The 51,358-nt window shown below is 71.4% G+C and carries 66 protein-coding genes (1 of these 66 cut by a window edge); 34 read left to right on the forward strand and 32 right to left on the reverse strand.

Features of this window, described 5'->3' with window-relative positions; all coding sequences use genetic code 11:
• On the reverse strand, positions 1-1,112 hold a 1,112-nt coding region (locus tag VLI41_RS00050), incomplete at its 3' end, for an acyl-CoA dehydrogenase family protein (protein ID WP_325266001.1).
• A 44-nt stretch (positions 1,113-1,156) separates the two neighbouring features.
• Entirely contained in the window at positions 1,157-1,981 is an 825-nt protein-coding gene (locus VLI41_RS00055) for an enoyl-CoA hydratase/isomerase family protein (protein WP_325266002.1), read from the reverse strand.
• A gap of 165 nt (positions 1,982-2,146) precedes the next feature.
• On the opposite strand from VLI41_RS00055, the gene VLI41_RS00060 reads away from it, so the two are divergent.
• On the forward strand, positions 2,147-2,332 hold the full coding sequence (locus tag VLI41_RS00060) for a hypothetical protein (RefSeq protein ID WP_325266003.1): 186 nt from the start codon (positions 2,147-2,149) through the stop codon (positions 2,330-2,332).
• A 31-nt stretch (positions 2,333-2,363) separates the two neighbouring features.
• Here VLI41_RS00060 and cysQ read toward each other — a convergent pair whose 3' ends face one another.
• The gene (cysQ, locus tag VLI41_RS00065; protein WP_325266004.1) at positions 2,364-3,131 is read right to left on the reverse strand and encodes a 3'(2'),5'-bisphosphate nucleotidase CysQ; all 768 of its coding nucleotides are present in this window, start codon (positions 3,129-3,131) and stop codon (positions 2,364-2,366) included.
• 98 nt (positions 3,132-3,229) lie between these two features.
• Between cysQ and chpT the strand changes: the two genes are divergently transcribed.
• The 3 genes from chpT (at position 3,230) to VLI41_RS00080 (ending at position 5,144) form a co-directional block, all read left to right on the forward strand.
• Positions 3,230-3,910, forward strand: coding sequence for a histidine phosphotransferase ChpT (gene chpT / locus VLI41_RS00070; RefSeq protein ID WP_325266005.1), 681 nt, complete (start codon positions 3,230-3,232; stop codon positions 3,908-3,910).
• 68 nt (positions 3,911-3,978) lie between these two features.
• Positions 3,979-4,344, forward strand: a complete 366-nt coding sequence (locus VLI41_RS00075; protein WP_325266006.1) for a response regulator — start codon at positions 3,979-3,981, stop codon at positions 4,342-4,344.
• Positions 4,341-5,144, forward strand: coding sequence for a CheR family methyltransferase (locus VLI41_RS00080; protein WP_325266007.1), 804 nt, complete (start codon positions 4,341-4,343; stop codon positions 5,142-5,144). Before VLI41_RS00075 ends, VLI41_RS00080 begins: the two co-directional genes overlap by 4 nt.
• A 54-nt stretch (positions 5,145-5,198) precedes the next feature.
• Here VLI41_RS00080 and VLI41_RS00085 read toward each other — a convergent pair whose 3' ends face one another.
• Genes VLI41_RS00085 through VLI41_RS00100 form a run of 4 tightly spaced genes read right to left on the reverse strand, consistent with a single transcriptional unit; the run spans position 5,199 to position 7,972 of the window.
• Complete coding sequence (locus tag VLI41_RS00085; RefSeq protein WP_325266008.1) at positions 5,199-5,336, reverse strand: entericidin A/B family lipoprotein; 138 nt, start codon at positions 5,334-5,336, stop codon at positions 5,199-5,201.
• A gap of 43 nt (positions 5,337-5,379) precedes the next feature.
• Positions 5,380-7,104, reverse strand: a complete 1,725-nt coding sequence (locus VLI41_RS00090) for a sensor histidine kinase (RefSeq protein WP_325266009.1) — start codon at positions 7,102-7,104, stop codon at positions 5,380-5,382.
• A 17-nt stretch (positions 7,105-7,121) separates the two neighbouring features.
• A complete protein-coding gene (locus VLI41_RS00095; RefSeq protein ID WP_325266010.1) occupies positions 7,122-7,724 on the reverse strand; it encodes a sigma-70 family RNA polymerase sigma factor in 603 nt (200 codons plus the stop codon).
• Positions 7,724-7,972, reverse strand: a complete 249-nt coding sequence (locus tag VLI41_RS00100; protein WP_325266011.1) for a NepR family anti-sigma factor — start codon at positions 7,970-7,972, stop codon at positions 7,724-7,726. Before VLI41_RS00100 ends, VLI41_RS00095 begins: the two co-directional genes overlap by 1 nt.
• A gap of 165 nt (positions 7,973-8,137) precedes the next feature.
• Here VLI41_RS00100 and VLI41_RS00105 point away from each other — a divergent pair, with 165 nt between their 5' ends.
• Both VLI41_RS00105 and VLI41_RS00110 read left to right on the forward strand, forming a co-directional pair.
• The gene (locus tag VLI41_RS00105; protein ID WP_325266012.1) at positions 8,138-8,938 is read left to right on the forward strand and encodes a response regulator; all 801 of its coding nucleotides are present in this window, start codon (positions 8,138-8,140) and stop codon (positions 8,936-8,938) included.
• An 81-nt stretch (positions 8,939-9,019) separates the two neighbouring features.
• Entirely contained in the window at positions 9,020-9,193 is a 174-nt protein-coding gene (locus tag VLI41_RS00110) for a DUF1328 family protein (RefSeq protein WP_325266013.1), read from the forward strand.
• A gap of 46 nt (positions 9,194-9,239) precedes the next feature.
• Here VLI41_RS00110 and VLI41_RS00115 read toward each other — a convergent pair whose 3' ends face one another.
• The 4 genes from VLI41_RS00115 to VLI41_RS00130 all read right to left on the reverse strand — a co-directional run bounded on the left by VLI41_RS00115 (position 9,240) and on the right by VLI41_RS00130 (position 11,036).
• Positions 9,240-9,536 carry a hypothetical protein gene (locus tag VLI41_RS00115; RefSeq protein WP_325266014.1) on the reverse strand — a complete coding sequence of 99 codons (297 nt, stop codon included), beginning with the start codon at positions 9,534-9,536 and terminating at the stop codon, positions 9,240-9,242.
• A gap of 12 nt (positions 9,537-9,548) precedes the next feature.
• Positions 9,549-9,758, reverse strand: a complete 210-nt coding sequence (locus VLI41_RS00120) for a hypothetical protein (RefSeq protein WP_325266015.1) — start codon at positions 9,756-9,758, stop codon at positions 9,549-9,551.
• Positions 9,759-10,167: 409 nt separating this feature from the next.
• Positions 10,168-10,614, reverse strand: coding sequence for an OmpA family protein (locus VLI41_RS00125; RefSeq protein ID WP_325266016.1), 447 nt, complete (start codon positions 10,612-10,614; stop codon positions 10,168-10,170).
• Between the two features lie 74 nt (positions 10,615-10,688).
• Complete coding sequence (locus tag VLI41_RS00130; protein WP_325266017.1) at positions 10,689-11,036, reverse strand: YMGG-like glycine zipper-containing protein; 348 nt, start codon at positions 11,034-11,036, stop codon at positions 10,689-10,691.
• A 123-nt stretch (positions 11,037-11,159) separates the two neighbouring features.
• Between VLI41_RS00130 and VLI41_RS00135 the strand changes: the two genes are divergently transcribed.
• Genes VLI41_RS00135 through VLI41_RS00145 form a run of 3 tightly spaced genes read left to right on the forward strand, consistent with a single transcriptional unit; the run spans position 11,160 to position 13,208 of the window.
• Complete coding sequence (locus VLI41_RS00135) at positions 11,160-11,510, forward strand: hypothetical protein (RefSeq protein ID WP_325266018.1); 351 nt, start codon at positions 11,160-11,162, stop codon at positions 11,508-11,510.
• Between the two features lie 22 nt (positions 11,511-11,532).
• Positions 11,533-12,399 (forward strand): diacylglycerol/lipid kinase family protein, encoded by an 867-nt coding sequence (locus VLI41_RS00140; protein ID WP_325266019.1) that lies wholly within the window; start codon positions 11,533-11,535, stop codon positions 12,397-12,399.
• 5 nt (positions 12,400-12,404) lie between these two features.
• Complete coding sequence (locus VLI41_RS00145; protein ID WP_325266020.1) at positions 12,405-13,208, forward strand: metallophosphoesterase; 804 nt, start codon at positions 12,405-12,407, stop codon at positions 13,206-13,208.
• Here VLI41_RS00145 and VLI41_RS00150 read toward each other — a convergent pair.
• The 3 genes from VLI41_RS00150 to VLI41_RS00160 all read right to left on the reverse strand — a co-directional run bounded on the left by VLI41_RS00150 (position 13,205) and on the right by VLI41_RS00160 (position 14,170).
• The gene (locus tag VLI41_RS00150) at positions 13,205-13,378 is read right to left on the reverse strand and encodes a DUF1328 domain-containing protein (RefSeq protein ID WP_325266021.1); all 174 of its coding nucleotides are present in this window, start codon (positions 13,376-13,378) and stop codon (positions 13,205-13,207) included. The genes VLI41_RS00145 and VLI41_RS00150 overlap by 4 nt on opposite strands.
• A gap of 100 nt (positions 13,379-13,478) precedes the next feature.
• The gene (locus tag VLI41_RS00155) at positions 13,479-13,841 is read right to left on the reverse strand and encodes a hypothetical protein (RefSeq protein ID WP_325266022.1); all 363 of its coding nucleotides are present in this window, start codon (positions 13,839-13,841) and stop codon (positions 13,479-13,481) included.
• A gap of 20 nt (positions 13,842-13,861) precedes the next feature.
• The gene (locus VLI41_RS00160) at positions 13,862-14,170 is read right to left on the reverse strand and encodes a glycine zipper domain-containing protein (protein ID WP_325266023.1); all 309 of its coding nucleotides are present in this window, start codon (positions 14,168-14,170) and stop codon (positions 13,862-13,864) included.
• Between the two features lie 184 nt (positions 14,171-14,354).
• Here VLI41_RS00160 and VLI41_RS00165 point away from each other — a divergent pair, with 184 nt between their 5' ends.
• Positions 14,355-15,773: an HWE histidine kinase domain-containing protein gene (locus VLI41_RS00165; RefSeq protein WP_325266024.1), complete on the forward strand. Its 1,419-nt coding sequence runs from the start codon at positions 14,355-14,357 to the stop codon at positions 15,771-15,773.
• 251 nt (positions 15,774-16,024) lie between these two features.
• On the opposite strand, the gene VLI41_RS00170 is transcribed toward VLI41_RS00165, so the two are convergent.
• The gene (locus VLI41_RS00170; protein ID WP_325266025.1) at positions 16,025-16,399 is read right to left on the reverse strand and encodes a VOC family protein; all 375 of its coding nucleotides are present in this window, start codon (positions 16,397-16,399) and stop codon (positions 16,025-16,027) included.
• 47 nt (positions 16,400-16,446) lie between these two features.
• Positions 16,447-17,661, reverse strand: coding sequence for a CaiB/BaiF CoA-transferase family protein (locus VLI41_RS00175; RefSeq protein WP_325266026.1), 1,215 nt, complete (start codon positions 17,659-17,661; stop codon positions 16,447-16,449).
• 100 nt (positions 17,662-17,761) lie between these two features.
• Here VLI41_RS00175 and VLI41_RS00180 point away from each other — a divergent pair, with 100 nt between their 5' ends.
• Genes VLI41_RS00180 through VLI41_RS00195 form a run of 4 tightly spaced genes read left to right on the forward strand, consistent with a single transcriptional unit; the run spans position 17,762 to position 20,373 of the window.
• On the forward strand, positions 17,762-18,337 hold the full coding sequence (locus VLI41_RS00180; RefSeq protein WP_325266027.1) for a DUF4142 domain-containing protein: 576 nt from the start codon (positions 17,762-17,764) through the stop codon (positions 18,335-18,337).
• A 38-nt stretch (positions 18,338-18,375) separates the two neighbouring features.
• Entirely contained in the window at positions 18,376-19,068 is a 693-nt protein-coding gene (locus tag VLI41_RS00185; protein ID WP_325266028.1) for a fumarylacetoacetate hydrolase family protein, read from the forward strand.
• A 1-nt stretch (position 19,069) separates the two neighbouring features.
• Positions 19,070-19,714 (forward strand): maleylacetoacetate isomerase, encoded by a 645-nt coding sequence (gene maiA / locus VLI41_RS00190; protein ID WP_325266029.1) that lies wholly within the window; start codon positions 19,070-19,072, stop codon positions 19,712-19,714.
• 41 nt (positions 19,715-19,755) lie between these two features.
• Positions 19,756-20,373 (forward strand): carbonic anhydrase, encoded by a 618-nt coding sequence (locus VLI41_RS00195; protein ID WP_325266030.1) that lies wholly within the window; start codon positions 19,756-19,758, stop codon positions 20,371-20,373.
• Here the strand turns inward: VLI41_RS00195 and VLI41_RS00200 are convergent.
• Together VLI41_RS00200 and VLI41_RS00205 are read right to left on the reverse strand one after the other, a co-directional pair.
• Positions 20,370-21,323: an isopenicillin N synthase family dioxygenase gene (locus VLI41_RS00200; RefSeq protein WP_325266031.1), complete on the reverse strand. Its 954-nt coding sequence runs from the start codon at positions 21,321-21,323 to the stop codon at positions 20,370-20,372. The genes VLI41_RS00195 and VLI41_RS00200 overlap by 4 nt on opposite strands.
• 64 nt (positions 21,324-21,387) lie before the next feature.
• A complete protein-coding gene (locus tag VLI41_RS00205; protein ID WP_325266032.1) occupies positions 21,388-22,011 on the reverse strand; it encodes a hypothetical protein in 624 nt (207 codons plus the stop codon).
• A 175-nt stretch (positions 22,012-22,186) separates the two neighbouring features.
• Between VLI41_RS00205 and VLI41_RS00210 the strand changes: the two genes are divergently transcribed.
• The gene (locus tag VLI41_RS00210) at positions 22,187-22,600 is read left to right on the forward strand and encodes a hypothetical protein (protein WP_325266033.1); all 414 of its coding nucleotides are present in this window, start codon (positions 22,187-22,189) and stop codon (positions 22,598-22,600) included.
• 72 nt (positions 22,601-22,672) lie between these two features.
• On the opposite strand, the gene VLI41_RS00215 is transcribed toward VLI41_RS00210, so the two are convergent.
• Positions 22,673-23,323, reverse strand: a complete 651-nt coding sequence (locus VLI41_RS00215) for a DUF4142 domain-containing protein (RefSeq protein WP_325266034.1) — start codon at positions 23,321-23,323, stop codon at positions 22,673-22,675.
• 162 nt (positions 23,324-23,485) lie between these two features.
• Here VLI41_RS00215 and VLI41_RS00220 point away from each other — a divergent pair, with 162 nt between their 5' ends.
• From VLI41_RS00220 to VLI41_RS00230, 3 genes are read left to right on the forward strand one after another with little or no spacing between them, the layout of a single operon-like run.
• Positions 23,486-23,800, forward strand: coding sequence for a cupin domain-containing protein (locus VLI41_RS00220; RefSeq protein ID WP_325266035.1), 315 nt, complete (start codon positions 23,486-23,488; stop codon positions 23,798-23,800).
• Positions 23,797-23,940 (forward strand): hypothetical protein, encoded by a 144-nt coding sequence (locus VLI41_RS00225; RefSeq protein WP_325266036.1) that lies wholly within the window; start codon positions 23,797-23,799, stop codon positions 23,938-23,940. The genes VLI41_RS00220 and VLI41_RS00225 overlap by 4 nt, the downstream gene beginning before the upstream one ends.
• 12 nt (positions 23,941-23,952) lie before the next feature.
• Positions 23,953-24,219 carry a hypothetical protein gene (locus VLI41_RS00230; protein WP_325266069.1) on the forward strand — a complete coding sequence of 89 codons (267 nt, stop codon included), beginning with the start codon at positions 23,953-23,955 and terminating at the stop codon, positions 24,217-24,219.
• Positions 24,220-24,226: 7 nt separating this feature from the next.
• On the opposite strand, the gene VLI41_RS00235 is transcribed toward VLI41_RS00230, so the two are convergent.
• On the reverse strand, positions 24,227-24,715 hold the full coding sequence (locus VLI41_RS00235; protein WP_325266037.1) for an SRPBCC family protein: 489 nt from the start codon (positions 24,713-24,715) through the stop codon (positions 24,227-24,229).
• A 151-nt stretch (positions 24,716-24,866) separates the two neighbouring features.
• Here VLI41_RS00235 and VLI41_RS00240 point away from each other — a divergent pair, with 151 nt between their 5' ends.
• The 3 genes from VLI41_RS00240 to VLI41_RS00250 are packed head-to-tail and all read left to right on the forward strand — an operon-like array spanning position 24,867 to position 25,773.
• Positions 24,867-25,238, forward strand: a complete 372-nt coding sequence (locus VLI41_RS00240; protein ID WP_325266038.1) for a hypothetical protein — start codon at positions 24,867-24,869, stop codon at positions 25,236-25,238.
• Positions 25,235-25,507, forward strand: coding sequence for a DUF5985 family protein (locus VLI41_RS00245; protein ID WP_325266039.1), 273 nt, complete (start codon positions 25,235-25,237; stop codon positions 25,505-25,507). Before VLI41_RS00240 ends, VLI41_RS00245 begins: the two co-directional genes overlap by 4 nt.
• Entirely contained in the window at positions 25,504-25,773 is a 270-nt protein-coding gene (locus VLI41_RS00250; protein WP_325266040.1) for a DUF5985 family protein, read from the forward strand. Before VLI41_RS00245 ends, VLI41_RS00250 begins: the two co-directional genes overlap by 4 nt.
• Here VLI41_RS00250 and VLI41_RS00255 read toward each other — a convergent pair.
• On the reverse strand, positions 25,770-25,970 hold the full coding sequence (locus VLI41_RS00255) for a hypothetical protein (RefSeq protein WP_325266041.1): 201 nt from the start codon (positions 25,968-25,970) through the stop codon (positions 25,770-25,772). The two genes, VLI41_RS00250 and VLI41_RS00255, sit on opposite strands and share 4 nt — an antisense overlap.
• A 106-nt stretch (positions 25,971-26,076) precedes the next feature.
• Between VLI41_RS00255 and VLI41_RS00260 the strand changes: the two genes are divergently transcribed.
• Entirely contained in the window at positions 26,077-26,826 is a 750-nt protein-coding gene (locus VLI41_RS00260; protein WP_325266042.1) for a hypothetical protein, read from the forward strand.
• Here VLI41_RS00260 and VLI41_RS00265 read toward each other — a convergent pair.
• Positions 26,775-27,521, reverse strand: a complete 747-nt coding sequence (locus VLI41_RS00265; RefSeq protein WP_325266043.1) for a YebC/PmpR family DNA-binding transcriptional regulator — start codon at positions 27,519-27,521, stop codon at positions 26,775-26,777. The two genes, VLI41_RS00260 and VLI41_RS00265, sit on opposite strands and share 52 nt — an antisense overlap.
• A 117-nt stretch (positions 27,522-27,638) precedes the next feature.
• On the opposite strand from VLI41_RS00265, the gene VLI41_RS00270 reads away from it, so the two are divergent.
• Positions 27,639-27,845: a hypothetical protein gene (locus VLI41_RS00270; protein WP_325266044.1), complete on the forward strand. Its 207-nt coding sequence runs from the start codon at positions 27,639-27,641 to the stop codon at positions 27,843-27,845.
• Between the two features lie 222 nt (positions 27,846-28,067).
• Here VLI41_RS00270 and VLI41_RS00275 read toward each other — a convergent pair whose 3' ends face one another.
• The 4 genes from VLI41_RS00275 to VLI41_RS00290 all read right to left on the reverse strand — a co-directional run bounded on the left by VLI41_RS00275 (position 28,068) and on the right by VLI41_RS00290 (position 31,402).
• Positions 28,068-28,652 carry a histidine phosphatase family protein gene (locus VLI41_RS00275; protein ID WP_325266045.1) on the reverse strand — a complete coding sequence of 195 codons (585 nt, stop codon included), beginning with the start codon at positions 28,650-28,652 and terminating at the stop codon, positions 28,068-28,070.
• Positions 28,649-29,434: an SDR family NAD(P)-dependent oxidoreductase gene (locus tag VLI41_RS00280; RefSeq protein ID WP_325266046.1), complete on the reverse strand. Its 786-nt coding sequence runs from the start codon at positions 29,432-29,434 to the stop codon at positions 28,649-28,651. Before VLI41_RS00280 ends, VLI41_RS00275 begins: the two co-directional genes overlap by 4 nt.
• A gap of 18 nt (positions 29,435-29,452) precedes the next feature.
• Complete coding sequence (locus tag VLI41_RS00285) at positions 29,453-30,298, reverse strand: alpha/beta hydrolase (RefSeq protein ID WP_325266047.1); 846 nt, start codon at positions 30,296-30,298, stop codon at positions 29,453-29,455.
• Positions 30,299-30,436: 138 nt separating this feature from the next.
• The gene (locus tag VLI41_RS00290; protein ID WP_325266048.1) at positions 30,437-31,402 is read right to left on the reverse strand and encodes a zinc-binding alcohol dehydrogenase family protein; all 966 of its coding nucleotides are present in this window, start codon (positions 31,400-31,402) and stop codon (positions 30,437-30,439) included.
• A gap of 78 nt (positions 31,403-31,480) precedes the next feature.
• Between VLI41_RS00290 and VLI41_RS00295 the strand changes: the two genes are divergently transcribed.
• The 3 genes from VLI41_RS00295 to VLI41_RS00305 are packed head-to-tail and all read left to right on the forward strand — an operon-like array spanning position 31,481 to position 33,946.
• A complete protein-coding gene (locus VLI41_RS00295) occupies positions 31,481-32,158 on the forward strand; it encodes a VOC family protein (protein ID WP_325266049.1) in 678 nt (225 codons plus the stop codon).
• 30 nt (positions 32,159-32,188) lie between these two features.
• Complete coding sequence (locus tag VLI41_RS00300) at positions 32,189-33,076, forward strand: patatin-like phospholipase family protein (RefSeq protein WP_325266050.1); 888 nt, start codon at positions 32,189-32,191, stop codon at positions 33,074-33,076.
• A 15-nt stretch (positions 33,077-33,091) separates the two neighbouring features.
• On the forward strand, positions 33,092-33,946 hold the full coding sequence (locus VLI41_RS00305) for a sulfotransferase (protein WP_325266051.1): 855 nt from the start codon (positions 33,092-33,094) through the stop codon (positions 33,944-33,946).
• A 20-nt stretch (positions 33,947-33,966) separates the two neighbouring features.
• On the opposite strand, the gene VLI41_RS00310 is transcribed toward VLI41_RS00305, so the two are convergent.
• Positions 33,967-34,797 carry a helix-turn-helix transcriptional regulator gene (locus VLI41_RS00310; RefSeq protein WP_325266052.1) on the reverse strand — a complete coding sequence of 277 codons (831 nt, stop codon included), beginning with the start codon at positions 34,795-34,797 and terminating at the stop codon, positions 33,967-33,969.
• A 110-nt stretch (positions 34,798-34,907) separates the two neighbouring features.
• On the opposite strand from VLI41_RS00310, the gene VLI41_RS00315 reads away from it, so the two are divergent.
• Positions 34,908-35,816, forward strand: a complete 909-nt coding sequence (locus tag VLI41_RS00315; RefSeq protein ID WP_325266053.1) for an alpha/beta hydrolase — start codon at positions 34,908-34,910, stop codon at positions 35,814-35,816.
• On the opposite strand, the gene VLI41_RS00320 is transcribed toward VLI41_RS00315, so the two are convergent.
• A complete protein-coding gene (locus VLI41_RS00320; RefSeq protein ID WP_325266054.1) occupies positions 35,813-36,979 on the reverse strand; it encodes a DegT/DnrJ/EryC1/StrS aminotransferase family protein in 1,167 nt (388 codons plus the stop codon). The genes VLI41_RS00315 and VLI41_RS00320 overlap by 4 nt on opposite strands.
• A gap of 155 nt (positions 36,980-37,134) precedes the next feature.
• Between VLI41_RS00320 and VLI41_RS00325 the strand changes: the two genes are divergently transcribed.
• Entirely contained in the window at positions 37,135-37,914 is a 780-nt protein-coding gene (locus VLI41_RS00325; RefSeq protein ID WP_325266055.1) for a hypothetical protein, read from the forward strand.
• Positions 37,915-37,939: 25 nt separating this feature from the next.
• Here VLI41_RS00325 and VLI41_RS00330 read toward each other — a convergent pair whose 3' ends face one another.
• Positions 37,940-38,701, reverse strand: a complete 762-nt coding sequence (locus tag VLI41_RS00330) for a TorF family putative porin (RefSeq protein ID WP_325266056.1) — start codon at positions 38,699-38,701, stop codon at positions 37,940-37,942.
• Between the two features lie 69 nt (positions 38,702-38,770).
• Between VLI41_RS00330 and VLI41_RS00335 the strand changes: the two genes are divergently transcribed.
• Positions 38,771-39,679: a LysR family transcriptional regulator gene (locus VLI41_RS00335; protein WP_325266057.1), complete on the forward strand. Its 909-nt coding sequence runs from the start codon at positions 38,771-38,773 to the stop codon at positions 39,677-39,679.
• 22 nt (positions 39,680-39,701) lie between these two features.
• Here VLI41_RS00335 and VLI41_RS00340 read toward each other — a convergent pair whose 3' ends face one another.
• A complete protein-coding gene (locus VLI41_RS00340; protein WP_325266058.1) occupies positions 39,702-41,783 on the reverse strand; it encodes a phosphocholine-specific phospholipase C in 2,082 nt (693 codons plus the stop codon).
• 121 nt (positions 41,784-41,904) lie between these two features.
• Entirely contained in the window at positions 41,905-43,488 is a 1,584-nt protein-coding gene (locus VLI41_RS00345) for an AMP-binding protein (protein WP_325266059.1), read from the reverse strand.
• 261 nt (positions 43,489-43,749) lie between these two features.
• On the opposite strand from VLI41_RS00345, the gene VLI41_RS00350 reads away from it, so the two are divergent.
• The 3 genes from VLI41_RS00350 to VLI41_RS00360 all read left to right on the forward strand — a co-directional run bounded on the left by VLI41_RS00350 (position 43,750) and on the right by VLI41_RS00360 (position 48,776).
• Positions 43,750-44,727, forward strand: a complete 978-nt coding sequence (locus tag VLI41_RS00350) for a S1C family serine protease (protein ID WP_325266060.1) — start codon at positions 43,750-43,752, stop codon at positions 44,725-44,727.
• A gap of 375 nt (positions 44,728-45,102) precedes the next feature.
• Entirely contained in the window at positions 45,103-46,914 is a 1,812-nt protein-coding gene (locus tag VLI41_RS00355) for an ABC transporter ATP-binding protein (protein ID WP_325266061.1), read from the forward strand.
• Entirely contained in the window at positions 46,911-48,776 is a 1,866-nt protein-coding gene (locus VLI41_RS00360) for an ABC transporter ATP-binding protein (RefSeq protein WP_325266062.1), read from the forward strand. The genes VLI41_RS00355 and VLI41_RS00360 overlap by 4 nt, the downstream gene beginning before the upstream one ends.
• 196 nt (positions 48,777-48,972) lie before the next feature.
• Here VLI41_RS00360 and VLI41_RS00365 read toward each other — a convergent pair whose 3' ends face one another.
• A complete protein-coding gene (locus tag VLI41_RS00365; protein ID WP_325266063.1) occupies positions 48,973-49,737 on the reverse strand; it encodes a class I SAM-dependent methyltransferase in 765 nt (254 codons plus the stop codon).
• Between the two features lie 51 nt (positions 49,738-49,788).
• Here VLI41_RS00365 and VLI41_RS00370 point away from each other — a divergent pair, with 51 nt between their 5' ends.
• Both VLI41_RS00370 and VLI41_RS00375 read left to right on the forward strand, forming a co-directional pair.
• Positions 49,789-50,526 (forward strand): LemA family protein, encoded by a 738-nt coding sequence (locus VLI41_RS00370; RefSeq protein ID WP_414692510.1) that lies wholly within the window; start codon positions 49,789-49,791, stop codon positions 50,524-50,526.
• A 188-nt stretch (positions 50,527-50,714) separates the two neighbouring features.
• Positions 50,715-51,358, forward strand: the 5' portion of a protein-coding gene (locus VLI41_RS00375) for a TPM domain-containing protein (protein WP_325266070.1). It continues 115 nt past the right edge of the window; only the first 644 of its 759 coding nucleotides appear in the window; the start codon lies at positions 50,715-50,717; the stop codon falls past the right edge of the window.

A 51,358-nucleotide genomic window follows, 5' to 3' on the forward strand; every position in this document is an offset into this window, starting at 1 on the left:
AGGTTCATCAGGTGCCGCATCACGTGGTGCTGGCCGGTGATGCCGGCGCCGCCGTGGATGTCGCGGGCCTCGCGGGCGATGGCCAGGGCCTTGCCGGCGTTGTTGCGCTTCAGCATCGAGATGGCTTCCGGGACCCAGGCGCCTTCGTCGATCAGACGCCCAAGAGCCAAGGCCCCTTCGAAGCCCAGCGCGATCTCGGTCTGCATGTCGGCGAGCTTCTTCTGGACCAGCTGGCGGGCGGCGAGCGGCTTGCCGAACACCTTGCGCGTCGCGGCGTAATCGCGGCTCGCGTGGAAGCAGAACTCCGCCGCGCCCATGGCCCCCCAGGCGATGCCGTAGCGGGCCTTGTTGAGGCAGGAGAACGGCCCCCGCAGGCCCGAGACGTTCGGCAGCAGCATCTCCTCGGGGACGAACACGTCGGCCAGCGCGATCTCGCCCGTGACCGAGGTGCGCAGCGACAGCTTGTTCTGGATCTTCGGCGTCTCGAACCCCTCGGCCCCGCGCTCCACCAGGAACCCGCGGATCACGCCCTCCAGCTTGGCCCAGACCAGCGCCACGTCGGCGATGGGGGCGTTGGTGATCCACATCTTCGCCCCGGAGAGCCGGTAGCCGCCGGCGACGGGCCTGGCGACGGTCCGCATCGCGCCCGGGTCGGAGCCGCCGTCCGCCTCGGTCAGGCCGAAGCAGCCCACGATCTCGCCCTTGGCCATGCCCGGCAGGAACCTCCGCTTCTGCGCCTCCGAGCCGAAGGCGTAGATCGGGTACATCACCAGCGAGGACTGCACGCTCATCGCCGAGCGGTAGCCGGAATCGATGGCCTCCACCTCGCGGGCGATCAGGCCGTAGGCGACGTGGCTGACGCCGGCGCCGCCATAGGTTTCGGGCAGCGTCGCGCCCAGGAAGCCCAGCGCGCCCATCTCGGTCATGATCTCGCGGTCAAACCGCTCCTCGGCGAAGGCCGAGACCACCCGCGGCAGCAGCTTGTCGCGGGCGTAGGCGCGCGCCGCCTCCCAGATCATCCGCTCCTCGTCGGAGAGCCGCGAGGCCAGGTCCAGCGGATCGTCCCAGCGGAAGGTCTTCTGGCTTCGGCTTTCGCCGGTATCGAGGGCCATGCGCTTTTCGTCTCCCTGGGCGGCGCGGGGCTTATGCCGCCAATTCAGGTCCCCGTGTAGACGCCTTTGCGCTTCTCCAGGAAGGCGGCGCGGGACTCCTTCACGTCGTTCGGCGCCTTGCGGGCGTAGCCCAGGCCCACGGTTTCGTAGCGGAGCGCGTCCTCGATCTCGGCGTCCACATTGTGCTGCAGCACGCGCTTGGACATGCGCAGCGCCAGCGGTGGCCATTGCGCCATCTGCTCGGCGTAGGCCACCGCCTCGTCGAGCAGGCTCTCGGCCGGCACGATGCGGTTCAGCAGCCCGATCCTCAGCGCCTCCTCGGCATCGACGGTGCGGCTGGTGAAGATGATGTCCGCGGCCGCGGCGTAGCCCACGACCCGCGGCAGGAAGTAGGAGAGGCCGGAATCCGGCGACAGGCTGCGCTCGATGAAGACGCTCTTGAAGCGGGCCGCGGGCGAGCCCAGCCGCACGTCGCAGGCCATCGCCGTCGACATGCCCGCGCCGGCCGCCACCCCATTGATCGCGCCGACGATCGGCTTGTCGAAGCCGCGCCACATCATCGCCCAGCGGCCGACCCAACCCATCTCGTCCGTGCGCCCCGCCTGCGACGTCGGCTCCTCCGGACGGCCGGTCGCCACCGGGCCCGTGCCCAACAGATCCGCGCCGGCGCAGAAGCCGCGCCCGGCGCCGGTCAGCACCAGCGCGCGGGCCTCGTCGTCGCCCCGCACGGCCTCCACCGCCTGTTCGACCTCGCGCCGGAGTCCCTGGGAAATGGCGTTCAGACGGTCGGGCCGGTTCAAGGTGAGCACCGCGATCTGCCCGCGGCGCTCCAGGGTGAGGGTCTCGTAATCCACCGCATCATAGGCCATGGCGTCCTCCGTTCGGCTTCCCGGAAGCATCGCGCCGATGGCGTGGCAGGGAAAGCGCTGTTGCGCCGGCGCGGGCTGGAATCCGCCGCCCTGCGGCTGCGCCGGCGCAACCAGTTGACGCCATTGGTGTTGATCGGGGCGAGACGTCGCAAGGAGCCGCCGAGGATGCACGGCGCTGCAGCTGTCCTGAAGCCCTTCGCCTGGCTGGCGGTGATCGCGTTCGCGCTGGGCTTCTTCGGCGTGCTCGCGTTCGACCAGCCGAGCCGCGCGGCGGCCTCCAAGGTCGCGGCCGAGCCCGCCGTCGCCTCGGGCCCCGCCTCCGCCGACTGGAACCTGCCCAAGCATATCTGAGCCCGCCTCGCGACTCCGCGAGACAGGGCGATCAGCCGCCGCGGGCCACGAACCAGCCGTTGCGGAAGCCCTCGTCCGCCTTGCCGTAGCTGAACGGCTGGCCGTCCGGCGTGGTGAGCCGCCCGCCCGCCGCCTCGAGCACCGCGTGGCCGGCGGCGATGTCCCATTCCATGGTCGGGCCGTGCCGGGGATAGACATCGGCCGCGCCCTCGGCGATCCGGCAGAGCTTGATCGAGGAGTCCATCGCCTCGCTGCGGTCGAAGCCGTACTGGCCGCGCAGGCTCTCCACCGTCTCCGGCTTCATGGTGTGGCTGATCAGCACCAGCGCCTCGCCCGCGGGCCACGGCCGCACATGGACGGCCGCCGCCGCGCCGCCGCCGGTGCGCTTCAGGGCCCGGCCCTGCGCGGTGAACCAGACTTCGCCGGTCGGCGGCGCCGCCACCGCGCCCGCAACGGGCCGGCCGTGGTCGATCAGGCCGATGTTGACCGTGAAATGGGCGTCGCCGCGCACGAAGGCCTTGGTGCCGTCGAGCGGATCGACCAGGAAGAACCTCGGGCCGATGGCGTCGGGCGTGCCGAAGCGGGCGGCGTCCTCTTCGGCGATGATCGGGACCTCGGGGAAGCGTTTGCGCAGCGCCTCAAGGATCAGCGTCTCGGCCCGCTGATCGGCCTCGGTGACCGGGCTCTCGTCGGCCTTCTGGCTCACCGCCAGCCCCGAGCGCCAGAGCGGCAGAATCAGTTGCGCCGCGGCCTGGCAGATCTCGGCCAGCTGCGGCCCCACGTCGTCGATCACGCTCACGCTGGCCAGGACCCCGCCCCAAACTCCGCATCGCTCGAGCGCCCTCTTAGGCGGCGGCGGCGGTTTTCCAAAGGCTCAAATCACGCCAAGGTCCGTCCATGAGCGACATGCCGGCCTCCGACGACGCTTCCCCTTCCGCGCCGGCCGCGACAGTGCTGCCGGCCCAGCTCGCCGCCTTCCTGGCGGCGCGCATGTGCCACGACTTCATCAGCCCGGCGAGCGCCATCGTCTCGGGGCTCGATCTCCTGGAAGACCCCTCGGCGCAGGACATGCGGGAAGACGCCATGGCGCTGATCGGCGCTTCGGCGCGCAAGCTCGCCGATCTCCTGGCCTTCTCGCGGGTGGCGTTCGGCGCCTCGGCCTCCGCGGAGACCTTCGATCCGCGCGACCTGGAGGCGCTGGCCCGCGGCGTGTTCGGCCACATGCGCGCCGAGCTGGCGTGGACCATCGAGCCGGTCTCAGTGAACAAGCCGGCGGCGCGGACCCTGCTGAACCTCGCCCAGATGGCCGGCTCGGCCCTGCCCTCCGGCGGTGTGGCCACGGTCCGGGCGGTGCAGGAGGCTGGCGCGATCGCCATCGCCGTGGAAGCGGCGGGGCCGAGGGCCCGGTTGCGTCCGGAGGTGCTGAGGGGGCTTCAGGGGCAGGCCCTCGGCGACGGGCTGGGCGGCCACTGGGTGCAGGCCTATTACGTGCATCTGTTCCTGGGCGACGCCGGCGGGCGGGTGTTCGCCGACATCGGCGAGGAGAAGGTGGTGTTCGCCGCCACGGTCCCGGCCTGAGCCGAACGGCCCCGCTACGCCTCCTTAACCATAGCGCGCGACAACTTGCGCCGGGAGGAGATGGCGCCGTGAAGACCTGCCTCGTCGTCGACGACAGCCGGGTGATCCGCAAGGTCGCGCGGCGCATCCTGGAAGAGCTGGGCTACCGGGTGGCCGAGGCCGCGGACGGCGCGGAAGCCCTGGCCCAGTGCCGCGCCGCCATGCCTCAGGCCATCCTCCTCGACTGGCGGATGCCGGTGATGAGCGGGCCCGAGTTCCTGCGCCGCCTGCGCATCGAGCCCGGCGGGGCCGAACCGAAGGTCATCTTCTGCTCGGTCGAGACGGAGCTCGGCCGCATCCGCGAGGCCCTGGAGGCCGGGGCCGACGAGTTCATGATGAAGCCGTTCGACGCCGGCATCGTGGCCGGCAAGCTCCACGCCGCGGGGGCGGCATGAGGCCGCGCGAACGCGCCTTCGTGGCCGCGCTCTGCGCCGAGCGCGCCGGGCTGCGGCTCGACCATCGGCCCGGCTATCTGATGGAATCGGCGCTGGCGCCGGTCGCCCGCCGCGAGGGCTTCCTTTCGACGTCGGATCTGGTCCGCGCCGCCCGCGATCGCGCCGACGATCGGCTCTCATCGGCCATCGTCGAGGCCCTGGCCCCCGCCCAGACCGCCTTCTTCCGCGACCCGGAGGTGCTCGGGGCGGCGCTGGACGCCCTGCCGTTCCACCGCGGCGAGCCGCTGCGCATCTGGAGCGCGGGTTGCGGCGCGGGGCAGGAGGTCTATTCCCTGGCCATGCTGCTGGCCGAGCGGCGCTCGCCGGCGGCCGTGGAGATCACCGGTTCCGACCTGAGCCAGCGGCTGATCGACAAGGCCGAGGCCGGCCTCTACAGCCCCTTCGAGGTGCAGCAGGGGCTTTCCGCCGGACGCCTTGTCGAGCACTTCGAGCAACTGGGCGAGGGCTTCGCGGTGAAGCCTCGGCTCCGCGCGGGGCTGCGCTGGCGGCGGGAAAACCTGCTGCAGGACGCGCCCGAGGCCGGCCGCTACGATCTGGTGCTCGGCCGTTATCTCCTGAGCTCGCTGGGGCCCTCGGCGCGGACCCGGGTGCTCGCCCTTCTGCGGGCGGCGCTGAAGCCGGGCGGCTGCCTCTTGCTCTCGCCGCACGACGCCATCGCCGCCTACGCGCTCGGTCTCGAGCCGCTGGGGAGCGCGCCGGGCCTGTTTCGTCAGAGCGCGGCGGTCGCCCAGGCCGCCTGACGCGCGATAGCCCCGCCGCCGAACGGCGGGGCCTGTTTGCGAACGCCGCTTGCCTTAGTGCTTGGCGTCCTGCGCGGTCTGCGACACCGCTTGGCCGGCGGCCGAAACGTCCTGTCCCGCACCTTTGACGGTGTTGCAGGCGGCCACGGCGAAGCTGGCGGCGAAGGCCGCCAAGATGACGAATTTGCGCATAGGGAATCTCCCGGGGGGTTTGCGAGTCGCGTTCGCCGAACGCCTACGCTGCCGCCTGGTTCCCCTCGCCGGTCTCGACCGGACCGTGCGCTGGGGCGCTCGGATTGGGGAAGATCAGGCGCGCGGTGATTCCGCCCGCGGCGTTGCGGACCAGCTCGGCCCGCCCGCGCAGCTGCCTTGCAAAGGCGGTCATCAGGGTGCGCCCGACGCCGGAGGTCACCAGCGCGCCGTCGGGCGCCTGGCCGTCGTCGGAGATGGCGAGCTCGGCCTCCTCGCCGTGAACGGCGAAGTCCACCCTCAGCACGCCGCCGCGTTCGGCGAAGGCGTGCTTCTGGGCGTTGGTGATGGCCTCGACGGCGAACAGCGCCAGCGGCGCGAGCCGGTCCGGGTCGATGATCAGCGCCTCGACCGAGAGATCGGTCCGCACGGCGGGCCCGTGCAGCATCTCGCCGGCCACCAGTTGCGCCGTGAGCTCCTCGAGGAACGGCCTCAGGTCCACCCGCTTCAGGTCCGGGCCCTGGTAGAGGGCGCGGTAGATCAGCGCCAGCGCCGTGATCCTCTGGCGGGTGTCCGACATGGCCGCCCGCGCCGCCGGATCGGCGAGCGAGCGCTGCTGCATGTTCAAGAGGGACGAGATGACCTGCAGGTTGTTCTTCACCCGATGGTGGATCTCGCGCATCAGCGCATCCTTCTGGGCCAGGCTGTCGCGCAAGGACGCGTCGCGTCCGACGATCGCATCGGCCATGTCCTCCAGGGTCTCGGCGAGGTCGCGGATCTCCGGCGGCATCTGGTCGGCCTGGACCGGGCGCACGGAGAGCCGGCCGCGGGCATAGAGCGCCGCGATCCGCTGCAGATAGGCGATCCAGCGCACGACCACGCGATCCGTGACCATGGTGACGGCGGCGAGCGCGAGCGCAAACGTCAGCAGCGGGAAGACGATCCCCGACAGCGGATTGAGCCACGCCCACGAGATGATCCCCGGCGAGCGCGCGGCGAGCACCACATAGACCGCCTCGCCCACGACCGGGGCCGCCGAATAGACCCGCCGTTCGCCCTTGGCGTCGCGCGCGTACCAGACGTAGGAGCCCTGGGTGCGGACCTTGTCGCGCCAGTTGGCGGGCAGGGCGCCGAAGGCGGCGGCGTTGGTCTGCGTGATGAAGCGGCCGGTGGACTCGGCCAAGGCCACCTCCGAATGGGCCGGCAGGATCGGATCGGTGACCGAGGGTTCCAGGCTGGCCAGCTTGATCACCGCCACGAAGGCGCCGTCGAAGCGTCCGTCGGGGGCGGTGGCGCGCACCGCGGCCAGCACCGCCGGCTCGCCGGCGTAAGGCGAGCCGGCTTCGCGCGTGACCACCAGCTGCTGGCCGGCGGCGAGCGCCTGGAACCAGGGTCGCATAGCGCGGCGCGCGTCGGGCGGCACGTCCCCGGCCGCGCAGGCCACCCGCCCGCGGCTGTCGAAGCGGATGAGATTGGCGTAGCCCGGCACGCGCTGGGTCACCTCGGCCAGGCGCTGGCCGCATTGATAGCCGATCGCCCCCGGCGCCAGGGTCTGCAGCAGGATGTCGGCGCCTTCCATGCGGGCCCGCGCCGTGGTCGCGCTGCGCTCGGCCGCAAAGCCCAGGTTGTGCTGCAGCTGCGCGCGCTCGCGGCTGAAGGCGATGGCCGACTGCAGGACGCCCAGCAGCAGCACGGGCAGAAGAGCCGCGGCGAGCGCCGCGGTGAGGCGAACCCTGATGGTGCTCAGCGATGCCCAGGGCAGGCCGGCCATGAAGCCCGTATCCGTCCTTACCGGACGGTGCTTAGCCGCTCCGCATCGGCGAGGATAGAGCGCATCGCATCTCCCGCCGGCTCCCCGTCCCGATCGTAGGCGCCGCCCTCGAGGATGGCGTGCAGCGCCCGGCGCGCCCGGCTCACGCGGCTCTTCACCGTGCCCACGGCGCAGCCGCAGATCTCGGCCGCCTCCTCGTAGGCGAAGCCGCCGGCGCCGACCAGGATGAGCGCTTCGCGCTGTTCCGGCGGCAACATGGAAAGACCCTGGCGCAGCTCGTCGAGCGCCACCGGGGCTTCCGGATCGTCGACCGCCACCAGGGTGCGCTCGGCGGCTTCCTGGTCGAGCTGACTCTGGCGCCAGGAGCGGCGCTTCTCGGAATAGAACTGGTTGCGCAGGATCATGAAGGTCCAGGCCTTCATGTTGGTGCCCATCTGGAAGCTCGCGCGCGCATCCCAGGCCTTCATCATCGCGTCCTGCGCCAGGTCGTCGGCGGCCGCGGGATCGCCGCACAGGGTGCGCGCGAAGGCGCGCAGGTGCGGGATGAGCTGGACCAGTTCACGCTTGAAGGCCTCGTCGTCGGTCTCACGCGACGGCGCGGGTTGCTGGGCCTCGTCCATCAGCCCTTCTCCGAGGAGCGGCTGTCGGCGCGGCGCAGGATCTCGAGGAATTCGTCCGGGACGTCTTCGTTGACCACCTGGTCGAACATCTGGCGCAGGCGGACGCCGATCGCCTGCTGGCGCAGGCGGGCTTCGTCCAGGGCGGCGGACGACTTGCGTCGTTCGCCAGAAGGTTTTTGCTCGATCATTTCTTCGGCGTGCCGCTCTCGCGACGGCCGCCCCCTCTTTGTATTCTCGCCGTCGCTCAACGCCCGACTCCGTCGCCGGTTCCCTTAAGTGAGCGTACAAGATGCGGAAAACGGGGCCGATTGGGAACAAGTTCCCGCCGTTCACGTTTTTGGAACATCATGGGCTCTCGGCCGGGCGTACTTGCGCATGCCCGCGCCGGCAAGCCTACAAGGGAGGGGTTGCCTTTGAGTCTTCTCGCTCGACTCGCACCGCATCTGCCTTACGTGCGCCGGTACGCGCGCGCCCTGACGGGCGATCAGACGACCGGCGACCACTATGTCCGGGTCGCGCTGGAAGCGCTGGCCGCCGGGGAACGGGTGCTCGATCCCAACCTGACGCCCCGCGTCGCGCTCTACCACGTGTTCCACGCCATCTGGTGCTCCTCCGGCGCCCAGCTCGAGGGACCTGCCGATGACGATCCGGCCGCCGACGACACCACGCGGCGGCTGATGCGCATCGCCCCGCGCTCGCGCCAGGCGTTCCTGCTCACCGCCCTCGAAGGCTTCACGCCCTCCGAAGCGGCCCAGATCCTGGGCGCCGACTTTGCCGAGGTGGAGAAGCTGATCTCCGAGGCGCAGGCCGAGATCGACGCCGAACTGGCGACCGATGTGCTGATCATCGAGGACGAGCCGGTGATCGCCGCCGACATCGAGGCGCTGGTCAAGGAGCTCGGCCATTCGGTCGTCGACATCGCCGCCACGCGCACCGAAGCCATCGACGCGGTGGCCCGCAAGACGCCCGGACTGGTGCTGGCCGATATCCAGCTGGCGGACGGCTCGTCGGGCATCGACGCGGTGAAGGACATCCTGGCCCGCTTCGACGTGCCGGTGATCTTCATCACCGCCTTCCCAGAGCGCCTGCTGACCGGCGAGCGGCCGGAGCCCACCTTCCTGATCACCAAGCCTTTCCAGCCGGAGACCGTGAAGGCGGCGATCGGCCAGGCGCTGTTCTTCCATCCGCGCAAGGCGTCCCGTCAGGCCGCCTGACCGGAACGCGGCGGCTCCGCCTTCGTTGATCCACAAGGGCGCCCGCGCGGCGCCCTTGTCATGTGGATGGAGCTCAGCGCGATGCTCGGTTGGTCTGTCGTCTTCGCCATCGTGGCCGTGGTGGCCGGCCTGCTGGGCTTCTTCGGCCTCGCCGGGATCGCCGCGACCATCGCCAAGATCCTGTTCTTCGTCTTCCTCGTGTTGCTGGTGGTGAGCTTCGCGATCCGCGCCTTCCGCGGCCAGTCGGTGCTCTAGCGGCGGCCCCAGGCGGCGCCCCACGGACGGCCGGCCGGGCCGGCGATCAGGACGGCGGGTTGGTCGGATTGCCGCCGTTGCGGGGCGCGAGCGGCGCGCCCTTCTGATAGTTCTGGCGGCTGGCGGCGTTGGGCGGGGGCGCCTGGAAGCCGTTCGCCTGCGACGGTTGGGTCGCATAGGGCTGCGAGACGGAAGACAGCCCCCGGGCGTGGAACGCCCAGGTGATCAGGAAGCCCAGGATCACCAGCGCCATGCCGATCACCAGCACCCACAGGATCGGCAGGCCTCTGCGGCCTTGTCGGGCGCGCGTCGCGCCGATTGAGGGTCGATGGGAGTTGGCCATGAAGCGGCCTCCTTACTCGGACGGGAAATAGCTGAACGGCCCGGTCGAGGCGTGCGCGTGGGCGTCCATGCGTGGCGCCGTCAAGGAGCCGATCAATCCGCTGGCCAGCGCCAGCCCCAGCACCGCCGAGATGACCAGCAGGCGTCGCCGCGCCCGCTGCTGGCGGTAGCTGGGCGTGCGGACCAGGACGATTCCGCTTCGCGAGGTGAAGCCTGAATGCACGGCGAGCCCTCCTCACGGACCGGCGGGCCCCCTTCGCCCGTCATGTTCCGAAACGCCCGCCTTCGCCGGAACGTTCCGCTGCGCGGGCGAGCGCGGCTCGGCTCAATAAAAGCCTTGCAATTTCAAAGCCTGTGGATAAGCGTGAACGATCGCTGCACCGCGCGGGGCTCGGCGCCCGCGACGGCGGCTCGCCGGTGCCGAAATTAATTTGGAAAAAACTGCGGACCCCGCGGAACGCTCCTGGGGGAGTGGGTGTTTAGCCCATTGCGGAGGCGGCGACGCCCCCCCCGACTTGAGACTGGCGAGCATGCCAGTCTGCCGTCTCCGCACCCCTTTTCTCGATGATGCACACTTCGGCGGGTCCCTCGGGACCCGCCCTTTCTTTGTGCGCTCATCTTGGGCCTGGAGCCTATTTCGCCGGCGCCAGCCGCAGGGTCACCTCGGCGCGCCGACGGAGCGGGGCGCTGCGGCCCTCCGCCGTCGTGGCGCCCGCCTGGCCGGCGGCGGAAAGCTTGAGGTCGACGGTCGGAAGCCCGGCGCCGGCCAGCGCCTGGCCGACTGCGGCGGCGCGCCGGTTGGAGAGCTCGAGATTCGCCGCCGGCGCCCCGGCGGCGTCGGCGAGCCCGGTCACCTCCACCGCCCGCACCTGGCAGCCGCGGGCCGCGCTGGCGGCCTGATCGACCACCAGCCGGCTTTCGCGGGTGAGCTGCGCCGACTGCGGCTCGAAATAGATCGACACCGTCTCGTCGGCGCATCGGGGCGGCTCCCTCACCAGCCGTGATCGCGCCGGCTGCAGGCTCGCGCAGCCGCCCAGCACCATCGCTGCGCCCAGCGCAGCCCTCATCGCCTGCTTCATCGTCCTTCTCCCCAGCGCCCATGACAAAGGGCGGCCGGTGGTCCGGCCGCCCCTCGCCAGTGTGGCACGACCGCTCAGTAGCGGGGCGTGCCGTCTTCCCAGAAGTACCGGCCAGTGGCCGGATCATAGTAGTAATAGCGGCCGGCGCGCTCATCATAGTACTGCCGCCGGTTCGGCGCCGCTTGCGCGCCGCAGCCGCCTTCGTCGTGGCAGCCCTTCACCGCGCCGGCGGCCCCGCCGATGGCCGCGCCGATGGCCGCGCCACCGAGCGTGCTGCCGTGGGCCAGGTTGTTGCCGACCACCGCGCCGGCGACTGCGCCGAGCGCGGCGCCGCCGAGGGTGGTGTTGGTCGTGTGCGGATCGTCGGCGCAGGCCGCGACCAGGACGCTGGCGCCGGCAAGGGCGATCAATGGCTTGAGCATATACGGCTCTCCTTGGCTGTCCCCTGCCGCCCTAACGCCAGGCGGTCGGGCCAGTTCCCCTCCGGAACCGCGAGGCCCGGCCGCCGTTGGATGCGCGCAACACCGGAATTCGGAGCATTTCCCATGGTTGGCGGACGTCTGGACGACGACGCGAAGGCCCCCGAGGCCGCCGACGCGGGCGACATCCGCGCCGACCTGCGCCACGCCTACGAGCGCGGCCGGCTGGACGAGCGCGCCCGCCGCCGCCGTCACCCGATCTTCATGACCATCACCTTCATCTGCGCCATCGTCGGGCTGGTGTCGCTGGTGCTGGCGGGCATGAACGGCTCGTTCGCCCGCGGCGGCGCCATGATGGACGACGGACTGGCGATCGCCGCCAACCGCGCCGGCCCCGCCGCGCGCCAGGCCGCCGACAACGCCCGCCAGAGGGCGGGCGGCGCCGCCAGGGCCGCGACGTCCAGCGGCGCCGGCTGATCCGGCGAGGTCCCGAAGCTCCGTGAGCCGCATCCGCCGCGTCGAGGTGGTGGCGAACCTCGCCTCGGGCGGCGTGACCGCGGACACGCCTGCGGAAATCGAGAAGATCTGTCTCGATCACGGGCTGACCCCCCACGTCTGCGCGCCGGCCAGCCACGACCTGACGAATTGCCTGCGCGCCGCGGTGGACGCGGGCCCCGACCTGCTGATCCTCCTGGCCGGCGACGGCACGGCGCGCGCCGCCGCCGAGCTCTGCGGCCCCGCGGGCCCGGTGATCGCGCCGCTGCCGGGCGGCACGATGAACGTCCTGCCGCGCGCCCTCTACGGCGACCGGTCCTGGCCCGACGCGCTCAGCGTCGCCCTCGCGCAGGGCGAGGTCCGCACCCTGGCGGGCGGCGAGGTCGAGGGCCGGTGCTTCCTCGTCGCAGCCCTGCTGGGCGCGCCGGCGTGGTGGGGCGCCGCGCGCGAGGCGGTCCGGGAGCACGCGCTGACGCTCGCCTGGCTGCGGGCGCGCCGCGCCGTGAAGCGCGCCTTCTCGGGCCGGCTGCGCTACGCCCTGGATGAGGGCCGCCGCGCCCGGGCCGAGGCGCTGGTCTTCCTGTGCCCGCACGTCTCGCGCGCGCTGCCCGACGAGGCGAAGGCGCTGGAGGCCGCCGCGCTCGACCTCAACGGCGCGGCCGACGCCTTCCGCCTGGGCTTCCACGCCCTGGTCGGCGACTGGCGCGACGCGCCGGCCGTGGAGACCGCGCCGTGCGGTCGGGGCCGGGTCTGGGCCGCCGGCCGCATTCCCGCTCTGCTCGACGGCGAACTCGTCCGCTTGAACAGCCAGGCCGAAGTCGCCTACCGACCGGCCGTCGCCCGCGTGCTCGCACCGCCGAAAGACCTCTGAACCCCATGCCGCTCCGGCTCGCCCACCTGTCGGACATTCACTTCGGCGGCGAGAACCGCGCCGCCGTCGCCGCCGCCCTGGATCATCTCAACGCGAGCGCCTACGACCTGGTGGTGGTCTCGGGCGACCTCACCCGCTACGCCGAGCGGCGGGAATTCGCCCGCGCCGCGGAATGGCTTTCGGCCCTGAGGGGGCCTCGGCTCGTGACCCCCGGCAACCACGATGCGCCGTACCTGGCCTGGGCGGAGCGGATCTTCGCCCCGTTCCGCCGGTTCGAGGCGACGATCGGTCCGGCCGCCGTCCAGACCTACCAGGGAAACGGCTTCGCCGTGCGCGGCCTGAACACCGCCCGCGGCGCGCAGGCCCGTCTCAATTGGTCGAAAGGCCAGGTCGCCCCGCGCGAGGCGCGCGCCGCGGCGCGCTGGCTCGCCGCCGCAGACGCGGAGTGCATACGGATCGTGGCCTGTCATCATCCGCTGATGGAGATGATCGGCGGCCCGATGACCGCGCGGGTGTGGAACGGCGCCGCGGCGGCGCGGCTGTTCGCCGAGGCCCGTGTCGACCTCGTGCTCTCGGGTCACATCCATGCGCCGTTCGCCTGGGCCTATCCGTTCGGCGACGGCGCCACCTACGCCGTCGGCGCCGGCACGCTGTCGGTCCGCGAGCGCGGGACTCCCGCCGGCTTCAATGTCGTGGAAATCGAAAGGGCGGCGATTCGCATCGCCGCCCTTGCTTGGACCGGCTCGCACTTCGAGCCGTATCGCACTTGGTCTGTCGACCGGCGTCCTTCCGGCGCCGGCCGGAGCTAGAGCGTTGGCCTTCCTCGCACGAAGTGCATCACGAGCGAGACAAGGAACAGCACGAGGAAGACGTAGAACAGGATCTTGGCCACACCTATCGCCGCCCCTGCGATTGTCGTGAAGCCGAGCACAGCGGCGATCAGTGCGATCACCAGGAAAGTCAGGGCCCAGCCTAGCATTGCGAGTTTCTCCAAACGCGCCAGAGAGTGGCGCTGACGAGTGCGGGCGCTCGCCCGCGCCGCACTCAACGTCTGCTTGGAGGCGCCGTTCCCGCCGGCCTCAGGACTTCCGCGCGCCGCGGCTGGCGAAAGCGGCGGAGACCACGGCGGTCAGGATGCGGGGATTCTTCACGATCACCGCCACGGCGGCGGCGATCGCGCCGGCGGCGACCAGCGGCCGCTCGCGGGCGAGCTCGACCAGGCGGCCGGTGAGGTTCTGCTGATCGCCCTTGGGCCGCTTCGGATTGGCCTTGCGGGTCAGCAGGAAGGCCAGCACGAGCGCGATTATCGCTGCGGCGAGCGCCACCGCCGCCGCGCCCCAGGCCGGGCCGACCAGGTCGCGCACGACGGCGTAGAGCGTGTAGGCGAGCGCCACCACGCATACCGCCGCCGCGGCCGCGATCGCAGCGATCGCGGCCACCATCGAGATCAGTTTCTTGAAGATCAACGTCGGCCGGAAGAGAGCAGCAGACCGATGAGCACGCCGACGCCAAGCGCCGCCCCGGTGGCGGCGAGCGGCCGCTCGCGGACCCGCTCCGTCACATACTGCTGGGCCTGTTCGAGCTGCTGGCTGGCGGTGTCGGCATAGGCGCGCGACTGGGCGCGCAGCTGCTCGAGGCCGTCCTGCACGGCCTGCTCGATCCGCGCGCGGGCGTCAGCGAAGCTGCGCTGAGCCTCGGCCGTCAGGCGGCCGCCCGTGTCGGACGTGGTCTTGGTCGTCTCGTCGGCGAAATCGGCGGCGTTCGCAGGCATGTGGGTGTCTCCGAAAAGGCAGCCCCGGCGCGCAACCGGAGGAGCGCAAGCGTCAACGTTGAACATCGTAGGCCGGTTCCGCCCCTGGTGCAAAGGCGGAGCCTCCCCCTCGATCGGCGAAACGCGGGTCACCGGCGGCGGTTCCTGGTCGCGCTGACGATTGGGCGGCCCTATGTATGGCCGCATGACGCGCCAAGAGGTGGGCCGACCGACCGACCGCCGCCGCCTGGAGCTGGCCCTGGAGGCCGCGGGTCTCGGCGAGTTCGAGTGGGACATCGAGCGCGACCGGCTCGCGGTCAGCGAGCGCATGGCCGCGATCACCGGCCTGGCGGCCGGCGAGCACGCCGCCGAGGGCGGGCGCGCCCTGGAGTGCGCCGTGCACCCCGACGACTTGCCCGCGCTGCGCCAGTCGCGCGAACGCGCGCTCGCGGCCGGCGACCGCTTCGAGGCGGTCTTCCGCCACGTCCGGCCCGACGACGGCGCCATCGTCTGCGTCAGGACGACAGGGATCGTGGTGCGCGCCCCGGATGGCCGGCCGGTGCGGGTGACCGGCGTCGTGCAGGACATTACCGGCCACGAGCTCGAGGAGGAGCGCCGCACCTCGCTGATGGCCGAGCTCGACCACCGGGTGAAGAACGTGCTCGCCGCTGTGCAGGCGCTCGCCTATCAGACCGCCCGGCAGACCACCTCGCTCGACGTGTTCCTGCAGAATTTCGCCGGCCGGCTGAAGGCCATGGCCTCGGCCAACGAGCTGCTCACCGCCGCCCGCTGGCGCGGGGCCGCCGTGGATCATCTCGCGGCCGCCGAGCTCGGCGCCATCGCGCCGGGCCAGACCAGCTGGCGCGGGCCGGAGCTGTTCCTCACGCCGAGGGCCGCCAACGCCCTGGCGCTGGCCTTCCACGAGCTGGCCGCCAACGCGGTGAAGTTCGGCGCGCTCTCCATGGACAGCGGCCGGGTCGACGTGCGCTGGCGGCGGGTTTCCGAGGGGTTCGAGCTCGACTGGGCCGAAACCGGCGGTCCCCGCGTCGCGCCGCCCGCCACCCGAGGCTTCGGCTCCACCCTGCTGGAGCAGGTGACCGGCCGCGAGCTCAACGGCCAGGCGGAAATCCAGTATCGCCCATCCGGGGTGCGGGTGCGTCTGCGGGCGGGAGCCGGCGCCATCGCGCCCAGGCCCGAGACCGTGCCGGAGGCGCCGTCGGCGCGGGTCACCGAGCTCGTCTCGCCGCGCCCCGTCAACCGCCCCTCGAACCTGAAGGGCGCGCGCGTGCTGATCGTCGAGGACGCGGTGCTCCTCGCCCTGGAGCTGGAGACCGGGCTCTCCGAGGCCGGCGCCCAGGTGATCGGCCCGGCCTATGAACTGGAGGAGGCGATGGGCCTGCTCGACCGGCCGATCGACGCCGCGGTGCTCGACGCCAACCTCAACGGCCGCTCCGTCGCGCCGGTGGCCGAGGCGCTCACCGCCCGGCGCGTCCCCTTCCTGTTCGCGACCGGCTACGGCGAGACCGGCGGCGCGCCGGGCGGGTTCGATGCGCCGGTGATCCGCAAGCCCTACGACGTGACCCAGGTCGCCGTCGCCGTGGCCGAGCTGCTGACGCCGGCCTGACCTCGCCTCCCGGTCGCCGGCCCCCCCTGGGACAAGGCGCCGCCTCGCCTCGCCCCAAGCTAAGCTGTAACAAGCTGCATGGGGGATCTGCGGCGGGGGCCGCAGGGGCCGGACCGGCGGCCAGGGGACCTCGCCCGGATCAAGCGACCCTGCCTCCATGCCCGCAGTCGCGCCGCCGTCGACAGGACTGCGTCTGTCCGGCGCGAGAGGGCGGCGTTGCGAGCACGCCAGATGAGGGTCGCGCGGCGACCCTAGGCAAGCTCGTAGTGGATGATTTCGAGCATATGGCCGTCCGGGTCGCGGAAGTAGATCGAGTCGCCGTCCTTCTGCGAACCGTGAGCCTTCCCCGGCCCCTTCATGTTGCCGACCGAGTCGAAATCGTCGCCGAACGGGATCTCCGCGGCGCGCAGCCGCTCGACGGCGCCTTGGAACTCCTCGCGCGTCATGGAGAAGGCGAGGTGCTGGCTGACCTCCGGGGCGCGCGGGATCAGCTGCAGCACCAGTGTCGGCGTGACCCTCACCAAGGCCACCGGCTCGTACCTGAAGCCCAGCACGCGGTGATAGAAGCGAACGCTCCGTTCGACGTCCGAGACCGGCAAGATGAGATGATCGAGCTGTATCGTCATGGCCGCCTCCGTCTCGATGATTGGCCGGGTGGTGAGATTGTCAAACCTCAGATCACGCCCTTGGCCTTGAGCTCGGCCAGGCGAGCCTCCGAGCAGCCGGCGAGGTCCTTCAGCACCTGATCGGTGTGCTCGCCCAGCGCGGGGCCCGGCCAGCGCACCCGCCCGGGCGTCTCGGACAGCTTCGGGAAGGCGTTCTGCATCTTCAGCTTGCCGAACACCGGGTGCGGCAGCTCGACGATGTCTTCGCGGGCCCGGAACTGCGGATCCTCCAGCATGTCGGGGGCGCGGTAGACCCGGCTCGCGGGCACGCCGTGCGTCTGCAGCAGCGCGAGGAGCTCCTCCAGCCGCCGGTCCTGCGTCCATTCGGCGATGGTCGCGTCGAGCTCGGCCTGGTTGATCCCGCGCGCCGCGTGGTCGCGGAACTTCGGCTCGCGCGCCAGCTCCGGGCGGCCGATCGCCTCGCACAGCCGCGCGAACACGGTGTCGCCGTTGCCGCCGATCAGGATCAGCTCGCCGCCCGCGCAGGGATAGGCGTTGGACGGCGCGATGCCGGGCAGGATCGAGCCGGAGCGTTCGCGGATGTAGCCGGTCAGGTCGTATTCGGTGACCAGGTTCTCCATCACCGCCAGCACGCTCTCGTAGAGCGCCGCATCGATCACCTGGCCGCGGCCGGTGCGCTCGCGGGCGTGCAGCGCCATCAGGATCCCCATGGCCGCGTGCATCGCCGCCAGGCTGTCGCCGATCGAGATGCCGGCCCGCGCCGGCGGCCGGTCCGGCTCGCCCGTCACATAGCGCAGGCCGCCCATCGCCTCGCCGATCAGGCCGTACCCCGCGCGCTGGGCGTAAGGGCCGGTCTGCCCGAAGCCGGAGATGCGGGCCATGATCAGGCGCGGATTCCCCGCCGCGAGGCTCTCGTAGGAGAGCCCCCACTTCTCCATCGCCCCGGGGCGGAAGTTCTCCACCACGATGTCGGCCCCGCCGATCAGCCGGCGCGCGATCGCCTGGCCGTCAGGCGTCCGCAGGTCGAGCCCGACCGACTTCTTGTTGCGTCCGATCACCGGCCACCAGGGCGAGAGGCCCTTGGGCAGGCTGCGGCCCCACTGGCGCATCGGATCGCCGGTCCTCGGGTCCTCGATCTTGATCACCTCGGCGCCGAAGTCGCCGAGGATCTGGCCGCAGAACGGCCCGGCGATCAGCGTGCCCATCTCGATGACCCGCAGGCCGGCGAGGGGGCCTTCGGTCTTTGCGGCGGGGTCGGTCATGGGGCGAGGCTCGATCAAGGAACGCGGGAGGCAAGCGTGGGTTTGGGGATTGGGCCAGGAGCCTGAGGCCCGCTGCGCTTGTCAACGCCCGGAGGCCGCCATGCCCCGCAGACTTGTTCCTGCGATCCTCGCCGCCGCGGCGCTCTCGGCCTGCGGCCGGAGCGACCGCTCCGTGCAGAGCGCCGCCCAGGCGCCCAGCCGGCCGGAGGCGGTGGCCGTGATCCCGACGCCTTCGAAGCAGACCGATGCGGCCGATTTCGCGAACAGGGCGGCCGCCGGGAACGCCTTCGAGCTCGCCGCGGCCCAGATCGCCCAGAGCCGAGCCTCCAGCAACGACGTGAAGGCCTTCGCCGCCATGATGCTGCGCGACCACACCAACTCGGCCCAGGACTTCAAGGCCGCGATCGCCGCGTCCGGCCAGGCGCTCTCGCCCTCCGAGGCCCTCTCGCCCGACCAGCAGCAGGCGATGATGGATCTCAAGGCCGCCCAGCCGGGCGATTTCGACAAGACCTACATGCGCACCCAGGTCGAGGCCCACCAGAAGGCGCTCGCCCTGTTCCAGGACTACGCCCAGAACGGCACGGTGACGTCGCTGAAGAGCTTCGCCGCCCAGGGCGCGCCGGTGATCCAGAACCACCTTGAAGCCGCTCAGCAGATCATGGCTGCGCTGAAGTAGGTTTTGCGCCGCGCGCGGCCGCGCGCTAGGGCGTCGGCATGGCCGCCAAGACCGCCCCCTACGTCATCGATCCGCCCGCCGTCGTCGCCGTGCCGGTCGAGGGAGCGGCGGGCCTGTTCCCGGTGCGCCGCATCCTCTGCGTCGGGCGCAACTACGCCGCCCACCGGCGCGAGATGGGCGGCGACGACCGCGATCCGCCGTTCTTCTTCGCCAAGCCCGCCGACGCCATCGTCCTGCCGGGCCGCGACGTCGCCTACCCGCCACGCACATCGAACCTGCACCATGAGATGGAGCTGGTGGTGGCGCTCGAGGCGGGCGGCGCCGAGGTCCCCCCGGAGCGGGCCCTGGACCTCGTGTTCGGCTACGCGGCCGGCGTCGATCTCACCCGCCGCGACCTGCAGAACGCCGCCAAGGACAAGGGGCAGCCCTGGGAGGCCGGCAAGGCTTTCGATCAGGCGGCCCCGATGTCGGCCATCCGCCGCTGGTCGGGTCCGCCGCCGCAAGGGCGCATCCGGCTCACCGTCAACGGCCAGGCGAGGCAGGACGCGAGCGTGGCCGACATGATCTGGAACGTGGCCGAGGTCATCGCCGAGGCCTCCAGGCTGTGGCGCCTCGCGCCGGGCGACCTGATCTTCACCGGCACCCCCGAAGGGGTCGGGCCGGTCCTCCGCGGCGACCGGGTCGAAGGCGAGGTCGAGGGCGTCGGCCGCCTCGCCTTCGAGGTGGTCTGAGATGGCCTTGCGGCTGCACAGCTACTGGCGCGCCACAGCGCCCTACCGCGTGCGGATCGGGCTCAACCTCAAGGGTCTCGCCTACGACTACGCGCCGGTGAACCTGATCGCCGGCGACCAGCACGGCGAGACCTATCGCGGGATCAATCCCCAGGAGCTCACGCCCGCCCTCACCACGCAGGATGGCCGGGTGCTGACCCAGAGCCTCGCCATCCTGGAGTGGCTGGAGGAGGTCCATCCGGTCCCGCCGCTGCTGCCCGCCGATCCGGCCGACCGCGCGAGCGTCCGCGCCATGGCCGGCATCGTCGCCTGCGACATCCATCCGCTGAACAACCTGCGCATCCAGCAGCAGCTCACCGCGCTCGGCGTCGACGACGCGGGCCGCAGCGCCTGGAGCCAGCGCTGGATCGAGGACGGCTTTCGCGCGCTGGAGCCGATGATCGCGCGCCATACCGCGGGCTGGGCGTTCGGGACCGAGCCGACGCTCGCCGACTGCTGCCTGATCCCGCAGGTCTATTCCGCCGAGCGCTACAAGGTGGACCTCGCGCCCTATCCGGCGATCCGCGCCGTCGCTCAGCGTGCGGCGGCCCACCCCGCCTTCGCCGCGGCCCATCCCGACCGCCAGCCGGACGCCAGGCCTGGCTGACAGGGGTTGTGGCGGTCGCCGCTGGGCTCTAGAGCGCGGCCATGCTCGACGATCTGAAGGCCAACAACCGGCGGTGGGCGGAGCGCAAGACCTCCGAGGACCCGGGCTTCTTTCAGCGCCTGCTCGGCCAGCAGGCCCCGGAATACCTGTGGATCGGCTGCTCGGACAGCCGCGTGCCCGCGACCGAGATCGTCGACCTCGACCCGGGCGAGATGTTCGTCCACCGCAACATCGCCAACCTCGCCCCGCCGCAGGACGCGAACTACCTGTCGGTGCTGCAGTTCGCGGTGGATGTGCTGAAGGTGAGGCACATCCTGGTCGTCGGCCACTACGGCTGCGGCGGCATCGCCGCGGCGGTGGACGGCGGCCGGCGCGGGCTGATCGACCACTGGCTGCATCCCATCCGCGAGGTCGCCCACGAGCACCGCCATGAGCTCGACGCCTTGCCCGCAGAGCGCGAGCGCCTCAACCGGCTCTGCGAGCTCAATGTGATCCGCCAGGTCAGGAACGTGGGCTCCGACGTCTTCGTGCAGGACGCGTGGGCCCGCGGCCAGACGATCAGCGTCCACGGCTGGGTCTATTCGCTGGAGACCGGGCTCATCAAGGACCTGGACGTCACCCTCCGCGCGCCCGGCGACCTTGAGCGGCTGGAGAGCTAGGCGAGCTTGATCTCGCGCAGCCGCTGCTGGAGGTAGTCGTTGGCGGTGATCGGCTCGGGGTAGCGGTTCGGGCGCTGCGCGTCGATGCAGCTCGGCAACGTGCGGATCAGGTAGTCCGAGTTGAAGTGCAGGAAGAACGGCGTGGAGTAGCGCGCATAGCCCCGCCGCTCCGGCGCGGGATTGACCACCCGATGCGTGGTCGAGGGCAGCTTGTCATTGGTCAGCCGCTGCAGCATGTCGCCGATGTTGCAGACCAGCGAGCCCGCCGGCGGATTGATCGGCAGCCAGCTCCCGTCGCGGTCCTTCACCTCCAGCCCCGCCTCCTCGGCCCCGAGCAGCAGGGTGATGACGTTGATGTCCTCATGCGCGGCGGCGCGGATGTGCGGCCCGTTCTCGGGCACGGGCGGATAGTGCAGCAGCCGCAGGATGGAGTTGCCCTCGCCGACCGTGGGCTCGAAGACATGGCGCTCCAGGCCGAGCCAGGCCGCGATCGCCTCCAGCACCTTCAGTCCCATGGCGTCGAGCGCGCCGTAGAGCCAGCCCACGGTTTCGCGGAAGCCGGGGACGTCGGCGTCGGGCCAGACATTGTCGGGCATGTGGTCGCGGAAGCGGTGGCCGGCCGGCAGGTCGCGGCCGACGTGCCAGAATTCCTTCAGGTCGTAGTGCGTCTCGCCCTTGGCGGTCTCGACGCCGAACGGCGTGTAGCCGCGCTGGCCCATCACCGGCAGCTTGTATTTCAGCTTCACCGGCTCCGGCAGGGCGAAGAAGCGCTTCGCCGAGCCGAGCGCCGCCTCGATCCGCGCCTGCGGCAGGCCGTGGTCGGCGATCACCGCGAAGCCGTAGCGCGCGAACGAATCGCCCAGCGCCTTGGAGAACCCCTCGAAATCGCGGTTGAACGCGCGGAACGACACGGGCGCGAGGCTGCGGGGCAGGGCGGCGGCTTGGCTCATCGCGCCGAGCCTACACGCGCCGGACGCGCCTCTCCACCCGCGGCGACGTCGCGCCGGGTGCGCTCTACATCGGCGGCTTGGCGCCGTTCTCGCCGATCGAGACCGAGCTCGCCGCCATCGAGCCGTCCGGGTTCTTGCGCACCACCATGAACACCGGGATGCCCGGCTTGACCTGCTCGCGCGCGCCGCCGGTGATCTGCACCACCGGCACCTTGGCGGGCACGGTGATGTGCCGCAGGCCGGTGCCGTTGTAGGCCACGTCCAGCTCGCGGCTGCCCTTCTTGCCGGCCACGACCTTGCCCACCGTGCCGTTGGTCATCATCGAGCCCGGCTTCAGGTCCCAGCCGTAGTGGCCCTCGCCCATCTTCACGCCGGGCGGAAAGACGTGCACCTCGAGGCTGCGCCCGGCGCCTTCCGACTTCGGCATCTCGGTGGTGCCGATGAAGCTGCCTGGCTTGATGGCGTCGATCGCCACCGGCTTCATCACCGCCACCGTCCAGGTCGGCGATAGCGCCACCTTCTCCGGCGCGCCCTTCTCGGGCTTCACGGTGAGCACGTCGCCCGTGAGCGAGATCACCTTGCCGCGGACCACGGTCGGCCCGGGCGGGGTCGGGCCCTGCGCCTGGGCGACCCCGGAAAGCGCGACGGCGGCGACTGCGCCGGTGAGCGCGGCGAATAATCTGGACATGGCGATCCCCGATCCCTGCATGAGCGCGTTCCGCGGCGGCTTCGACGGCCGTCCGCGGCGCGGCGTTCACATAGCGGCGTTCAATCCAGCCGGTCAACGAAGCCTGCGCCGAACAGGGAACAGAGCCGCCCGCTCGCCAGTCTGGTCTCCGGCACGAAAGCGCAAGGAGACGGCGATGAGCGCGGACAAGGACAAGACCACCAGCAGCGACCTGGGCGGCGCGCCCGGCGGCCTGGGCGCCTCGACCGGCGCCGATCCGCGCGGCCCCGCGGCGGGCGAGCGCAGCCCGACCGGCCCGCGCAGCTTCGCGCCAAAGGAGCCCGGACGCACTGCGCCGGAGGGCGAGGGCGGCGGCGCGATGAGCGGCCGCGGCCAGGAAGAGGAGATCACGGAAGGCCCGGACGCCTCGGCGCCCGGCGACGAGACCTCCGGGACGGGCGACGGCGCGACCGGCGGAACGGGCGCTTCGGCGAGCGGCGACGCCCACCTCGGCAAGGATGGCCGAAAGCTCGGCGATCCGATGAACGCCAAGCGGCAGGTCCCCTCCGATCCGAGCCGCGACCTCGCCAACGGCAGCGGCGCGGATTAGCTCGCCCGCGGCGCTCTCTCAACGCGGGCGGAGAGAGAGGGCGCCGTGACGGGCTGCTTGCGCGGCGAGCCGCTACTTCGAGGCGCTCAGCTTGGCCTGCAGCTTCTTGGCCGCGTCGTCGTGCTTCTGGACGACCGGCGTCGCCTTGGCGGCCAGCGCCTTCAGGCCGGCGTCGGAGCCGTCCTTGGCGTAGCCGTGCAGCAGGGTAAGCGTCTCGTCGTGGGCGGAGACCTGCTGGTCCATGTAGGTCTTGTCGAAGTCGTTCGGACCGGCCGCCTTCAGGTTGTCGAGAAGGCCCTTCCGCCGTTGGTCGAGGTCGGTGGGCGCGGTCTGGCCGGACTTGGCGATCACCGGCTTGGCCTCGTCGCCGAGCTTGGTGTGGTCGGTGGTCATCATCTTGGCGAAAGCCTTGACCTCGGGGTCCTTGGCCTTCTGCTCGGCGATCTTGGCCGCGTCGAGCTCGTACATGTTGCCCTGCACCAGGTTCGACACGAAGGCGCCGGTGTCGTGCGAACCCATGGTGGCGGCCGAGGTCGAGCCGACGGCGGCCCCGGTGACGTCCTGGGCCTTGTTCGCGGCCATGCTCTGGCCCGGTGTCGAGGTGTTGGTCGCTTCGGCGGTGTTGGTCTCGGCGGGGGCGGAGTTGCCGGCCTGGTTCTTGTTGCAGGCCGCCAGCGACAGGACGGCGGCCGTGGCGGCGCAAAACAGCATTGCGCGGGTCATGATTGGAGGCTCCTTCAGAACGGATCACGAAACCGCGAGCGGCGATTCCCGGTTCCGCGCGGCCGTCAAATGAGAGGCTTGGCGCGGCTCGGTTTCGAGCGTGACGCAGGCCGTTGCAGAGGGCGGCGCGAAGGCCGATGTTGCGCGCCGCAGGAGGCCACCATGATGCAGCTCACCGCCACGTCCCAGACGGCCAGGCGGCCGGTCCGCGAGGGCGTGACGATCACCCCGCTCCGCATGGAAGCCGGCGCCGGCACCTTCCTGATGCACTATGCGCCGGGCTCGCGCTCGCCCGCCCACGTGCACCCGGACGGCGAGGAGATCTACGTCATCGCCGGCAAGGGCCGGCTCGACGACCTGCCGATCCAGGCGGGCGACTTCATCTACACGCCGCCCGGCGAGGCCCACACGCTGTTCGCCGAGACCGAGGTGGTGATCCACGTGACCCTGCCCGGGCCGGTTGTGGTGACCGAGTGAGCGAGGGCGATCCCGACTCCCAGGCGCGCGAGGCGGCGCGCCGCAAGCGCCTCGGCCGGCTGGCGGTGATCCTCCTGGGCCTGCTGGTGCTGGTCTACCTGGCTCCCCTGTTCCTCAGGCTGGCGGGCGTGAGGTTCTAGGGCGTGGGCTGGATGGTGGGCGTGATGCTGGAGCTGGCCGAGGAGCCCCGCCCGGTGCGGCACTTCTACGCCGTCGGTCACGAGGACCGCTCGCGCGCCGAGTGGGCCGCGATCGACGAGGCGCTCATCCTGGGCGCCGTGGCCACCAGCCCGGTGGATGGGGTCGAGCCGGTGGAGGCTTTCGCCAGGCTCACGCCCGGGACGATCCGCCGGATGGGCCTCGCGCCGGGCCGCGTCCACCCGCTCGGGCGGCTGTGGCCGCGCCGCTGGCTGGCGTAGCGGCGGGCTACTTCGCTTCGGCGACGCCCTTCATGATGTTGATGACGCGGGTGAACATCGCCGTGCGTCCGGCCGTGTCCTTGGTGCGGTCGGCGCCGGCCGGCAGCGCCGCGGCGTCATAGACCAGGGTGTAGAGGATCCTGGACGTCTTCGGCCCGTCGGGCCGCACCTCCACCGTGCCGTGATAGTCGATCGGCGACTTCGGCTGGGCGTAGGTGTAGGACCACGCCGTCCGGGCGACGAGCACCTCGTCCACGCGGTCGGCGATGCGGCGCACGGCGCCCACCGCCTCGGGCTTGCCGGAGGTGATCACGCAGCTGGTCTTCAGCCAGGCCCCGATGTCGCAGAAGCCGCCGATCTTCTTCCAGGTCACATCGGCCGGCGCGTCGACGCTCGCCTCCAGGGGGATGACCACATAGTCCGCCGCCCGCGCGATCCCCGCCGACAGCCCCAAGGCCGCGACGGCGGCCACGGCCACATTCCCAAGATAGCCCATGCTGATTCCCCCCGAGCGATGCCGCCCAGTTGGCCACAGCTTCCGGGCGGGGCCAAGCGCCGGCATCACGGCGCCGTGACGCGCAGCTCCCAGGCTTGATCGAACGGTCCAGGTCTATAGGGTCGGGCCGCGATCTTTCGGGAGTGGGTGGTTGTCCGACCAGGATCTTGCGGCGTTCGTCCGCGAGCACATCCGCTCGGTCTGGGCGCTGGAGCTGCTGCTGCTGCTGAAGCGGGACCCGGAGCGATGCTGGGAGCCGGCCGAGCTCGTGCGCGAGCTGCGGGCCTCCACCAGGGTGGTCAATGACAACCTGCTGAGGTTCGAGCGCGGCGGCCTCACCGTCCGCGACGAGCAGGGCTGTCACCGCTATGCGCCGGCGGCGGCGGTCCTGAACGAGCTTTGCGATCGCCTGCAGGCGGCCTACAAACAACGCCCGGTTGCGATAGTGAACCTGATCGCCGCGCCCCGCGACCCGCTGCAGTCGCTGGCCGACGCCTTCAAGTTCCGGGGGGACGACAAATGAGCGCGCTCGCGCCGACCGCGGTCTATCTCTTATGCCTGCTCACCAGCGGGCTCTGCGCGATCCTGCTGCTGCGGGCCTACTTCCGCGAACGCTCGCGCCTGCTCCTGTGGACCGCGGTCAGCTTCGTCTTCCTGGCGCTCAACAACCTGGCCCTGGTGGCCGACATGGTGGTGTTCCCGGCGACGGACCTGTGGATCTGGCGCCAGCTCGCCGCCGCCGTCGCCCTCGGCCTCCTGCTCTACGGCTTCATCTGGGAGGCCAAGTCGTGAGCCAGCATGCCGCCTTCATCGCCGGCGCGCTGAGTTTCGGCTACCTCGTCGCGGGCCTGTTCTTCCTGAAGTTCTGGCGTCGCACCCATGACGTGCTGTTCCTGGCCTTCGCCGCCGCCTTCGCGCTGATGGCGCTGAACCAGGCGGTCCCGGCGATCATCGGCATTCCCGACGAGGCCGCCAGCGGGGTCTATCTGCTCCGCCTCGCCGCCTTCCTGCTGATCATCTGGGCGATCCTGCGCAAGAACATCGCCCGGCCGCATTAGAACCGGTGGCCGGCGAGGGCCCACAGCGCCAGCATCACCACGATGGCCGCCAGCAGGATCAGGCCGGCGTTGCGCCGACGGCCCAGCAGCGGCTCGGCGGCGGGCGGCTTCGGCGGCCGGGCGCGCCTGGCCCGCTCGCGCTCGCGCCGGTAGCGGCGCAGGTCGGTGACGCGGGGATCGGATTTAGGCCGCCGCACGGCGAAGCCAGGGGCTTTCGGGCATGCTGCGCAGCATAGCGGAGGCGGGCCGGGCGCCAACGCGGGCTTGGCGCAAACCCGCCTCGCAGCTTAAGTCTTGCTTCCGATGCCGAGCCTCGACGACATCGCCGAGCTGATCGCGGCCCGCCGGACCGGGCGGGGGCCGCTCGTGGTCGGCGTCACCGGCTCGGTGGCGGTCGGCAAGACCACGTTTGCGGCCGCACTTGCGAAGCGGCTGATGCGGCCGCCAGGCGCCACTTCCGTCGCCCTCGTCTGCACCGACGGATTCCTGTTCGACAACGCGACCCTCGAGGCCCGCGGGCTCACCCTGCGCAAGGGATTCCCGGAGAGCTACGACGCCGAGGCGCTGGCCCTCACCCTGGCCGGCCTGCGCCGTCGCGCGACCCTGGTCCCCGCCTATTCGCACGTCACCTACGACATCGACCCGGCGCTGGCGCGCGAGATCGCCCCGCCCGAGGTGCTGATCGTCGAGGGGCTCGGGCTGCACGATCCCAAGGCTGTCGGTCTCGACCTGCTGATCTATCTCGAGGCCGAGGAGGCGGATCTGGAAGCCTGGTTCACGGCCCGCTTCCTGGCGCTCTGGCGCGCCGCGGAGCACGATCCCGCCTCGTTCTATGCGCGCTTCCGGCAGATGGGCGAGGCGGAGACGCGCGCCTTCGCCGGCGACGTCTGGCGGATCATCAACCTGCCCAACCTGCGCGACCATATCGGCCCCGCCCGCGAGCGCGCCGACCTCGTGGTCCGCAAGGGATCCGATCACCGGATCGAGGCGGTCGCCTGCCGCTACGACGCCAGCCGCTCCAGCTCGTCGGCCGGAATGTCCTCGTTGGTGTAGACGTTCTGCACGTCGTCTTCGTCGTCCAGGGCGTCGAGCAGCTTCATCAGGCTCGCCGCCGCCTCGCCCGCCAGCGGGATGCGGGTCTTGGGCCGCCAGGCGACGGCGGCGGACTTGGCTTCGCCCAGGTTCTTCTCCAGGGCCGCCGCGACTTCCGACAGCTGCTCGAATCCGGTGTAGATGGTGTGGCCGTCCTCGTCGGATTCGACGTCTTCGGCCCCCGCCTCGATGGCTGCCTCCATCACCTGCTCCTCGCTGCCGGCCGGGGCCGGATAGACGATCTCGCCCACCCTATCGAACATGAAGGCCACCGAGCCCGTCTCGCCGAGGTTGCCGCCGTGCTTGCCGAAGATCGAGCGGACGTTGGAGGCCGCACGGTTGCGGTTGTCGGTCAGCACCTCGACGATGACGCCCACGCCCCCCGGGCCGAAGCCCTCGTAGCGGATCTCCTCATAGGTTTCCGCCTCGCCACCGGTCGCCTTCTTGATCGCCCGGTCGATGACGTCCTTGGACATCGACTCGGCCCGGGCGTTGGCGACCGCCAGCCTCAGCCGCGGGTTCATGGCCGGGTCGGGCAGGCCATGCTTCGCCGCCACCGTGATCTCGCGCGACAGCTTGGAGAACAGCTTGGAGCGGGCCGCATCGGCGCGGCCCTTGCGGTGCATGATGTTCTTGAATTTCGAGTGGCCGGCCATCTTGCGCAGGTTCGGGTACGGGGAAGCGGCCGGTTCTACCCTCAGGGTCCGGCTTGCGGAACCCCCGCCATGTGCGAGGGTTAGGCCGCTTTGAGCGAGATCGGCGGAGGCTGGGCCATGACCGAGAGGATGCTGGACGAGATCGACGACATCCTGCCGCCCGAGCCCAATGGCGAGTTGGTCCACTGGATGCAGCCCAGGCCGCTGACGGTCGGGCCCGCGGGGATCTCCATCGCCACCGCCGCGGCCTTCGCGATCGGCGCGCTTACCGCCGTGGCCGCCCTCGCCCTGCTGCGCTGGCTGCGCCCGCCGCGCGCCGACTGATCCAGCGATGGAACGGAAAGAGCCCCGGCCTGGGGGTGCCGGGGCTCCCGTCCGTGTGACGCAGATCGGGGGTTGGGGGTTGATCAGGCGTCGAGGGTTGTTTCACACGTGCAATGTGGCGGAATCCTGTCGTCAGGGAGCCCGCCTGAAGGCGATTCTGCGCCATCTCGCCGCACGGCGCGAGACGCCTGAGCGCCGTCGGAAGCCAGGGTCCCTTCAGCCTCAGCTCACGACGGGCGCGCAGTCGATGCGCTGGATCCGCCCGCCCTCGAGCCGGAAGATGGCGTCCTGCGGGACCTTGAGGGTGAGCATCTCCGCCTTGCCGAGGCCCGCGTAGACGCCGCGGAACACCCGCCCGGCCGCGCCGTGGCTCACCGCGATCAGCCGGTCGTCGGGCGTGACCTCGGCCAGGAAGGCCCCGATCCGCGCGGTCATGGATTCGAAGCTTTCGGCCCCGGGCACGTGGAAATGCCGCTCGTGGCGCGGGCGGCCCTGCGGCAGGAACGGAAGCACCTCCTCGACCGCGTGGCCGTCCAGCGCGCCGATCGAATGCTCGCGCAGGCGCTCATCGAAGCTCGCCGCAAGGCCCAGCCGCTCGCCGATGATCGCCGCGGTCGCCCGCGCCCGTCCGAGCGGGCTCGCGACGAGCCGCCAGCCGCCCGGCTCCGCGGCCACGAGCCCGGTCAGCCGGGCGGCCATGGCTTCGGCCTGCCGCACGCCGAGCGGCGTGAGCGGCGAATCCTGCGCGCCCTGCCAGCGGCGCGCGACGTTGAACTCCGTCTCCCCGTGCCGGACGAGGTAGATCATCGCCGCCGCCGGACCACCGGGTGCGAGGAGGAGAGCCCGCCGTCCACGGCGATGAACTGGCCGTTCACGTAGGAGGCCTCGTCCGAGGCCAGGAACAGGCCCATGTTGGCGATCTCATGCGGCTCGCCGCCGCGGGTCAGCGGATTGAGCTGGCCGATCTTGTCGGCGGTGCCGCGTGCGCGGGCGGCCTCATAGACCGGCCGGGTCATCCCCGTCTCGATCAGGCCCGGGCAGATGGCGTTGACCCGCACCCCCGTGCCGTAGAGCTCGTTGGCCGCGGTCTGCGCCAGGCTGATCACCCCCGCCTTGGAGGCGGAGTAGGGCATGCCGCCGGCGCCCGAGCGGATGCCCGCCACCGAGGCGGTCATGATGATCGAGCCCCTGCCCTTGGCGATCATGATCGGCGCGGCGTGCTTCAGCGCCAGGAAGTGGCCGATCAGGTTGATCCTCAGGATCTCCGCCCAGTGCGCCGCCGTCTGGTCCTGCAGCGGGACGTAGCCGCCGGAGATCCCGGCATTGGCCCAGATCACGTCCAACCCGCCATGGTCGTTCACCGCGCGCGCGGCGTACTGCTGCACGAAAGCTTCGTCCGCGGCGTCGCCGGTCATGGCGAGCGCCCTACCGCCGGCGTCGGTGATCGCCTTGGCGGTTTCGGCGACCGCCTCGGCCCGGTCGACGCAGACCACGCTGGCCCCTTCGCCGGCGAAGATCTTCGCCGCCGCGCGGCCGATCCCGCTCGCCGCCCCGGTGATCACCGCCGAGCGGCCTTCCAGTCGTCCCATGATGCGCCTTTCGCTGTCCTACGCCGCCTGCTTGGCGCGGCTCGCGGCCGCCACGATGGCCTCGATGATCGTGTCATAGAGCCCGGGCGGCAGGTCGTGGCCCATGCCCGGGATCATCCGAAGCTCCGCGCCGGGGATCGCGGCCGCCGTGAGCTCGCCCCCGACCGGCATGACCAGCGGATCGTCGGCGCCGTGCACGACCACGGCGGGGACGTTCAGGCGCCTCAGCTCGTCCGTCCGGTCGCCGTCGGCGCCGATCGCCTGGCGCTGACGGACCACGCCGGTCGGGTTGAAGGCGCGGCCGTGCTCGGAGACCACCCGCTGGCGCAGCGCCGCCTCCTCCCACGGGTAGGCTGGGCTGCCGATGGTGCGCGCGTTACGGATCCCGTGGGCGACGAAGGCCTCGAAATCCGCCCTGGGATCCGGCGGCGGCGTGTTCAGCACCGCCGCCGCCTCGGGCGTCGACTGCAGAATCGGCGGATTCGCCGCCGGCGCGGCCATGATCGAGGTGATCGACAGCACCCGCTCGGGATGGTCGATGGCGACCCGCTGGGTGATCATCCCGCCCATCGAGACGCCGGCCACGTGCGCCTTCTTCACGCCGGCGGCGTCCAGCACCGCGATGACGTCCTTGGCCATGTCCTTCAGCACGTAGCTTTCGCCTTCGAGCCAGCTCGAGAGGCCGACGTCGCGGTTGTCCATGCGGATCGCGCGGAAGCCGCGCGCCACCAGCTTCTCGCAGAACGGCTCCGGCCATCGGGTCATCTGCGAGCCCAGGCCGTTGATCAGCATGACGGTCTCGGGCTTGTCGTCGCCAAAGCTCTCGTACTCCAGCTCGACGGCGCCGTTCTTCGCGCGGGGCATTGGCTTGTTCCTCCAAACTATGGGCCGTCATCCCGGCCGAAGCGAAGCGAAGCGGAGAGCCGGGACCCAGTTGCTTGCAGGCCTGCGCCCGCTCTGGGTCCCGGATCGGCCTGCGGCCGTCCGGGATGACGTAGATTGCTACGGTACCAGCAGGACTCTCCCGACCGCCTGGCGGCTTTCGATGTAGCGGTGGGCGTCGGCGGCTTCGGAGAGCTTGAACTGGCGGTCTATGACCACCTTCAGCTCGCCCTTGGCCACATCCCCGATCAGCCCCTGGATGAGGCCGTAGACCCGGTCGGTGGCGATCTCCGCGCCCAGGAAGACGCCGGAAAGCGTGCGGTTGCCGCCCATCATGGTGGAGACGTCCACCTTCATCGGCTCGCGGCCCGCCTGGCCGACCATGGAGACCCGGCCCCGGTAGGCCAGCGAGAGGATCGAGGCCTGCAGGGTCGTGCCGCCGACCGGATCGACGATCACGTCGGCGCCCTTCTTGTCGGTGAGCCGCATCACCTCGGTGACCACGTCGTCCTTCTGGTAGTTGATCCCGTGGGTCAGGCCCAGCGGCTTCAGCTTGTCGAGCCGCGCGTCCGAGGAGGCGGTCGCCAGCACCATCGAGGCGCCGGCCCGGGCCGCGAGCTGGATCGCCGCGATCCCCACGCCCGACGCGCCGGCCTGCACCAGCACCACCTCGCCCTTCTTCATCCGGCCGAACTCGAACAGGCACTCATGCGCCGTGCCGAACGGGATCGGCACGCAGGCCGCGGCCTTCAGGTCCATGCCGGCCGGGATCTTCCAGGCGGCGCGGGCGGCCACCGCCCGCAGCTCCGCATGGCTGCCGTAGGCGCCGGTGGTGACCACCTTGTCGCCGACCTTCAGGTTCGTGACCTCGGCGCCGACCTGAACGACTTCGCCGGCCGCCTGATAGCCCACCACATGCGGCTTGGTGACCAGCGCGCCGCGCAGCCGGTTGAGGGTGTCGCCGCCCTCGATCGAGACCGCCTCCACCCGGATGACGAGGCCCTTCGGGTGGCACTCGGGGTCCGGAATCTCCTCGTAGCGGAACACGTCGGGCGCGCCGTTCTCGTAATAGACCGCGGCCTTCATGCCGATCCTCCCCATCCAAACATCTGTTTGACTTCACGCATCCCACGGCCATGCTGCCGAGGCAAGGGAGGGGTGCGGATGCAGCTCGCCAAGCCCAGGGTCGATATCGGGCTTTCCACCAACCATCTCGAACCCATGCTGGCCTTCTGGCAAGGGGAGGCGGGGCTCGCCTTCGATCACCTGCTGCCGATCCGCAAAGGTCAGGACCAGCACCGCCACGACGCCAACGGCAGCGTGGTGAAGATCAACCATGTCGCCGAGCCGATCCCGCCGGCGCCGCCCTCCGGCTACCGCGAGCTGATCGTGGCGCGAGAGGCCCTCGCCGCGCCGCGCCGGCTGAAGGACCCGGAAGGAAACCGCATCACCCTGGTTCCGCCGGGCCATGACGGCGTCGCCCAGGTCGGCGTCCGCCTCGCCGTGCGCGACCTCGAGGCCCACCGCCGCTTCTACCGCGAGGCGCTCGGCCTGCCGGAAGAAGCCCCCGGCCGGTTCCGCGCCGGCGAGAGCCTGATCATCCTCGAACAGGATCCCGATGCGCCCGCCGACGCCCAGATGCGGGGGCCCGGCTGGCGCTACATCACGTTCCAGGTCTTCAAGGTCGACGCGGAGCACGCCAAGGTGCTGGCCCACGGGGGCCGCGAAGCCATGGCCCCTGTCACACTTGGCGCGACGGCCCGCATCTCGATGATCCGCGACCCCGACGGCAACTGGATCGAGCTCTCGCAGAGGGCTTCCATCGTCGGCTCGCTGGAGTAGCGTCGCCCGCTCGGCTTGGGAGGTGAAGGCATGTCACGAGCGCTGGTTCTGGGCGGCGGCGGCCCGGTGGGCATCGCCTGGGAGAGCGGGCTGATCGCGGGCCTGGCCCGGGCCGGGGTCGACCTCGGGCGCGCCGACTTCATCCTGGGCACTTCGGCCGGCTCCTTCGTGGGCGCGCGGCTGGCCTTGGGCGCGGACGCCGCGAGCCTCGCCGATCCGATCCTCGCCGAAGCCGAGCGGGCCGCGGCCCCCCGGCGCCAGGGCCCGGCGCGCCGTCCCGCCGACCTGAGCTTCCTGATGCAGAAGATGGCCGAGGCGCAGGGCTCGCTGCGCAATCCCGCCGAGGTCCGCGCCGAGATCGGCCAGTGGGCGCTCGCCGCCGAGACCATGAGCGAGGACGACTTCATCGCCAGCTTCGGCCGCTCCTTCGCGAGCCTGCCAGGCGATGCCTGGCCGGAGCGCGGCTACGCCTGCACCGCGGTCGACGCCGAGAGCGGCGCCTTCCAGCTCTGGAGCAAGGCCTCCGGCGTGGGCGTGACCCGCGCGGTCGCCTCGAGCTGCTCGGTGCCGGGCGTCTATCCGCCGGTGACGATCGAAGGCCGCCGCTACATCGACGGCGGCATGCGCTCCGGAACCAATGCCGACGTGGCGGCGGGCCACGAGCTCGTGGTCCTCGTCGTCGTGCGGATGGCCGCGGCCGCCGGCCCCGCCGCCCAGGGCGTCGCCACGCGTCTCGACGAGGAGGTGGCGAGTCTCAGGGCGGGCGGCGCCGAGGTGGTGGTGATCGGGCCGGATGAAACGAGCCAGCAGGCCGTCGGCGCGAACCTGATGGATTTCCGCCGCCGCCCCGATGCGGTCCGGGCCGGGATGGCGCAGGGCGCGCGCGAGGCGGAGCGGCTGCGCAGCCTCTGGACCTAGCCTCGGGTCTGCGGCATGGCCTCGGCCGTGAACGTCTTCTTCGTCTGCGGCGCTCCCAAATCGGGAACCACCTGGCTGCAACGCATCCTCGACGCCCACCCGGAGGTCTGCTGCTCCGGCGAGGGCCATTTCGCGATCCGCTGGACCGAGCCGCTGGCGCGGGTCGTCAACGAGTACAACCGGCTCCTGCAGCTCGACGCCGACGCCTTGTTCGAAGGCGTCCCGGTCTACCCGCCGGTCACGCAGGCCGAGATGGACGAGGTCGCCCGCAGCTTCATCCTCGCCCGCCTCACGGCCCGCGCAGGGCCGTCGGTCCGCTGGGTGGGCGACAAGACGCCGGAGTACACCCACCGGCTGGCGGTCATGGATCGGCTATTCCCCGAGGCGCGGTTCATCAACATCCTGCGCGATCCGCGCGACGTGGTCGTCTCCCACATGGGCCATGTGCTGAGGTATGGGCACGCCGAGGTGTTCACGCCCGGCTCTGACAAATACCGCGACGTGGTGCAGAAGACCATCTCCGGCTGGATCGGCGCGGTGCGGCTCGTGGACGTCTTCGCGCAAGCCCATCCGGGCCGGGTCCACGAGCTCAGGTACTGGGAGCTGCACCGGCGGCCCGAGGCGACGCTCGCCCGGATGTTCGGTTTCCTCGGCGTCGACACCGCCCCCGCCCTGGTGGCCCAGATCGCCCGCGCCACCTCCTTCGAGGCGGTCACCGGCCGCCGGCCCGGCGAGGAAGACCTCACCTCCTTCCTGCGCAAGGGGACGTCCGGCGACTGGCGCGAGCGACTCGACCCGGAGGCCGCGCAGGCGATCGAGGCGGCCTGCGGCGAGCTGATGCGGGAGAAGGGGCTGCCCGAGCCGGCATAGGCGAGCCCAGACGCTGCGCGCTACGAGGCCGCGGCGAGCGCTCGCAGCGCCTCGGCCGTGTGGGCGTCGGCGGGCAGGAAGGTCTCCAGCGCCAGCTCCGACAGCGTCACGTCGAGCGGGGTCCCGAACAGGGTCGTGGTCGAGAAGAAGGCGAGCGCGCCGTGCGCCTGCGTGGCGATCCGCAGCGGCACGGCGAGGCCGGCGCCGAGCTCGGGCGGCGCGGCCGCGACGTCGGGCGGCGCGGGGTAGCCCGAGAGCTCCTCGATCAGCGCGGCGAGCTCGGGATCGGCGCTCGCCTCACGCTGGCTCCGCAGCCGCTCCAGGATGTGCGCGCGCCATTCCGGGAGGTTCAGGATCCGCGGCGCCAGGCCCTCCGGGTGGAGGCTCAGGCGCAGCACGTTGACCGGCGGCTCCAGCAGCCAGCCGGCCGCCCCTGCCACGAGCGGCGCCACCGCGCGGTTGGCCGCCAGCATGCGCCAGCCGCGGTCCACCACCAGCGCCGGAAAGGGCTCGTGGCCGGCCAGCACCAGCTCGATGGAGCGGCGCACGTCGGCCATCTCGGGGTCGTCCAGCCGCCGCTCGGCGTAGGCAGGTGCGAATCCGGCCGCCAGCAGCATGGCGTTGCGGGCCCGCAGCGGCACCTTCAGCTCCTCGGCCAGCCGCATGAGCGTTTCACGGCTGGGCCGCGCGCGGCCGGTCTCCAGGAAGCTGAGGTGGCGCGTCGAGACGCCGGTCTCGCAGGAGAGGTCGAGCTGGCTGAGCCGTCGCCGCTCGCGCCATTCCTTGAGGAGCGCGCCGATCGGCGGGGCGGCCGGACGCGGGAGGCGGGGGGCGAGGGAGGTCTCGGTCATGGGCGCGATCTAAGGCCGATCGGGTCGCGTCCGCCATTACCTGCCGCGTAATCGACGCGCTTCCGAACCGATGGCCTGCTGGCGGCGAACCTTCGACGAGGAGCCCCGCCATGAACCGCAGACACCTGATGCACGCCGCCTTCGGAAGCGCCCTGTTGGCCGACCTGGCCTGCGACGCCGCCGCCGCCGCGCCGCCGGCGCGCCGCCGGGCGCCCCAGACGATCGAGGCCGCCGACGGCGCGCACCTCGCCTACACCGACTGGGGCGAGGGCCCGCCGGTCCTGTTCGTCAGCGCCTGGGCCTGCCCGTCCACCATGTGGCAGGCGCAGGTGTCGCGCCTGACCCAGGCCGGCCTGCGCTGCATCACCTTCGACCGCCGCGGCCATGGCCGCTCGCCCGATCCCGGCCGCGGCTACGACATGGACACCCTGGCCGGCGACATCGCCGCGGTGCTCGAGCAGCTCGACCTCAGGGGCGTGACCCTGGTCGGCCATTCGATGGGCGGCGCGGAGGCCATCCGCTACCTCGCCCGGCGGCACGACGGCCGCGTGGCGCGGGCGGTCCTGGTCGCGCCGGCCGCGCCCTATCTCACCCAGACGCCGGACAATCCCCATGGCCTGCCCGCCGCCGCCCACGAGCAGGTTCGCGCCGCCTGGCTGGCCGATTTCCCCAAGTGGCTGAGCGACAACGCCCGGCCGTTCTTCACCCCGGAGACGTCGCAGGAGATGGTGGCCTATGGCGTGCGCATGCTGCTCGCCTGTCCGCTCCCCGTGGCGCTTGCCTGCAACCGCGCCCTGGTCGCCACCGACCTGCGCGCCGACTGCGGCAAGATCGCCGTCCCGACGCTCGTGGTGCACGGCGACGCCGACGCCTCCGCGCCGCTCGAGATCACCGGCAAGCGCGTCGCCGCCCTGGTCCCGCACGCTCGCCTGTTGGTCCTGAGGGGCGCACCCCACGGCCTCTTCATCACCCACGCGGAGGCGGTGAGCGAAGAGATTCTGAAGGCGGCGCGCGCCTAGCGGTTCGTCTTCACGAAGGCGCGGACGGCGGCGATGATCTGGTCCTGGTCGTCCGGGTCCAGGTAGGCGTGCATCGGCAGGCTGATCACCCGGCCCGCCTTCGCCTCCGTCACCGGCAGCCCGCCGGGCGCGACCGGATAGCCGGAATAGACGCCCTGCCGGTGGATCGGGATCGGATAGTAGACCGCCGTCGGGACGCCCTGGTCGCGCAGCTGTGCGGCCAGGGCGTCGCGGCCGTCCAGCTCGATGGTGTACTGGGCCCAGACCGAGAGCCCGCCTTCGATGACCTGGGGGACCGAGACCAGGTCGCCCAGGCCCCTGGCGTACCGCTCGGCGACCCGGTCCCGCGCCGCGATCTCGTCGGCGAAGATGGTGAGCTTCTGCAGCAGGACGGCGGCTTGCAGGGTGTCCATCCGCGCGTTCAGGCCGACCCGCAGGTTGAGGTACTTAGGGTCGTGCTCGAAGCTCTTGCCTTCCAGATCGGATTTCACCGCCTGGCCGTGCACGCGCAGGCTGACGAACAGGTCGTGCAGCCGGGCGTCGTTGCAGAGCACCGCCCCGCCGTCGCCGTAGCAGCCGAGCGGCTTGGCCGGAAAGAAGGAGGTGGTGGCCACGTCGGCCCAATGGATCGGGTGACGCCCGTCCAGCGTGCAGCCGAAGCCCTGGGCGGAATCGGCGATCAGCTTGAGGCCGTGCTTCGCCGCCACGCGCGCGATGGCCGGATAGTCCGCCGGCTGACCGAACAGGTCGACGGCGATCACCGCCCTGGGCGTGAGCCGCCCCTCGCGCTTCACCGCCTCGACCGCGCTCTGCAGGCTTTCCGGATCGAGGTTGTAGGTCGCCGGATCGATGTCGACGAACACGGGAGAGGCGCCCACCAGCGGCATCACCTCCGCCGTCGCGGCGAAGGTGAACGAGGGGCAGAAGACCGCATCGCCCGGCCCGATCCCCCAGGCCATCAGCGGCAGGATCAGGGCCTCGGTGCCCGAGCCGCAGGCCAGCGCATGCCGCGCCTGGCCGAACGCCGCCAGCGCCGCCTCCAGCTCGGCGATCTCCGGGCCCATGACGTAGGCGCCGGAACGGACCACCTTCAGGATCGCGTCCTCCAGCGGCTGGCCAAGACGCTTTCGCTGGGCCTGCAGGTCGATGAACGGGATCGGCATGGGTCTTGGCTCTCGCGCCCCCGCGGGAGAATCGGGTGCGCCGCTCATCGCATGCGCGCCGCGGCCACGCCAAACACGGTTGTTTTCGGATGATTTCCAGATAGCCTCGTTCGCGGAGCGGCGCTCGCCGAGCGCTGCTGGAAGGGGGACTTCCGATGGTCGCAGCGACCTTGAACCCGGCGCAGGCGCGAACGGGCTACTTCTACTTCTGGATGGCGACGGCGTGTGCGCTGTTCGCCTGGGGCGCGTTTGCCACAACCTACTGGACCCAGCTCGCGGGCGGCACCTTCGTGGGCGGCTTCCCGCTGATGCACCTGCACGCGACGCTGTTCTTCGGCTGGACCCTGTTCTTCATGTGGCAGACCTGGCAGGCGGCGAACGGCCGTCTCGAGCACCACCGGGCCTGGGGCGTCGCGGGGGTCTCGCTGGCGACCGCCATGCTGGTGATCGGGCTCGCCATGGCGCTGCACTCGGTCAGGGACTTCCAAGCCCAGGGCTACGGCGACCGCGCGCGCAGCTTCTTCATCCTGCCGTTCACCGGCATCGGCCTGTTCGCCGTCTTCTTCGTCGCGGCGGTGGCGAACGTCGCCCGCCCGGACTGGCACAAGCGGCTGATGGTCGCCGCGACGGTGTCGCTGCTGGGCGCGGCGGCGGGCCGGGTCGGCTTCCTGATCGCCACGGGCGGCGGCGGCCCGGGGATGCGGCCGGGCACGATCGCCCCGCCGCCGCAGTTCGCGGGCTTCCAGGGCTCGCTGATGGTCAGCGTCTTCCTGGTGGCCGGGGCGCTCTACGACTGGCGCACCCGCGGCCGGCCGCACTCGGCCTACCTGATCGGCGTCGCCACCATCGTGGGCGTGGGCTTTGCGGGTTCCCTGCTGTCGGTGACGCCCGGCTGGTACCACTTCGTCGACGGCTGGCTCGCGCTCGGCCGCTGAGGCCCCCCTGGCGCACGATGACCGATCAGCTTCCGCCGAGCATCAGCGGCGGCAGGTTGACGCTGAGCGAGCCCACCAGGGCCGGGCCGCAGATCCTGGGGTTGAAGCCGCAGCGGGCGGGGCTGAGGCTGGTGCTCTGGTACTTCAGCTCGACCACGTAGCGGGGACCGAACGCGGTCGGATGCAGTCCCCAGGCGCCGCCGAGGCTGACGTAGTCCCGGTCGGCGCCCAAGTGCGCCCAGCGGCGGCCGGCGAGCGCCTTCAGGGTCAGGGACGGCGTCAGCGCATAATCCGCCTCGCCCTCGACGATCCACGCCTCGCCCGCGCCGAACGAGGCCTGCGGGGTGAAGGCGGCGTCGGCGGCGAGCGTGAGCGGGCCCCGCCGCCGCTTGGCCTCGACCTTGAGCTCCAGGAAATCGAAGGTCGGGCCGGGTGTCCGATTGTTCGGGAACGTGGAGTAGAGGACCTCCGGGGTGAACTCGGTGCGTCCGCCGGCGAGCTCGAAGTGTTTGCCGGCATAGGCGTCGATCTCCAGCTTCGGACCGCCGTCGTAATAGTGGACGTCGCTGGCGAACACGCCGGCGAAGACCCCGTCGGGGCGCTGCCAATGCAGATAGCCCTGCAGCGCGGGGCGTTTGTCGGTGCTGCTGATCCCCTGGTAGCGGTAGTCGCTGGTCCAGGTGATCCCCGAAAACAGGCCGCCCCATGGGCCGGCGCGGGCGGGCGGGGCGGCCAGGACCGCCAGCGCCGCGAGCGCGGCTGCAGCGGGGAGGGCGGGGCGAGGCATCGGAGGCTCCGTGAGAGCTCGGGGCCATGCCTAGCCTGGCGCGCAGTTTCAGATTATTGAATTCTCTGAATGAGTGATATCGACATCAACAAACTCCGGCGCCTGGATGGCGGCCTGCTGCTCGTCTTCCGCGAGCTGATCCGCACGCGCCGCGCCAGCCAGGCGGCCGATCGCCTGGGCCTCAGCCAACCTGCGATCAGCCATGCTCTGAACCGCCTGCGCGACCTGTTCGAGGATCCCCTGTTCGTGCGCCGCCCGCACGGGTTCGAGCCCACCCGCCGGGCCGAAGAGCTGGCGCCGAAGATCGAGGCGATCATCGAGCTGAGCGACCAGGCGCTCTCGCGTGAGCCGGGATTCGATCCGTCGACCAGCCGGCGGAGGTTCCGCTTCGTCGCCCCGGAGTTCGTCGCAGCCCTGATCGGAGCCGATCTGATCCTGCAGCTGAAGGCGAAGGCGCCCGGCGTGCAGTTCGCGATCGGCCATTGGGACGAAGACGCCGCGCTCGGCGCGCTGCGCCGCGGCGAGATCGACTTCGCGCTTGGCCGGTTCGGCGCCTCGCGACCGGGCTTCGTCGTCGAGCCGCTGTTCGAGGACCGCTATTGCGTCGCCGCGCGGGCGGATCACCCCCAGCTCAAGGGCGCGATCAGCGAGGCGCAATGGCGGGAGATCGGCCACATCTTCGCATGGTGGGCCAGCGAAACGGCCCAGGACCCGCCGGTCAGCGAGATCGAGCCCGTCGTCCAGCTGGCGTGGGTGCCGCACTGGCTCACGGCGCTGGTGCTGGCCTCCTCCACCGACGGCCTGGTCACCTGCCCGCGCCGCCTGGCCGAGCGGCATGCGGCCAAGCTCGGCCTGCAGGTGCTCGACATGCCGTTCCCCCCCAATCGCATCGCCGTCTCGCTGATGCGTCGCACGGGCGTGCGCGATGCCGGGACCGACTGGTTCCTGGACCGCGTGCGCGAGGCGGTGGAGGGCTGAACCTCCAGGTCCGCCGCACGGCTCAGGCCCAGCGCATGACCGCGGGCCCGCCCATGGCCGGGTCGCTGATTGCGTCGCGCCCGGTCTCCACCCGCCCGGCCAGGCGCTCCAGGAACCCGGGCTGGCCCGCCGCCGTGACGGCGAGGTCGTACCACCCGCCGCTCGCCGCCAGTTTCCAGGTTCGACGCGACGCGGCGCGCGGCGCCAGGCGCACCCGCCACGGCGACAGCCCGTAGCCGCTCGCGGCCCGCGCCTCGACCGGCGCCTCCGTCACATTGGCGAGCGTCAGCGTCAGGCTCCCGGCCCGGGCCGCCACGGCGCTTACCACCGGCGCGCTGGCATCGCCGCGGAAGCGGCGGTGGAAGCCGTTCGGGCCGAGCACCCACAGGTCGCGCTCCAGCCCCGGCCAATCGGCCTCGAGCGCCTGGCCCGCGGCGACGGTGTAGCGGCGCGGCGGCGCGGCGAGATCGGTCAGGTCATAGACGTGGAACACCGCGGCGGCGCGGCCCCTGACCTCGAATCCGACGATGGTGCGGTCGGGCCCGCGCGCGCGATGGACGCCGCAGATCAGCTCGTACGGCAGCGCGCGCGAGCGGCGGATCCCGATGGTCTGGACCGGCGCGACGGGCTCGGCCGGCGTTTCCGGCCGGGTGGTGTGCGGCAGCGCCGCGGCCCGGGCGGCGATCGCGGCCGTGGCGGGCAGCCGGATCGGGGCAGGCGCCCGGTTCGGGGCCTTGAAATCGAACGCCGAGGTGAGGTCGCCGCAGACCGCGCGCCGCCAGGGCGAGATGTTCGGCTCCGCCACCCCGAAGCGCGCCTCCAGGAAGCGGATCACCGAGGTGTGGTCGAACACCTCCGAATTCACCCAGCCGCCGCGGCTCCAGGGCGAGACCACGTACATCGGCGCCCGCGGGCCCAGGCCGTAGGGGCGGCCCATCAGGTCCTTGCGGTCGACCGGCGCCTCGCTCGCCGCGCGGACCCGGTGGTGCTCGCCCGCCAGCTCGACGTTCGAGGCGCCCAGCATCCGCCCATCCGCGTCCAGCGACGGCGGGGCCGGCGGCGGCGCGTGGTCGAAGAAGCCATCGTTCTCGTCGAACATCACCAGCAGCACGGTGTTGGCCCAGACCGCCGGATTGGCGGTCAGCGCGTCCAGCACCCGGGCGGTGAAGTCCGCTCCCTGCGCCGGGCTCGAGGGACCGGGATGCTCCGACTCCGTCGCGCCGGCGATGATCCACGACACCTGCGGCAGCCGCCCGGCCAGCACGTCGGCCTTCAGGGCGTCCAGCTTGCGCGTGCTCAGCCCCGCCTGCGCCAGCCGCGGATCCGATCCCGCCGCCCCGGCGCGCGCCGCCCGGTACTGCGCGAAGCCCACCAGCGGGTTGTCCGAAAACAGGTCGGCCATGTCCTGGTAGATGCGCCACGACACGCCCGCGGCGGTGAGCCGCTCGGGATAGGTGGTCCAGCGGTAGCCGTCCTTCGCCCCGCCCGCCTCGGGGAAGCTGTCGTGCGAGTTGCTGATCGCCGGCCCGCCGCCCGCGCCCGTCGGGTCGTTCGTGCCGGTGAACAGGAACAGCCGGTTGGAATTGGTCCCGCACTGCATCGAGGAATGGTAGGCGTCGCAGATCGTGAACGCCTCGGCGAGCGCGAACTGGAAGGGAAGATCGGCCGCCGAATAATGCGCCATGGCGTGCTCCCCCTTCACCGCCGGCCAGCGCGCCATCCGCCCCTCGTCCCAGGCGTCCTGGGCGTCGGTCCAGTTGTGCGGCGTGCCGAGCACGCGCATCAGCGGGAAGTCGGCGCGGGTGTTCAGCGCGAAGGGCGTGATCAGCGAGGGCCGGGCGCCCGCGCGATTGGCCTGGGTCCAGACCGTTCGCCCGCCCGGCAGCGGGATCGGGAAGCGGTCGCCGAAGCCGCGCACCCCGGCCATGGATCCGAAATAGTGGTCGAAGCTGCGGTTCTCCTGCATGAACACCACGACGTGCTCGACGTCGCCGATCGTGCCGGAGCGCACCCTCGCATCGATCGCCCGCGCCCGGGCGATGGCGGCGGGCAGGGCGGCCGCCGCCGTGGCCGCGGCCAGGAATTTCCGGCGATCGAGCGTCATGGCGGCCTCTCCAACGCAGCGATCTGCACGACGCGCGCTTGCGTCAAGCCACGCATCGCACGAACGCCACGGATGCGCCGGCGCGGTCCGTGTCCTTCCGTGAAATCCGTGGCGCTGACGTTCAGATCTGCCGCGCGCGGCCTTCCCAATAGGGCGCGCGCACCTTGTTGCGCTGGATCTTGCCGGCTTCCGAGCGCGGCAGCTCGCTCACGAAGTCGACCTTCTTCGGGACCTTGAAGCCCGGCAGGTTGGCGCGCGCGAAAGCCAGGATCTCGTCGGCCAGCTCGTCCGAGGGCGAATAGCCCTCCTTCAGCAGGATCACCGCGCGGACCTGCTCGCCCCACTGCTCGTCCGGAACCCCGACCGTGGCGCTGTCCGCCACCGCCTCGTGCTTGATGAGCTCGTTGTCGATCTCCTGCGGGTAGATGTTCACCCCGCCGGAGATGATCGTCTCGGCGTCGCGCCCGGTGAGGAACAGGTAGCCGTCCGCGTCGTAGTAGCCGACGTCGCCGAGCGTGAAGTAATCGCCCACCCGGCTCTTCTGGGTTTTGGCCTGGTCCTTGAAGTAAACGAAGCCGCCGCCCGGCGGCAGCTGGTGGTAGATGGTTCCGGGCACGCCGGGCGGGCATTCCCCGCCCTTGTCGTCGAGGATCTTCGAGCCCAGCATCGCCGGCCTCTTGCCGACCGAGCCCGGCTTCTTCAGCCATTCGTGGCTGTCGATCACGAAGCCTGCGCCGCCTTCGGAGCCCGCGTAGTACTCGGTGATGATCGGGCCGAACCACTCGATCATGGCGAGCTTCACTTCCGGCGGGCAGGGCGCCGCCCCGTGGATGATGAACTTCACGTGGCTGACGTCGTACTTCGACTTCACCTCGTCCGGCAGCGCCAGCAGCCGCTGGAACATGATCGGCACCAGGTGCATGTGGGTGACGCGCTTCTCGGCGATCGCGCGCAGCGTCGCCTCCGAGTCCCACTTGTCCAGGAACACCAGCTGCGCCCCGGCGCCCATCGCCGCTCCGATATCGAAGGCGAGCGGCGCGGCGTGATAGGCGGGCCCCGCGCAGAGCTGCACGGACTCCTCGTCGTAGCCGCGCGCGGCGAACATATTGACCATCGGGACCACGGTGTTTGGCCGGAAGACGCCCTTCGGCCGCCCCGTCGTGCCCGAGGTGTACATCATCTGGTTGCCGAGCACCGGCGCCTCGATGTCCGAGCCGTCGTGGGAGGCGAGGGCGGCGTCGTAGTCCGCGAAGCCGGGGATCGGGCCGCCGATCGCCACCTTGACGATCAGCTTCGGGCAATCCGCGGCGGCGGGGCCGGCGGCGGCCACGCGGTCCTCGGCGAACAGCGCCTTGGCCTCGCAGTCGTTGACGACATAGGCGATCTCCTCCGCGGTCAGGTGCCAGTTGACCGGGGTGATCCGCAGCCCGGTGCGCCGGGTGGCGGCCAGCACCTCGACGAACTCCGCGCGGTTCGAGCAGAGCAGCGCCACCGCATCCCCCGGCTTCAACTGGGCCTCGCGCAGCAGGCGGGCGATCCGGTTGGCGTTGGCGTTCACCTGGGCGTAGGAGCGGGTCCGCCCGGACGGGTCGTGGATGTAGGGCTTCTCGCCATAGAGCTCGGCCCACACCGACACGGTCATGCCGGTCTGCGCCGCGGCGGCGAGCCGCTCGTCCAGGCTCTCACGTTCCTTCAAGGCTTCCATCAAATCCTCCCGCCTGACGCTACGCGCGGCGCTGAAATTGCGTTTTGGGCGCGCGGGCAGGGCGGACGAAATGATCCGCCTCGCGGGCTCCGCGGCCGAGATCGCACCAAATCACGGCGGAAGCCAGGCGCCAATTCCCCCGCGCCGGCCGCGCGCCTGCCAATTGCGCAGCCGACGCATCCCGGACCCGGCGCCCACCGTTTTCGCCTTGCGCTGGCGCGCGTCCGGCCCAGATTCGGGCGTCGGTCCTGGAGGTCACCCGTGGCGTTCCCGTTCGACGGCTACGAAGTGGCGGCCCATCTGCGGCCGTCGGAGGACGCCTACCCGTTCGATCTCGACCGCGCGCTGTCGGCGGTCGTGGCGCTGGAGGCGCGCGCGCCGCGGGACGCCTTCACCGCCGCCAGCCTGGGCGTCGAGCGGATCGGCAACGGGATCGTCATCGGCCCGAACGGCCTGGTGGTGACCATGGGCTATCTGATCATGGAGGCCGACGAGGTGGTGCTCACGCTCGGGCGCGGCCGGCGCGTCGCCGCCCACGTGCTGGGCTCCGACCCGGTCACGGGCTTCGGCCTCGTGCAGGCGCTGGAGCCGCTGGGCGCGCCCACCCTGCGGCTCGGCGACTCCGCGGCGCTGCGCACCGAAAGCCCGGTGATCGTCGCCGGCGCCGGAGGCCGCACCCACGCCGCGGCCGGCGAGGTTGTCACCCGCATGCGCTTCGCCGGCTACTGGGAGTACCTGCTGGGGGACGCCATCATCACCCAGCCGGGCCACCCGCACTGGAGCGGCGCGGCCTTGATCTCGCCGGCCGGCGACCTGGTGGGCGTGGGCTCGCTGAGCCTCGAGGGGCAGACCCGCTCCGGCGCGGTCAAGCCGATCAACATGTTCGTGCCCGCCGACCTGCTGCCGCCGATCCTCGACGACCTGGCGCGCGGCCGCCCGGCCCATCCGCCCAGGCCGTGGCTCGGCGTGCTGGCCCAGGACCTCGAACCGCACGTGGTGGTGGCCGGCGTCAACCCGCGCGGGCCGGCCGCCCGCGCCGAGCTGCGCCGCGGCGACGTCATCCTGGCGGTGGCCGGCGAGCCGGTCGACGGGCTCGCCGATTTCTACGAGAAGCTCTGGGCCCAGGGGCCGCCCGGCGCGACCATCGCCTTGCGCCTGCAGCGCGACGGCGACGTGTTCGACGTCGAGATCCGCTCCGTCGACCGCACCGACCTTCTGAAGAAGCCCCGGATGAACTGAGACGCCCGGTCAGCCCGGCTTGCGGGCGAGCATGAGCTGGCCTTCAGCGTCTCCCGGAATAGCGCGCCCGGCTGGGGCGCCAAGGCCGCCCTGAGCCCGGCCTGGGGCGGCCGGTCGCGGGAGGTAGGCCTCGGCGGTTCCGGCGAAGGCGTCGGCGCGCAGGTTGCGGGGGGTCTTCATCGCCGCCCAGTCTAGGCCGCTCGCGCGGGGCTCGCCGTGGGCCATGTTTCCGCCCTGACGTCAATTCCGGGTTGGCCGCGCCCGCCCGGCGCCTCAGAATAGAGGCCGCACAGAGGAAATGATGAGATGAGTGATTCGCCCCACCGGGGGCGGAGTGCGGCGCTGTCTGACCTCCCGACCGTGGATGTCTCGGCCATGCCATCCGTGCTGGCCCGGATCGCCGCCCTGACCTTGAGGTACCGCGCCCGGGTGGCGTTGACGGTGGCGACCTCGCTGGTGGCCACCGTGGCGAGCATGACGCTGCCGCGGCTCTACGGCCACGCGATCGACGCTGCGCTGCGGCTTTCCGCCCACGGCCAAGCCGGGGTCGCGCGCCATGCTCTGCTGCTGACGGCCGCCATGGTCATCGCGGCGACGCTGACCCGCGGCGTGCTGACCGCCGCGGCCGGCTACCAGTCGGAATTCCTCTCCCAGCGCGTCGCCTACGACCTGCGGCTGAAGTTCTTCCAGCAGTTGCAGCGGCTCTCCTTCGGCTTCCACGACCGGGTGCACTCGGGCGACCTGATCACCCGCGGCATGCTCGACCTCGAGGGCACGCGCGCCTTCGTCCAGACCAGCCTGCAGCAGGCGCTCTCGCTGGTCCTGCTGATCAGCTTCTCCTCTTACATGATGGTCTCCTCAGACCGGCTGATGGCGGTGCTGGGCCTGGCGTTCGTGCCCATCGCGGGCTTCGCGCTGGCCCGCATGGGCTTCCTGCTCAGGGTCACCTGGCTGCGCGTGCAGCAGCTGATGTCGATCCTGACGCTGACCATGGAGGAGAACCTCCAGGGGATCCGCGTGGTGCGCGCCTTCGCCGGCAAGCGCTTCGAGATGGAGAAATTCGATCGGGCGGCCGGTGATGCGCTCGCCTACGCCTTCCGGCGCATCACCCTGCGCTACAAGGGCGTCTCGGCCATGCAGGTGAGCTTCTACGGCTCCATGGCCCTGCTCCTGTGGATCGGCGGCGGCAAGGTGGCGTCGGGGGCGATGACCCCCGGGCGGCTCACCGAGTTCCTGGGCTACATGACGCTGCTGCAGGCGCCCATCCGGCAGGTCGCGATGATCTTCAATTCGATGGCCCGGGCCACCTCCTCCGGCGGACGGGTGTTCGAGGTGCTCGATCTGGAGCCGGAGATCGCCGATGCGCCGGACGCCCAGCCGCTCAGCCCGACCGAAGGGACGCTGCGCTTCGAGCACGTCGAGTTCCGCTACGCGCCGGGCGCCAAGCCGATCCTGTCGGACCTCAGCTTCGAGGTCCGCGCCGGCAAGACCCTGGGCATCGTCGGGCCGCCGGGCTCCGGCAAGTCGACGCTCGCCAACCTGATCCCTCGCTTTTACGACGTCACAGGCGGGAAGATCACCATCGACGGCGTCGACATCCGCGCGGTGACGCTCGCCTCGCTCAGGCAATACGTCGGCCTCGTCCAGCAGGAGGCCTTCCTGTTCGACGCCTCGGTCGGCCACAACGTGGCCTATGCCGATCCCTGGGCGGAGGATGCGCGCATCCTGGGCGCGGCCAAGACCGCCCAGATCCACGAGCATGTCGCCGCCCTTCCCGGCGGGTACGAGACCCGGGTCGGCGAGCGCGGCGTGGCCCTGTCCGGCGGTCAGCGGCAGCGGATGAGCATCGCCCGCGGCGTGGTGCCCGAGCCCGGGATCATGATCTTCGACGATTCCACCGCCGCCATCGACGCGGTCACCGAGCGCAAGGTGCGCGACGGGCTCGCCCACGCCACCAAGATGAAGGCGACGATCATCATCGCCCACCGGCTGTCCTCGCTGATGCACGCCGACGAGATCCTGGTGCTCGACGAGGGCCGCATCGTCGAGCGGGGCGCCCACGCCGAGCTGGTGGCCCAGGGCGGCGTCTACGCCGACCTCTACGAGCTGCAGACCCGCCCCGACGCCCGCGCCACGCTGGAGGGCGAGGCCGAGGAAGCGCCGCGGGTGCGCGAGGCCCGCGCATGACCGACGCGGTCTTCCAGCCCGACACCGCCGCACCGCGGGCGCCGCGCGCCTCGCTGGGCTCCCCCGAAGGCGACGATGTCTTCGGCGTCTTCGACCCCCGCATCGCGCGCCGCTTCTTCAGCTACCTGAAGCCGCACAAGCGCGCCTTCCTGATCACCCAGGTCGCGGTGCTGCTCTCGGCCGGCTCGCAGGTGACGCTGCCCTACCTGATCGGCCAGGTGGTGGCCTCGGCGACGCGGCACGACGCGGTCCGGCTGCACGCCACGCTGTTGTGGTTCGTCGCCGGCGCCGCCGCCTTCATCGTCTGCTTCTTCTGCGGCGAGTGGCTGTCCTCGCGGCTGGCGCAGCGGGTGATCTTCGACATCCGCCGGGCGATGTTCGCCCACTTCCAGGACATCTCGCTGTCGTTCATGGACAAGACCCACGTCGGCCGGATCATGGCCCGCCTGCAGGGCGACGTGAACTCGCTGCAGGAGTTCCTGGAGAGCTCCACGGGCGCGGTCGGCGACTTCGCGACCCTGATCGGCATCTCGGTGATGCTGGTGGTCATGGACGTGCGGCTGGGCCTGCTCACCCTGCTCGTGCTGCCGGCCCTGATCGGCATCCGCGCGCTGTGGCTGCCCCATTCCAAGAAGACCTTCCGCGCCGCCCGCGACGCCTCGTCGACCGCCAACTCGGCGCTGGCGGAGAACATCAACGGCGTGCGCACCGTCCAGGAGACCCGCCGCGAGCAGCTCAACTTCGAGCTCTACCGCGAGAAGGCGTTCGACAACTTCAAGGCCCAGACGGGGGCCTCGTGGATGAGCCAGATCATGGTCCCCACCGTCGACGTGCTGACCGGCGTCGCCATGTCGCTGGTCATCGTGGTGGGCGGCGAGGCGGTGCTCGACAAGCGCCTCGAGGTCGGCGTGATGGTCGCCTTCCTGTTCTATGTGCAACGCTTCTTCGACCCCGTCCGCATGCTCTCCATGCAGTACACCATCATGCAGCGGGCGATGGCCGCCGGGCACCGGATCTTCGAGGTGCTCGACGTGCCCGTGACCATCAGGGACAAGCCCGGCGCGACACCGCTCGAGACCTTCGAGCCGACCGTGGAATTCCGCGACGTGACCTTCGGATACGAGCCGGGCCGGCCGATCCTGCACGACGTCTCCTTCAAGGTGCGCCCGCGCGAGGTGGTCGCCCTGGTGGGGCCGACCGGCTCCGGCAAGACCTCGATCATCTCGCTCACCCACCGCTTCTACGAGGTCGACAAGGGCCAGGTGCTGGTGGGCGGCCAGGACGTGCGCGACGTCACCCTCGACAGCCTGGGGCGCAACATCGGCATGGTGCTGCAGGAGCCCTTCCTGTTCACCGGCACGATCGAGGAGAACATCCGCTACAACACCCGCGCTTCGCGCGAGGAGATCGTCGAGGCGGCCAAGGCGGTCTCGGCGCACGAGTTCATCATGCGGCTGCCGGAGGGCTACGACGCCCAGCTCGGCCAGCGCGGCCGCAACATCTCGGTCGGCCAGCGCCAGCTGATCTCCTTCGCCCGCGCCCTGGTCGCCGATCCGCAGATCCTGATCCTCGACGAGGCGACCGCCAACATCGACTCCTTCACCGAACAGGCGATCCAGAAGGCGCTGAAGGTGCTGTTCGCCGGGCGCACCTGCATGGTGATCGCCCACCGGCTCGCGACGATCCGCGACGCCGACCGGATCATCGTCCTGCAGCAGGGCCGGATCATCGAGCAGGGCGGGCACGGCCAGCTGATGCGCCGGAAGGGCCTCTATCACCGCCTCTACACCTCGGCGCACGCCAGTTTCGACGACCAGGTGGTCGCCGCCACCGGCGACGCCGAGTTCGCGACCCGGACCTGAGGCGCGCGGACCTGGCGTCCTGGGCTCAGGGCGCGAACGGGTCGGTGCGGCGCCGATACCAGCCGCTGGATTCCAGGTGTAGCGGCCGCGGCACCGCGTCATGTGTCAGCCGCGCGCCGGTTGTTGCGACCGAGCCCTCCCTTCATGGCGGGCGCGCCCACGAGCTTCCGCCGGCGCTGCCTCGCGAGGCGGCCGCTCAAGGCTTCCGGAACACGCGGATCTCGCCAATGCCGCCCAGGGCGATCGGCGGGCGCTCGGCGACCAGGCCGGCGGCCGCCGCGGCCGGGACGGGATCGGTCAGGTAATAGGTGAGGCGCTCGCTCGCCCGCCGCGCCACCGAGCCCTTGGCGTCGTGCTCGACATAGTCGATCACCTGGTCCAGCCGGCCCAGGTCGTCCCGGAAGCGCCGTTCGCGCACGTAGAGCCTGAGGCGTCCGCCGGAGCCGATCGGCTGGTCGAGCACTATGGCGGCGGGATCGGCCGGACCCCCTCCGCGCATCGCCTCCAGCAGCGGCAGGTGGAAGGCTGCGCGTCCGCCCGCCGGCAGATGTCGCGCGGCGGTGGCGAAGGCGTTGCGCCAGGCTGCGCCGGCGGGCAGGTGCGCCAGGCCGAAGTAGGGGCAGATCACCAGATCGAAGGTCCGCTTGAGGTCGAGCGCCGTCATGTCGCCCAGCCGCAGCTCGATGCGCCCCGCGACCTCACCCGGGAGCGCCGCGACCCGCGCCTTGGCCTGCGCCAGCATGGCGCGCGCGGTGTCGATCCCGGTCACCGCAAAGCCCCGCCCGGCCAGCGCGGCGGCCACGCGCCCCGAACCCGTCCCGAGCTCCAGCACCCGCGCGCCCGGCGCCGCCAGTCCGGCGTAGATCTCGATGTCGCCCGCGAGCCGCGCGTCGGCCGCGGTCACCACGTCGTAGAAGGCCGCGCTCAGCGAGCCCGGCGCATAGTAGGGCTTGGTCGCCATGGCTGCCGAAGCTGGGCCGGCCGTTGCGCTGGATCAAGACCGGGGCCAAATATGCTCCCGACCAAGCCGGGCTTGGACAAAGGGGGACACCTCACCGTGAGCAGACTTCGCCCGCGCCTCGCGCGTTTCGCCCTCGTCCTCGTGGCGCCGCTCGTGCTCGCCGCCTGCGGCTACAATGTGATCCCGACCCAGCAGGTGAAGGCCCAGCAGGCCTGGGCCGAGGTGCAGAACCAGTACCAGCGCCGCGCCGACCTGATCCCCAACCTGGTCAACACCGTGAAGGGCTACGCCGCCCAGGAGAAGAGCGTCCTCGTCGAGGTGACCGAGGCGCGCGCCTCGGCGACCCAGGTGAAGGTCGACGCCTCCACGCTCACCGATCCGGCCAAGTTCCAGCAGTACCAGGCCGCCCAGGACCGGCTGAGCGGCGTGCTCGGCCGGCTCATGATGATCTCCGAGCGCTATCCGGACCTGAAGTCGAACCAGAACTTCCTGGCGCTGCAGAGCCAGCTCGAAGGCACCGAGAACCGCATCGCCATCGCCCGGCGCGACTACAACCAGGCGGTCGCCGACTACAACACCAGCCTGCGCACCTTCCCGCAGATGATCTGGGCGAACCTGCAGCACGCCAAGCCCATGCAGCTGTTCTCCGCCACCTCCCAGGCGCAGTCGGCGCCGACGGTCTCGTTCGACACCACGCCGCCGCCCCCGCCCTCCGGCACGGCCCCGGCCCAGCCGGGCGCGCCGCCGCCGTCCTCGGCCGCCCTGCCGCCCGGCCAGGCCACGAAGTGATCGCCGCCATTCGGCGGATCCGCCTTCTCCCCCTGCGGGAGAAGGTGCCGGGCGGAGCCCGACGGATGAGGGGTCGCCCGACCCTTCCGCCTCTGTTCGCAGCTGAGATGACGTTCAACCCCTCATCCGACCGCCTGCGGCGGCCACCTTCTCCCGCCGGGGGAGAAGGCTGGATTGCGGCTCTCGTGATGCTGTTCGTGGCGCTGCTGTTCGCTGCGCCCGCCCTGGCCGCGCCCATCTTCCCGCCGCTCACCGGCCGGGTGGTGGACGACGCCCACCTGCTCACGCCGCAGACCGCTCAGAAGCTCGACGGCGAGCTCGCCCAGCTGGAGACCCAGACCGGCCACCAGCTCGTGGTCGCCACCATCCCCGACCTGCAGGGCTATTCGATCGAGGACTACGGCTATCAGCTCGGCCGCACCTGGCAGCTCGGCCGCAAGGGGATCAACGACGGCGCCATCCTGCTGGTCGCGCCCAACGAGCGGAAGGTGCGCATCGAGGTGGGCTACGGGCTGGAGCCGGTGCTCACCGACGCGCTCTCCGAGGTCATCCTGCAGCGCAAGGTCCTGCCCCAGTTCAAGGCCGGCCAGATGGAGCAGGGCGTCGTCGACGGGACCGAGGCGCTGATCCAGCAGCTCTCGCTGCCGGACGACCAGGCCAAGGCCAATGTCGCCCAGGCCGCCCAGCAGCCGATCGCCCGAACCGCCCGCAGCCACGGCGGCACGCCCCTGCCGCTGGTCGCCATCTTCCTGATCTTCTGGGTCTTGGCGGCGCTGTTCCGGCGGCGCAGCGGCTTCGGCGGGGGCGGACTCTGGTGGCTGCTGCCGCTGGC

The sequence above is a fragment of the Phenylobacterium sp. genome (assembly GCF_035475775.1).
Taxonomy (GTDB): Bacteria; Pseudomonadota; Alphaproteobacteria; order Caulobacterales; family Caulobacteraceae; genus Phenylobacterium.

Excerpts from the sequence above, each read along its gene's own strand:
- VLI41_RS00090 (WP_325266009.1), bottom strand. The coding sequence starts at position 7,104 with ATGGCCGGCCTGCCCTGGGCATCGCTGAGCACCATCAGGGTTCGCCTC.
- VLI41_RS00370 (WP_414692510.1), top strand. The coding sequence starts at position 49,789 with ATGCTCCCGACCAAGCCGGGCTTGGACAAAGGGGGACACCTCACCGTG.
- VLI41_RS00365 (WP_325266063.1), bottom strand. The coding sequence starts at position 49,737 with ATGGCGACCAAGCCCTACTATGCGCCGGGCTCGCTGAGCGCGGCCTTC.
- VLI41_RS00155 (WP_325266022.1), bottom strand. The coding sequence starts at position 13,841 with ATGGTGGCCGCGATCGCTGCGATCGCGGCCGCGGCGGCGGTATGCGTG.
- VLI41_RS00320 (WP_325266054.1), bottom strand. The coding sequence starts at position 36,979 with ATGCCGATCCCGTTCATCGACCTGCAGGCCCAGCGAAAGCGTCTTGGC.
- VLI41_RS00310 (WP_325266052.1), bottom strand. The coding sequence starts at position 34,797 with ATGACCGAGACCTCCCTCGCCCCCCGCCTCCCGCGTCCGGCCGCCCCG.
- VLI41_RS00355 (WP_325266061.1), top strand. The coding sequence starts at position 45,103 with ATGCCATCCGTGCTGGCCCGGATCGCCGCCCTGACCTTGAGGTACCGC.
- VLI41_RS00150 (WP_325266021.1), bottom strand. The coding sequence starts at position 13,378 with ATGCTAGGCTGGGCCCTGACTTTCCTGGTGATCGCACTGATCGCCGCT.
- VLI41_RS00300 (WP_325266050.1), top strand. The coding sequence starts at position 32,189 with ATGTCACGAGCGCTGGTTCTGGGCGGCGGCGGCCCGGTGGGCATCGCC.
- VLI41_RS00175 (WP_325266026.1), bottom strand. The coding sequence starts at position 17,661 with ATGACCGACCCCGCCGCAAAGACCGAAGGCCCCCTCGCCGGCCTGCGG.
- VLI41_RS00080 (WP_325266007.1), top strand. The coding sequence starts at position 4,341 with ATGAGGCCGCGCGAACGCGCCTTCGTGGCCGCGCTCTGCGCCGAGCGC.
- VLI41_RS00360 (WP_325266062.1), top strand. The coding sequence starts at position 46,911 with ATGACCGACGCGGTCTTCCAGCCCGACACCGCCGCACCGCGGGCGCCG.
- VLI41_RS00315 (WP_325266053.1), top strand. The coding sequence starts at position 34,908 with ATGAACCGCAGACACCTGATGCACGCCGCCTTCGGAAGCGCCCTGTTG.
- VLI41_RS00335 (WP_325266057.1), top strand. The coding sequence starts at position 38,771 with ATGAGTGATATCGACATCAACAAACTCCGGCGCCTGGATGGCGGCCTG.
- VLI41_RS00215 (WP_325266034.1), bottom strand. The coding sequence starts at position 23,323 with ATGACCCGCGCAATGCTGTTTTGCGCCGCCACGGCCGCCGTCCTGTCG.
- chpT (WP_325266005.1), top strand. The coding sequence starts at position 3,230 with ATGAGCGACATGCCGGCCTCCGACGACGCTTCCCCTTCCGCGCCGGCC.
- VLI41_RS00180 (WP_325266027.1), top strand. The coding sequence starts at position 17,762 with ATGCCCCGCAGACTTGTTCCTGCGATCCTCGCCGCCGCGGCGCTCTCG.
- VLI41_RS00305 (WP_325266051.1), top strand. The coding sequence starts at position 33,092 with ATGGCCTCGGCCGTGAACGTCTTCTTCGTCTGCGGCGCTCCCAAATCG.
- VLI41_RS00290 (WP_325266048.1), bottom strand. The coding sequence starts at position 31,402 with ATGAAGGCCGCGGTCTATTACGAGAACGGCGCGCCCGACGTGTTCCGC.
- VLI41_RS00130 (WP_325266017.1), bottom strand. The coding sequence starts at position 11,036 with ATGCTCAAGCCATTGATCGCCCTTGCCGGCGCCAGCGTCCTGGTCGCG.
- VLI41_RS00170 (WP_325266025.1), bottom strand. The coding sequence starts at position 16,399 with ATGACGATACAGCTCGATCATCTCATCTTGCCGGTCTCGGACGTCGAA.
- VLI41_RS00340 (WP_325266058.1), bottom strand. The coding sequence starts at position 41,783 with ATGACGCTCGATCGCCGGAAATTCCTGGCCGCGGCCACGGCGGCGGCC.
- VLI41_RS00195 (WP_325266030.1), top strand. The coding sequence starts at position 19,756 with ATGCTCGACGATCTGAAGGCCAACAACCGGCGGTGGGCGGAGCGCAAG.
- VLI41_RS00295 (WP_325266049.1), top strand. The coding sequence starts at position 31,481 with ATGCAGCTCGCCAAGCCCAGGGTCGATATCGGGCTTTCCACCAACCAT.
- VLI41_RS00060 (WP_325266003.1), top strand. The coding sequence starts at position 2,147 with ATGCACGGCGCTGCAGCTGTCCTGAAGCCCTTCGCCTGGCTGGCGGTG.
- VLI41_RS00265 (WP_325266043.1), bottom strand. The coding sequence starts at position 27,521 with ATGGCCGGCCACTCGAAATTCAAGAACATCATGCACCGCAAGGGCCGC.
- VLI41_RS00205 (WP_325266032.1), bottom strand. The coding sequence starts at position 22,011 with ATGTCCAGATTATTCGCCGCGCTCACCGGCGCAGTCGCCGCCGTCGCG.
- VLI41_RS00165 (WP_325266024.1), top strand. The coding sequence starts at position 14,355 with ATGACGCGCCAAGAGGTGGGCCGACCGACCGACCGCCGCCGCCTGGAG.
- VLI41_RS00185 (WP_325266028.1), top strand. The coding sequence starts at position 18,376 with ATGGCCGCCAAGACCGCCCCCTACGTCATCGATCCGCCCGCCGTCGTC.
- VLI41_RS00115 (WP_325266014.1), bottom strand. The coding sequence starts at position 9,536 with ATGGCCAACTCCCATCGACCCTCAATCGGCGCGACGCGCGCCCGACAA.
- VLI41_RS00275 (WP_325266045.1), bottom strand. The coding sequence starts at position 28,652 with ATGATCTACCTCGTCCGGCACGGGGAGACGGAGTTCAACGTCGCGCGC.
- VLI41_RS00345 (WP_325266059.1), bottom strand. The coding sequence starts at position 43,488 with ATGGAAGCCTTGAAGGAACGTGAGAGCCTGGACGAGCGGCTCGCCGCC.
- VLI41_RS00135 (WP_325266018.1), top strand. The coding sequence starts at position 11,160 with ATGGTTGGCGGACGTCTGGACGACGACGCGAAGGCCCCCGAGGCCGCC.
- VLI41_RS00160 (WP_325266023.1), bottom strand. The coding sequence starts at position 14,170 with ATGCCTGCGAACGCCGCCGATTTCGCCGACGAGACGACCAAGACCACG.
- VLI41_RS00210 (WP_325266033.1), top strand. The coding sequence starts at position 22,187 with ATGAGCGCGGACAAGGACAAGACCACCAGCAGCGACCTGGGCGGCGCG.
- VLI41_RS00125 (WP_325266016.1), bottom strand. The coding sequence starts at position 10,614 with ATGAAGCAGGCGATGAGGGCTGCGCTGGGCGCAGCGATGGTGCTGGGC.
- VLI41_RS00110 (WP_325266013.1), top strand. The coding sequence starts at position 9,020 with ATGCTCGGTTGGTCTGTCGTCTTCGCCATCGTGGCCGTGGTGGCCGGC.
- VLI41_RS00145 (WP_325266020.1), top strand. The coding sequence starts at position 12,405 with ATGCCGCTCCGGCTCGCCCACCTGTCGGACATTCACTTCGGCGGCGAG.
- VLI41_RS00235 (WP_325266037.1), bottom strand. The coding sequence starts at position 24,715 with ATGGGCTATCTTGGGAATGTGGCCGTGGCCGCCGTCGCGGCCTTGGGG.
- VLI41_RS00085 (WP_325266008.1), bottom strand. The coding sequence starts at position 5,336 with ATGCGCAAATTCGTCATCTTGGCGGCCTTCGCCGCCAGCTTCGCCGTG.
- VLI41_RS00200 (WP_325266031.1), bottom strand. The coding sequence starts at position 21,323 with ATGAGCCAAGCCGCCGCCCTGCCCCGCAGCCTCGCGCCCGTGTCGTTC.
- maiA (WP_325266029.1), top strand. The coding sequence starts at position 19,070 with ATGGCCTTGCGGCTGCACAGCTACTGGCGCGCCACAGCGCCCTACCGC.
- VLI41_RS00280 (WP_325266046.1), bottom strand. The coding sequence starts at position 29,434 with ATGGGACGACTGGAAGGCCGCTCGGCGGTGATCACCGGGGCGGCGAGC.
- VLI41_RS00245 (WP_325266039.1), top strand. The coding sequence starts at position 25,235 with ATGAGCGCGCTCGCGCCGACCGCGGTCTATCTCTTATGCCTGCTCACC.
- VLI41_RS00055 (WP_325266002.1), bottom strand. The coding sequence starts at position 1,981 with ATGGCCTATGATGCGGTGGATTACGAGACCCTCACCCTGGAGCGCCGC.
- VLI41_RS00330 (WP_325266056.1), bottom strand. The coding sequence starts at position 38,701 with ATGCCTCGCCCCGCCCTCCCCGCTGCAGCCGCGCTCGCGGCGCTGGCG.
- VLI41_RS00220 (WP_325266035.1), top strand. The coding sequence starts at position 23,486 with ATGATGCAGCTCACCGCCACGTCCCAGACGGCCAGGCGGCCGGTCCGC.
- VLI41_RS00230 (WP_325266069.1), top strand. The coding sequence starts at position 23,953 with ATGGTGGGCGTGATGCTGGAGCTGGCCGAGGAGCCCCGCCCGGTGCGG.
- VLI41_RS00260 (WP_325266042.1), top strand. The coding sequence starts at position 26,077 with ATGCCGAGCCTCGACGACATCGCCGAGCTGATCGCGGCCCGCCGGACC.
- VLI41_RS00285 (WP_325266047.1), bottom strand. The coding sequence starts at position 30,298 with ATGCCCCGCGCGAAGAACGGCGCCGTCGAGCTGGAGTACGAGAGCTTT.
- VLI41_RS00095 (WP_325266010.1), bottom strand. The coding sequence starts at position 7,724 with ATGGACGAGGCCCAGCAACCCGCGCCGTCGCGTGAGACCGACGACGAG.
- VLI41_RS00325 (WP_325266055.1), top strand. The coding sequence starts at position 37,135 with ATGGTCGCAGCGACCTTGAACCCGGCGCAGGCGCGAACGGGCTACTTC.
- VLI41_RS00270 (WP_325266044.1), top strand. The coding sequence starts at position 27,639 with ATGACCGAGAGGATGCTGGACGAGATCGACGACATCCTGCCGCCCGAG.